Annotated in this window: 48 protein-coding genes (2 of these 48 cut by a window edge); 18 read left to right on the top strand and 30 right to left on the bottom strand. The window is 60.7% G+C overall.

The genetic code is table 11. The features are described from left to right. The 10 genes from PSH59_RS25800 to aspA all read right to left on the bottom strand — a co-directional run. A protein-coding gene (locus tag PSH59_RS25800) for a hypothetical protein (RefSeq protein WP_305393969.1) crosses the window boundary here: on the bottom strand, positions 1-1,628 show its 5' portion. The gene continues 2,905 nt to the left of window position 1, outside the view; 1,628 of the gene's 4,533 nt are visible here — the first part of the coding sequence; it begins with the start codon at positions 1,626-1,628; the stop codon falls past the left edge of the window. 137 nt (positions 1,629-1,765) lie between these two features. Further along, positions 1,766-2,857 (bottom strand): polyamine ABC transporter substrate-binding protein, encoded by a 1,092-nt coding sequence (locus PSH59_RS25795; protein ID WP_248081928.1) that lies wholly within the window; start codon positions 2,855-2,857, stop codon positions 1,766-1,768. Further along, the gene (locus PSH59_RS25790) at positions 2,854-3,888 is read right to left on the bottom strand and encodes a histone deacetylase family protein (protein WP_248081927.1); all 1,035 of its coding nucleotides are present in this window, start codon (positions 3,886-3,888) and stop codon (positions 2,854-2,856) included. The genes PSH59_RS25795 and PSH59_RS25790 overlap by 4 nt, the downstream gene beginning before the upstream one ends. A gap of 128 nt (positions 3,889-4,016) precedes the next feature. After that, positions 4,017-5,009: an AraC family transcriptional regulator gene (locus tag PSH59_RS25785; protein WP_248081926.1), complete on the bottom strand. Its 993-nt coding sequence runs from the start codon at positions 5,007-5,009 to the stop codon at positions 4,017-4,019. Between the two features lie 39 nt (positions 5,010-5,048). After that, on the bottom strand, positions 5,049-6,101 hold the full coding sequence (locus PSH59_RS25780; RefSeq protein ID WP_305393968.1) for a sel1 repeat family protein: 1,053 nt from the start codon (positions 6,099-6,101) through the stop codon (positions 5,049-5,051). A 161-nt stretch (positions 6,102-6,262) separates the two neighbouring features. Next, positions 6,263-7,552, bottom strand: a complete 1,290-nt coding sequence (locus tag PSH59_RS25775; protein WP_305393967.1) for a DUF6396 domain-containing protein — start codon at positions 7,550-7,552, stop codon at positions 6,263-6,265. Next, a complete protein-coding gene (locus PSH59_RS25770; RefSeq protein WP_305393966.1) occupies positions 7,552-9,360 on the bottom strand; it encodes a phosphatidylserine/phosphatidylglycerophosphate/cardiolipin synthase family protein in 1,809 nt (602 codons plus the stop codon). The genes PSH59_RS25775 and PSH59_RS25770 overlap by 1 nt, the downstream gene beginning before the upstream one ends. Before the next feature lie 156 nt (positions 9,361-9,516). Next, positions 9,517-10,494: an asparaginase gene (locus PSH59_RS25765; protein WP_305393965.1), complete on the bottom strand. Its 978-nt coding sequence runs from the start codon at positions 10,492-10,494 to the stop codon at positions 9,517-9,519. Between the two features lie 85 nt (positions 10,495-10,579). Further along, the gene (locus PSH59_RS25760) at positions 10,580-12,025 is read right to left on the bottom strand and encodes a sodium:alanine symporter family protein (protein WP_305393964.1); all 1,446 of its coding nucleotides are present in this window, start codon (positions 12,023-12,025) and stop codon (positions 10,580-10,582) included. Between the two features lie 392 nt (positions 12,026-12,417). Continuing rightward, the gene (gene aspA, locus PSH59_RS25755) at positions 12,418-13,842 is read right to left on the bottom strand and encodes an aspartate ammonia-lyase (protein ID WP_305393963.1); all 1,425 of its coding nucleotides are present in this window, start codon (positions 13,840-13,842) and stop codon (positions 12,418-12,420) included. A gap of 182 nt (positions 13,843-14,024) precedes the next feature. Between aspA and PSH59_RS25750 the strand changes: the two genes are divergently transcribed. The 5 genes from PSH59_RS25750 to PSH59_RS25730 all read left to right on the top strand — a co-directional run bounded on the left by PSH59_RS25750 (position 14,025) and on the right by PSH59_RS25730 (position 17,702). Beyond that, on the top strand, positions 14,025-14,945 hold the full coding sequence (locus PSH59_RS25750) for a LysR substrate-binding domain-containing protein (RefSeq protein WP_305393962.1): 921 nt from the start codon (positions 14,025-14,027) through the stop codon (positions 14,943-14,945). 203 nt (positions 14,946-15,148) lie between these two features. Then, positions 15,149-15,640 (top strand): 5-(carboxyamino)imidazole ribonucleotide mutase, encoded by a 492-nt coding sequence (gene purE / locus PSH59_RS25745; protein ID WP_003176980.1) that lies wholly within the window; start codon positions 15,149-15,151, stop codon positions 15,638-15,640. A gap of 11 nt (positions 15,641-15,651) precedes the next feature. Next, entirely contained in the window at positions 15,652-16,737 is a 1,086-nt protein-coding gene (locus PSH59_RS25740; RefSeq protein WP_305393961.1) for a 5-(carboxyamino)imidazole ribonucleotide synthase, read from the top strand. Positions 16,738-16,842: 105 nt separating this feature from the next. After that, positions 16,843-17,088 carry a GlsB/YeaQ/YmgE family stress response membrane protein gene (locus tag PSH59_RS25735; protein ID WP_005792540.1) on the top strand — a complete coding sequence of 82 codons (246 nt, stop codon included), beginning with the start codon at positions 16,843-16,845 and terminating at the stop codon, positions 17,086-17,088. Between the two features lie 77 nt (positions 17,089-17,165). After that, on the top strand, positions 17,166-17,702 hold the full coding sequence (locus tag PSH59_RS25730; protein ID WP_050784921.1) for a DUF3299 domain-containing protein: 537 nt from the start codon (positions 17,166-17,168) through the stop codon (positions 17,700-17,702). Positions 17,703-17,726: 24 nt separating this feature from the next. On the opposite strand, the gene PSH59_RS25725 is transcribed toward PSH59_RS25730, so the two are convergent. Further along, positions 17,727-18,626 (bottom strand): D-hexose-6-phosphate mutarotase, encoded by a 900-nt coding sequence (locus PSH59_RS25725; RefSeq protein WP_248081919.1) that lies wholly within the window; start codon positions 18,624-18,626, stop codon positions 17,727-17,729. A 57-nt stretch (positions 18,627-18,683) separates the two neighbouring features. Further along, on the bottom strand, positions 18,684-19,088 hold the full coding sequence (locus PSH59_RS25720; protein ID WP_003176975.1) for an acyl-CoA thioesterase: 405 nt from the start codon (positions 19,086-19,088) through the stop codon (positions 18,684-18,686). A gap of 409 nt (positions 19,089-19,497) precedes the next feature. Between PSH59_RS25720 and PSH59_RS25715 the strand changes: the two genes are divergently transcribed. The 8 genes from PSH59_RS25715 to PSH59_RS25680 all read left to right on the top strand — a co-directional run bounded on the left by PSH59_RS25715 (position 19,498) and on the right by PSH59_RS25680 (position 29,848). After that, positions 19,498-20,787, top strand: coding sequence for an MFS transporter (locus PSH59_RS25715; RefSeq protein WP_248081918.1), 1,290 nt, complete (start codon positions 19,498-19,500; stop codon positions 20,785-20,787). Positions 20,788-21,043: 256 nt separating this feature from the next. Continuing rightward, complete coding sequence (locus PSH59_RS25710) at positions 21,044-22,033, top strand: phosphate ABC transporter substrate-binding protein PstS (protein WP_248081917.1); 990 nt, start codon at positions 21,044-21,046, stop codon at positions 22,031-22,033. A gap of 178 nt (positions 22,034-22,211) precedes the next feature. Further along, positions 22,212-24,497 (top strand): ABC transporter permease subunit, encoded by a 2,286-nt coding sequence (locus PSH59_RS25705; protein ID WP_282445986.1) that lies wholly within the window; start codon positions 22,212-22,214, stop codon positions 24,495-24,497. 15 nt (positions 24,498-24,512) lie between these two features. Beyond that, on the top strand, positions 24,513-26,183 hold the full coding sequence (pstA, locus tag PSH59_RS25700) for a phosphate ABC transporter permease PstA (protein WP_248081916.1): 1,671 nt from the start codon (positions 24,513-24,515) through the stop codon (positions 26,181-26,183). Positions 26,184-26,276: 93 nt separating this feature from the next. Then, the gene (gene pstB / locus PSH59_RS25695; RefSeq protein WP_248081915.1) at positions 26,277-27,110 is read left to right on the top strand and encodes a phosphate ABC transporter ATP-binding protein PstB; all 834 of its coding nucleotides are present in this window, start codon (positions 26,277-26,279) and stop codon (positions 27,108-27,110) included. Between the two features lie 113 nt (positions 27,111-27,223). Continuing rightward, entirely contained in the window at positions 27,224-27,985 is a 762-nt protein-coding gene (gene phoU, locus PSH59_RS25690) for a phosphate signaling complex protein PhoU (protein WP_053127580.1), read from the top strand. Between the two features lie 167 nt (positions 27,986-28,152). Then, on the top strand, positions 28,153-29,067 hold the full coding sequence (locus PSH59_RS25685; RefSeq protein WP_248081914.1) for a response regulator: 915 nt from the start codon (positions 28,153-28,155) through the stop codon (positions 29,065-29,067). 109 nt (positions 29,068-29,176) lie between these two features. Further along, positions 29,177-29,848 carry a M23 family metallopeptidase gene (locus PSH59_RS25680; protein ID WP_305393960.1) on the top strand — a complete coding sequence of 224 codons (672 nt, stop codon included), beginning with the start codon at positions 29,177-29,179 and terminating at the stop codon, positions 29,846-29,848. Positions 29,849-29,851: 3 nt separating this feature from the next. Here the strand turns inward: PSH59_RS25680 and PSH59_RS25675 are convergent, their stop codons facing one another. The 3 genes from PSH59_RS25675 to phoB all read right to left on the bottom strand — a co-directional run bounded on the left by PSH59_RS25675 (position 29,852) and on the right by phoB (position 33,518). Further along, positions 29,852-31,192 carry a hemolysin family protein gene (locus PSH59_RS25675; protein WP_305393959.1) on the bottom strand — a complete coding sequence of 447 codons (1,341 nt, stop codon included), beginning with the start codon at positions 31,190-31,192 and terminating at the stop codon, positions 29,852-29,854. A 224-nt stretch (positions 31,193-31,416) separates the two neighbouring features. Next, positions 31,417-32,703 carry a phosphate regulon sensor histidine kinase PhoR gene (gene phoR, locus PSH59_RS25670; RefSeq protein ID WP_248082100.1) on the bottom strand — a complete coding sequence of 429 codons (1,287 nt, stop codon included), beginning with the start codon at positions 32,701-32,703 and terminating at the stop codon, positions 31,417-31,419. 125 nt (positions 32,704-32,828) lie between these two features. After that, positions 32,829-33,518, bottom strand: coding sequence for a phosphate regulon transcriptional regulator PhoB (gene phoB, locus PSH59_RS25665; protein WP_003176964.1), 690 nt, complete (start codon positions 33,516-33,518; stop codon positions 32,829-32,831). Positions 33,519-33,672: 154 nt separating this feature from the next. Here phoB and PSH59_RS25660 point away from each other — a divergent pair, with 154 nt between their 5' ends. After that, positions 33,673-34,053, top strand: a complete 381-nt coding sequence (locus PSH59_RS25660; protein ID WP_248081911.1) for a hypothetical protein — start codon at positions 33,673-33,675, stop codon at positions 34,051-34,053. Positions 34,054-34,212: 159 nt separating this feature from the next. On the opposite strand, the gene ubiA is transcribed toward PSH59_RS25660, so the two are convergent. Continuing rightward, a complete protein-coding gene (ubiA, locus tag PSH59_RS25655) occupies positions 34,213-35,103 on the bottom strand; it encodes a 4-hydroxybenzoate octaprenyltransferase (RefSeq protein ID WP_305393958.1) in 891 nt (296 codons plus the stop codon). Then, complete coding sequence (locus PSH59_RS25650) at positions 35,103-35,666, bottom strand: chorismate lyase (RefSeq protein ID WP_248081907.1); 564 nt, start codon at positions 35,664-35,666, stop codon at positions 35,103-35,105. Before PSH59_RS25650 ends, ubiA begins: the two co-directional genes overlap by 1 nt. A 195-nt stretch (positions 35,667-35,861) precedes the next feature. Here PSH59_RS25650 and PSH59_RS25645 point away from each other — a divergent pair, with 195 nt between their 5' ends. From PSH59_RS25645 to PSH59_RS25635, 3 genes are all read left to right on the top strand, one after another. Further along, positions 35,862-36,029: a rubredoxin gene (locus tag PSH59_RS25645; protein WP_248081905.1), complete on the top strand. Its 168-nt coding sequence runs from the start codon at positions 35,862-35,864 to the stop codon at positions 36,027-36,029. A gap of 37 nt (positions 36,030-36,066) precedes the next feature. After that, entirely contained in the window at positions 36,067-37,215 is a 1,149-nt protein-coding gene (locus PSH59_RS25640; RefSeq protein ID WP_305393957.1) for an NAD(P)/FAD-dependent oxidoreductase, read from the top strand. Between the two features lie 191 nt (positions 37,216-37,406). Continuing rightward, positions 37,407-37,682, top strand: coding sequence for an HU family DNA-binding protein (locus tag PSH59_RS25635; RefSeq protein WP_003176958.1), 276 nt, complete (start codon positions 37,407-37,409; stop codon positions 37,680-37,682). Positions 37,683-37,808: 126 nt separating this feature from the next. Here the strand turns inward: PSH59_RS25635 and PSH59_RS25630 are convergent, their stop codons facing one another. The 13 genes from PSH59_RS25630 to tssA form a co-directional block, all read right to left on the bottom strand. Further along, entirely contained in the window at positions 37,809-38,471 is a 663-nt protein-coding gene (locus PSH59_RS25630) for a hypothetical protein (RefSeq protein WP_305393956.1), read from the bottom strand. A gap of 136 nt (positions 38,472-38,607) precedes the next feature. Continuing rightward, positions 38,608-39,267 carry a hypothetical protein gene (locus tag PSH59_RS25625; RefSeq protein WP_305393955.1) on the bottom strand — a complete coding sequence of 220 codons (660 nt, stop codon included), beginning with the start codon at positions 39,265-39,267 and terminating at the stop codon, positions 38,608-38,610. Then, the gene (locus PSH59_RS25620) at positions 39,267-43,613 is read right to left on the bottom strand and encodes an RHS repeat-associated core domain-containing protein (RefSeq protein ID WP_305393954.1); all 4,347 of its coding nucleotides are present in this window, start codon (positions 43,611-43,613) and stop codon (positions 39,267-39,269) included. The genes PSH59_RS25625 and PSH59_RS25620 overlap by 1 nt, the downstream gene beginning before the upstream one ends. Positions 43,614-43,625: 12 nt before the next feature. Then, on the bottom strand, positions 43,626-44,060 hold the full coding sequence (locus PSH59_RS25615) for a DcrB-related protein (RefSeq protein ID WP_248081885.1): 435 nt from the start codon (positions 44,058-44,060) through the stop codon (positions 43,626-43,628). A gap of 14 nt (positions 44,061-44,074) precedes the next feature. After that, positions 44,075-46,018 carry a type VI secretion system Vgr family protein gene (locus PSH59_RS25610; RefSeq protein WP_248081883.1) on the bottom strand — a complete coding sequence of 648 codons (1,944 nt, stop codon included), beginning with the start codon at positions 46,016-46,018 and terminating at the stop codon, positions 44,075-44,077. A gap of 135 nt (positions 46,019-46,153) precedes the next feature. Further along, the gene (gene tssH / locus PSH59_RS25605) at positions 46,154-48,823 is read right to left on the bottom strand and encodes a type VI secretion system ATPase TssH (RefSeq protein WP_305393953.1); all 2,670 of its coding nucleotides are present in this window, start codon (positions 48,821-48,823) and stop codon (positions 46,154-46,156) included. Then, positions 48,816-49,859 carry a type VI secretion system baseplate subunit TssG gene (gene tssG, locus PSH59_RS25600; RefSeq protein ID WP_248081879.1) on the bottom strand — a complete coding sequence of 348 codons (1,044 nt, stop codon included), beginning with the start codon at positions 49,857-49,859 and terminating at the stop codon, positions 48,816-48,818. The genes tssH and tssG overlap by 8 nt, the downstream gene beginning before the upstream one ends. Continuing rightward, positions 49,823-51,682, bottom strand: a complete 1,860-nt coding sequence (tssF, locus tag PSH59_RS25595) for a type VI secretion system baseplate subunit TssF (RefSeq protein ID WP_248081877.1) — start codon at positions 51,680-51,682, stop codon at positions 49,823-49,825. The genes tssG and tssF overlap by 37 nt, the downstream gene beginning before the upstream one ends. Continuing rightward, positions 51,679-52,194 carry a type VI secretion system baseplate subunit TssE gene (tssE, locus tag PSH59_RS25590; RefSeq protein WP_305393952.1) on the bottom strand — a complete coding sequence of 172 codons (516 nt, stop codon included), beginning with the start codon at positions 52,192-52,194 and terminating at the stop codon, positions 51,679-51,681. Before tssE ends, tssF begins: the two co-directional genes overlap by 4 nt. 93 nt (positions 52,195-52,287) lie before the next feature. Continuing rightward, positions 52,288-52,776, bottom strand: coding sequence for a type VI secretion system tube protein Hcp (locus PSH59_RS25585; RefSeq protein WP_005792512.1), 489 nt, complete (start codon positions 52,774-52,776; stop codon positions 52,288-52,290). Between the two features lie 71 nt (positions 52,777-52,847). Beyond that, the gene (tssC, locus tag PSH59_RS25580) at positions 52,848-54,344 is read right to left on the bottom strand and encodes a type VI secretion system contractile sheath large subunit (RefSeq protein ID WP_248081874.1); all 1,497 of its coding nucleotides are present in this window, start codon (positions 54,342-54,344) and stop codon (positions 52,848-52,850) included. Positions 54,345-54,346: 2 nt separating this feature from the next. After that, the gene (tssB, locus tag PSH59_RS25575; RefSeq protein ID WP_010207547.1) at positions 54,347-54,853 is read right to left on the bottom strand and encodes a type VI secretion system contractile sheath small subunit; all 507 of its coding nucleotides are present in this window, start codon (positions 54,851-54,853) and stop codon (positions 54,347-54,349) included. Positions 54,854-54,907: 54 nt separating this feature from the next. After that, entirely contained in the window at positions 54,908-55,927 is a 1,020-nt protein-coding gene (gene tssA / locus PSH59_RS25570; RefSeq protein ID WP_305393951.1) for a type VI secretion system protein TssA, read from the bottom strand. A gap of 393 nt (positions 55,928-56,320) precedes the next feature. Between tssA and tagH the strand changes: the two genes are divergently transcribed. Beyond that, positions 56,321-57,671: the 5' portion of a type VI secretion system-associated FHA domain protein TagH gene (tagH, locus tag PSH59_RS25565; protein WP_305393950.1), read on the top strand. Its footprint extends 2 nt past the window's final position; only the first 1,351 of its 1,353 coding nucleotides appear in the window; it begins with the start codon at positions 56,321-56,323; its stop codon straddles the right edge of the window (only 1 of its three bases is visible, at position 57,671).

Here is a 57,671-nt window from a genome sequence, read left to right as displayed (position 1 = left end):
TGGCTGGGATGCAGCAGCTTATTGATATAGCCGTAGCCCTGTTCATCGACATCGCCCAGTTGCCGGACTTTGCATTCCAGCGCCAGCAATGGGAGCAGCGAGCGCAACTGGCGCTGGTACATCTGCTTTTGCAGCGGGGCCTGAACCGGGTCATCGAGCAGTTTGCTTTTGATCAGCCTGGGGTAAGCCTCACCGATGTTCACCTGCTCGGCGATGCCCGTCAGGTACTGCGGCGTCAGCCAGTCGGGAACGCTTTGGCCGTGCGTGAAGTGGATGCTGGCCAGGTATGCAGGCGAGTTGCTCAAGGCGTATTCACCCAGGGTCTGGGTGTGGCGATCAAGGGGGTTGGGCAGCACAAATACGCCCACGGTAAAGCTCTCGGTGCGGGTAATGCGCAGGGTATCGAGTGCCAGGGTGTCGGCGCCGTGCGTGGCTTTGTCGGCAATGATCGCCTCGCACATTTTCTGTTGCGCAAAGGCATTGATCGATGGGATTTCGAACAGATCGCCGTGTGCCGTGTTGCGCAGCACGCTCAGGTCGATCAAGTGACTGCTGTAGGCGTTCAAGTCCTGCACAGAAGCCTCGCGCAACCAGTCCGGAATCGCGGCGCGCAGCTTGTTGGTGCGTGCTTGCTCGACGGTATGGGCGGCACTTGTCCGCGACGGATCGACGCTGAGGGCGGCCTGCGCCGCTTCGGCGAGATCGAGGGTCTCGATGGTCCGCAATTGCAGGTCGACCAGCGCCCATGCCATGTGATCGAAAAAGTTACCCTCGGGCTCAACCAGGCGCCAGGCCAGCGGTTGCGACATCTGCGTGGGCGAAAGCCGCTGCAGGATTTGCTCACTCAAGGCCTGCATGGAATCGAAGGCTTCATAACCGTACTCAACGGTGTACATCAGCAGCACGTCGCGCTCGCGATAACGCCCCGTCAGCACCGCCGCACCGATCAGCAACAGGTGTGTGGGTTGCACCTGACCGGATTGATCGATATCGATCAGGCACACCTTTATGCCGGCCATCTCGGGGTGGTGGATATCACGCTGCTGTTTGTCTGGCCAGGCCCCGACGGCTTGGGCAATCGCGCAGGCATCCGCGTTCCAGTCGCCGAACGGCTCGACATGCATGGCCCGTCTCAGGCCGTCGGACAGCTCATGCCAATGCGGGGTGCCGAGGCTGCTTGCGTTCCAGAACGCCAACTGCTGCTCTTTGAATTCAACGCTGAACACACCGGCCAGATCGTTGAGCAAGTCAGCCACCCGCTCAATGCTGACATCCAAGTGCACCGGCGTTTGCGACAAGGGCGCACGGGCCAGAAAGTGCTCGCCTTCGACGTAGTTGGCCTGGGTTTTTTCCAGAAATTGGCGCAGCAGTGCCTGGGTCAGGGGCTCGTAGGCCATGTCCTGACAAAACAACTCATCCTCGACAAAGGTCCAGATCGGGGTCACCGCCAACGTGGTATCGGGATTGAGGTCCAGATTCGGGTACAGCGCCTTGAGCTCCCGGGTCAACAACCCCCAGGCAACCTCCTGAATACTCGGCCCGCGGCTGCCCAGGGCTTTGAGCAGGGTTTGCTGGCGCAGGGCGGCGGAGGATGTGGCGATGGTCGAGGGAGAGGGGCGTACGCTCATGGTCGTTCCTGGCAATGATAGGCGCCAGCGGGCGGCACCTTTGCGAGGGAAACTAACCAGGCGGTGGATACATCGGGTGGTGATTAGATAGCGCCGTGCAGGGGTTGGCAGGGTATAGGCCCGCACGGCGCCGGGGTTCAGGTTCCGGACTTGATCTTGGTCCAGGCCCGGGTTCGAGCGCGTTCGGCCTTGGCGTCCAGTGGCTTCAAGGTATACAGCGTGGCCATGGCCGCTTCGGTCGGGTACAGGTTGGGGTTGTTGCGAATGGCCGGATCAACCTGCGCGGTGGCGTCTTTGTTCGGGTTGGGGTAACCGACGAAATCGCTGATCGGCGCAATCACCTGGGGTTGCAGCAGGTAATTGATAAAGGCGTAGGCGTCCTGCGGGTTTTTCGCGCCCTTGGGAATGGCGAGCATGTCGAACCAGATCGGCGCGCCTTCTTTTGGCAGGCGCATGTCCACGGTCACGCCGTTCTTGGCGTCCCTGGCGCGGTTGGCGGCCTGGGAGAAGCTGCCGGAGTAACCCACCGCCACGCAAATGTCGCCGTTGGCGATGTCGGCCATGTATTTGGAGGAGTGGAAGTACGTGATGTAGGGCCGGATCTTGAGCAGCAACGCTTCAGCTTTTTCATAGTCCTTGGGGTTGTTGCTGTTGGGGTCCAGGCCCAGGTACTGCAGGGCCAGCGGCAGGATTTCCGAGGGCGAATCGAGCAGGGCCACCCCGCATTGCTTGAGCTTGCTGAGGTTTTCCGGCTTGAAGATCAGGTCCCAGCTGTCCACTGGCGCATTGTCGCCGAGTGCGGCCTTGACCTTGTCCGGGTTGAACCCGATCAGGATGGTGCCGTACATGTAGGGCACGGCGAACCGGTTACCGGGGTCATTGGCCTCGATCAGCTTCATCAGCTTAGGGTCCAGGTGGTTCCAGTTCGGCAACTGGCTGCGGTCCAGGGGTTGGAACACGCCGGCCTCGATCTGCTTGGCCAGAAACACGTTGGAGGGCACCACCACGTCGTAGCCCGAGTTACCGGTCAACAGCTTGGCTTCGAGGGCCTCGTTGGTATCGAAGATGTCGTAGACCAGTTTGGTCTGCGGGTTCTGGGCCTTGAAGTCCTCCAGGGCCTTGGGCGTGATGTAGTCGAACCAGTTGTAGACCCGCAGGGTTTTTTCTTCGGCATGGGCCGCGCCGCCGAGAACGGCTGCACACAGGACGAGCGACTTGAGCATGTTCATGGGGCGTCTCCCTCAAAACCTTCGAGCACGTTGACGGCATTGATGCCGATTTCTGCCACGGCGTAGCCGCCTTCCATCACAAACAGCGTCGGCTTACCCAGGCGCGCGATGCGGGCACCCATCGCCAGATAGTCCGGGCTGTCGAGTTTGAACTGCGAAATGGGGTCGTCCTTGAACGTGTCCACACCCAGAGAGACGACGATGACGTCGGCGTCATAACCCTCGATTTGCCCGCAGGCCTGCTCCAGCGCCGCGCTCCAGCTTTCCCAGCCTGAGCCTGCGGGCAATGGATAGTTGAAGTTGAACCCCTCTCCGGCGCCTTCGCCCAGCTCATCGGCGTAGCCCAGGAAAAACGGAAACTCCGCTGCGGGATCGCCGTGGATCGAGGCAAAGAGCACGTCGCTGCGCTGATAGAAGATCGACTGGGTGCCATTACCGTGGTGGTAATCCACGTCCAGGATAGCCACCCGTTTATGGCCCTGATCGAGAAACGCCTGCGCAGCGATGGCGGCATTGTTGAGGTAGCAATAACCCCCCATCAAATCGCTGGCTGCGTGATGTCCCGGTGGCCGACACAAGGCGAAGGCCGCGCGCTCGCCTTGCGTGATTGCCTGTTGCGCGGTCAGCGCAACCTGGGCCGCGCTGTACGCCGCTTGCCAGGTGCCGGCGGTGATCGGGGCGCCGCCGTCGAAGCTGTAATAGCCCAATTGTCCGTGCAGGCTGCGGGGTATCACTTGGCGCAAGGTGCGGGCGGGCCAGGTGTAGGGCAGCAGGTCACCGTCCTGTCCGAAGGTGGTCCAGCGTTCCCAGGCGCCTTGGAAGAACGCCAGGTAGTCTTTGTCGTGAACGCGTTGCAACGGCGCCATGCCGAAGTCCTCCGGAGCCTGCACCACGCCCAGTTGGCGGTCCTTTACGCGCTGCAGAACGTGGTCGGCACGCGACGGCATTTCAAAGCACGGCATCAGTTGCCCGTCCATCAACTCGCATCGGCCGTGGTGCAGATGATGATCATCGGAATAGATCGTCAGCATTTTGTTGTTCTCAAGGCTAGTCGTCCCCCAGTGTTGCGGTACGGGCGCGGCAAGAGAACGGCAGGAGCGGCCAAAAGGGGATAAATAAGGCCAAAGAGTGTGACCGCTATTCGCCCCTTTATAGAGCGTCAGGGCCGGAACTGGCTGGGCGCCACCCCGCTCCAGCGCACAAAGGCGTGGCGGAAACTCGCGGTTTCGCTGAAACCCAATTGCTCGGCGATGCGGTGGATGGGCAGTCGATCCTGTGCCAGCCACTGTTTGGCCTGTTCGAAGCGCAACTCATCGAGCAATTCCTGATAGCTGCAACCCAGGCTCTGCAGGTGGCGGCGCAGGGTACGCGGCGAGCAGTTCATCTGCCCGGCCAGGCCATCGAGCCCCGGCGCCGCATGCAATTGCGCGACGAGCAACTGGCGCACGCGATTGAGCCAAGCCTGGCGCCCGGTGAATTCGGTGTTCAGCTTGCGACAACGCTCGGCCATGGCGCGGTGGGTAATGGCGTCGGCCAAGGGTAGCGGTTGTTGCAGCCAGTGTGCGTCGAAGGCAAAGGCGTTGGATGGCGCGTCGAACTGCAACGGGCAGTCGAACTGCTCGGCATAGCGCCTCTGGTAGTCCGGAGCGGGGTAGGCAAATTGTGCTCCCGACAGCGGCAGAGGGTGGCCCAGCAAGTCTTCGCAGATGACCTTCAGCGATACCAGGCAAAACTCGACGTTGAACTGCGCCAGCGCCGGCGCCTCTCGATAGTCGCCGGCGGTGAACCAGATGCATGGCCCGTCCTCTTCAAGGCTCAGTTCGAACAGTGTTCCCAACAGCGCCGGGTAGCGCAGGGCCAAACGCAGAGCGTCACCGAAAGTGGCACTGGTGAGCAGCGCATAGCCGAGCAACCCGTAGGACGACACATGCATGCGCTGGCCCACGTCCAGGCCGATGTCCCGGCGCAGGGCCACGGCATTGGCACAGACCTGCATCTCCTGGTGAGTGGTGATACAGGTGTCGGCGTGGTGCAGATCCCGTGCATCTATGCCGCTGCCGGCCAGCAATGCGTCGGATGCAAGACCCTGGGCCTCGAAGGTCGCCAGCAACAGGGATACGGCATTCAGGGTGGTCAGATGTGAGTGCAGCATGGGAGCTTCCAGCCAGGCAATGGCTGGAAGTGGAGCAAGTTATATGCCCAGTGGTGCAGTTGAGCCTTGCATCGGGCGCCCGGTGGCCGGGTCGAGAAGTTTGGCCTTGGCCAGTTGGCTGATCAGTGCTTCGCTGGGCTGTTCGGGAGCGATGTTGGCTCGATGGGCTTCCAGCCATTGGAGTTTGCCGTCCCACGCCGGGAGTTTGGCGGGGGGCAGTGGGACGATTTCATTGATCTCGGGAACGGTGGGTTTGGCATAGGAGTAGCCGGAGAGTATGTCGCCGATTTTTTTATAACGGTCAGCGCGTTCGAGGTCTTCTTGCTGGCCGAGGTAGTAGAGCTCATTGGACGGCGGCGGGTTTCGGAAGCCATTTTCTATGAAGGAAGCGGAGGAGGTATTACCTGCGAGAACGCCTAGTTGGAATGCCTCAAGTGCCTTCTGATATTGCGCGTCGCCTTTAAGGTCGAGACCAAGGTCAGTCGCAGCACTGCCATTTCCTTGTGTCGCGGCACAGTGGCGCATTTGTCGAGCAACATCAGGTGCGATGTCGATAGGGGCAAGCTTGTCGCTCACGTAAGCTTGCGCTTGAGCGTTGCCTTGATCGGCAGCTTTGCGAAAGTAGCGCAACGACATGGCTCCATCCTGCTTCAATCCTGCCCCTCCCTGCTGTAGGAATATTGCAATGAAGTAATAACCTGTCGCCACGCCGGCCTCGATCAACTGCTGACTCATCCGCAAGTATTCAGCACCGCGAAGCTTGAAGCGGCCACGCATTGAACCGTTCTGCAGATTGATATTGGCTTTGTAATGGCCGTTTTCGCTGGCGATGCGATACAGGCGTTCAATCTCTAAATCGACTTTCTTGTCCGGTATAAGCAGATTGTTCTGTTGCAGCCAGCGAGCGTACTTAAACAGGACATCGACGTCGGCAGCAGCCGTCGGAATCTTTTCATGTACGCAAGTGAAAGCCAGCTCGGCTTTGATCTCCATCAGCGGGTTCAAGTGCATATCGTTGTTTGACGTGGAAAGAGAGTTAACTGTGCCGCAAGCTGCCATTAACAGGCAGGGCAGTAATAAAAGTCTGCGCATTAGTCGAGGTCCGTAACTTGGAGTGGATATACACGGGCATCCAGGCTGGTCAAGTGTGAGTGCAGCGTGGGAGCTTCCAGCCAGGGAATGGCTGGAAGTGGCGCGAGTTATATGCCCAGTGGTGCGGTTGAGCCCGGTGCAGGGTCTGGGTGGCAGAGGTATTAGGCATCTCCAAATAACTTCCACTTCACCTCTTCTTCACGAACCGTGATTTTGTCGGGGAGCAGAAAGCGAATATTGCGGGTTGCCATCATTCGCGTTGGCATTATTTCACCCTGCTCAAATCGGCTGAGGGACTCACCTTCTGCGACCGAGTAGATCCTGGGGATGACCCCGGCGACCTGCCAATACCCGGTTTGTGGGCAGGCTTGGCCGCTGTAGCACGTTTGCATGGGATAAATGGCCTGAATAAAACCGGGTGAACCCGGCATCGGGCGCCCGGTGGCCGGGTCGAGAAGTTTGGCCTTGGCCAGTTGGCTGATCAGTGCTTCGCTGGGCTGTTCGGGAGCGATATTGGCTCGATGGGCCTCCAGCCATTGGAGTTTGCCGTCCCACGCCGGGAGTTTGGCGGGGGGCAGCGGGACGATTTCATTGATCTCGGGAACGGTGGGTTTGGCATAGGAGTAGCCGGAGAGTATGTCGCCGATTTTTTTATAACGGTCAGCGCGTTCGAGGTCTTCTTGCTGGCCGAGGTAATGGAGTTCATTGGAGGGAGGCGGGTTGCGAAAACCTTTACTCAAAAAAGAAGCCGAAGTGCTGTCACCAGCAGCTACGCCCAATTGGAGCGCTTCAAGTGCAGCCTGAAAATCGCGATCTATAGAAAAATCAACACCTAACGCTCCCGCCGCATCACCATTGCCTTGTTCTGCAGCACACTGTCGCATCTGTCGAGCGACATGCGGAGCAATATCGATAGGGGCGAGCCTTTCACTTACATAGCGCTGTGACTGGGCGCTCCCATAGTCTGCGGCTTTGCGAAAGTAACGCAGCGACATTTGCTCATCCTGCTTCAATCCAGCTCCGCCTTGCTGAAGAAAAATGGCGATGAAGTAGTATCCTGTCGCGACTTCTGCCTCGATTAACTGTTGGCTCATCCGCAAGTATTCAGCACCGCGAAGCTTGAAGCGGCCACGCATTGAACCGTTCTGCAGATTGATATTGGCTTTGTAATGGCCGTTTTCGCTGGCGATGCGATACAGGCGTTCTATCTGCGCATCGACAGTCTTGTCCTGTTTGAGCAGGTTGTTCTTTTGCAACCACCGTGCGTACTGGAACAGTACGTCGACGTCGGCAGCCGCCGTCGGAATCTTTTCATGTACGCAAGTAAAAGCCAGGTCTGCTTTGATCTCGGTCAGCGGGTTCAAGTGCCTATCCTTTTTTGAAGTTGAAAGAGCGCTTCCAGTGCTGCAAGCAGCCATCAACAGGCAGGGCAGTAATAAAAATCTGCGCATTAGTCGAGGTCCGATAGTTTGGCTTCACCGTAAAAAAATTCGACGAGTGGAGCATAAGGCCTCAGTTTTTTTTGGCGTAACTCTTTGTTCCTGCGGGTGATTTCTTGCCAGCTTTCGAACGCACTGTTTGCCTCATCCTGCACACCCATCCCCGCCGTATGCAGCCCCCAAAGCCTGCGTCTTAACGCCTGCGTCACACTCATCCACTCATGCGCAATATTCAGCTCGCTATCCACCTGCATGCTTCGTGTATTGATATTCGCCGAGCCATGGGTGGTGAACACGTCATTGACGATCATCAACTTGGAGTGGATATACACGGGCACCCAATCGTGGCCTGGCGAGTCGGGTGCGACCAGCGAACACACGTGAACTTTAAGCCCCGGTAGTTCGTCCGGACGAAGTACGGTTTCCTTGATGTGTTTAATCTTGCGATCCAAGTCCGCTTGCCATTCGCTCAGTTCTTTCTGTCCAACATGGTCCCGTGGCTCGGGCGTTGGCCTGGGTGGGTAGTCCCGATTGGCATCGGCGATCAGTCGCAGCTTTGTTACCTCGGGAATGATCTCCCTGCGCCCCAGGCACTCCAGCATGCGCTGGGTGTTCAGCGTGCCCGCGCCGATGCCGCCGTCGGTAGCGTTGGTAATCACGAACAGGTGCAAGCTGTCGTGCTCGCCGGGTTTGCGCCCGCCGCGGGTCTGGTCAGCCGCCGCCTTCTTGATGGCCTCGGCCAGGGGCGGCCAGCGGAAATATTGGTTTTCGATGTAGATAAACTGGGTCGCGTTGTTCACGGCATTTAAATACACCTGCTCAATATCGCGCTTGCCCTCTTGCGGCTGGGTACGTAGCACTTGAGCCATCTGCCGGGTGACGCCGGGGGCACATAGCAATCGTGGCCCGACTTCCATTGCCTTGCGCGAAACGAGCAAGTCTTCACCGGTCTCCTTGCGCCAGCCCTGTGCGAAGTTGTGATGAAGGTGTTCCAGAATCGGCCCGCTGATGCGGCAGGAAACGTCCTGGCGCGGTTCCCGGCCACGCGCACCCAGGTTGGGCGCAGGTTTAGTGTCTTCAGTACGGTTTTGTGCCGAATGCGCGTCGGTATCCCAGTACTCGTCAAGCATGTTATGACCCATGACAAAACCTACGGCCTTGTCAGGCATTTCATAGTCAACCAACACGCTTTTCTGGTGATGGGTTGCCGTACCTGTCAGCGTCATCAGGGTGCGTTTACTGATTCCGGGGTCGAGACTTTTGTACCGAGCCTGGTGGGCAATTTCCGCCCTTTCGTGCAGGCTGAAACCGCGACTGACAAATACTGGCCGTCCTACGGAGATCCGCTGCGCCGCTTGCCTGTCTGAGGCAGCACACTCGGCGAACCATCGGCGGTCGTACGCATATTGTTCCGTCGTAGCACTTTGCAGCGCTTGATCATGGAAACGCAGAGTACCCTTGCCGGGTAAATTGGCCTCCCCCGCGAAGCCTGCTGCATTGAACGGCATTTCCCAGCCCAACATGCGTACCTGCACACCTTGTCGGGCCTTGGTCTTGAGTAGTTCGCCGATGCTTGGGGCTTTGCCGTCGCGGATGAAATACATCGACGGCTGAAACCCCCAGCAAATAATGTCGACGCTTTTTGTCGCCTGCGCGATGGCTTCATGGACCGCACGAAAGGCTTCCTCGCCGTTGATCAACGGTTCATAAGTGGCGATTGCAGGAGGGTATTCAGTGTGCTGTACGTACCAAGGCGGTGTGCAGGTCGCCGTCTGGGTGTGCTTGAGACAGATTGGTACAACGATGTCGGGATGTTGCATCGGTTTACCCCTGAGCTATGCCAAGGCTCAGAGCGTAAAGAGTGGCTATCCGTATTGAATGTCGGAAGGTTCGTCATTTAACGACGGGCACTTCCCTAAAAACAAAGAGAGCTTCCAGCCAGCGCATGGCTGGAAGTGAGGCAAGGGGTATGCAGGTCAGCGCAGCTCCCCGCACAGGTCCAGTTCTACGAGGCGGCGCACCTCAGCCGTGTCGAGCCCGGCACCGATCAGGGCATTGAGCTTGCCGAATGCCGCTTCACGGGTCATGCCGCCACCCGACAGCACGCCGACGCCGCGCAGGCGACTGCCGGCCTCATAGACATCCAGCTCCACGCCGCCTTCATGGCATTGCGTGATGGCAACCACCACCACACCTTGATCCTGCGCGCGCTTGAGGCTGGCCAGGAACGCGGGGTTGTCGCTCGGCCCGGTGCCGCTGCCGAAGCATTCGAGCACCAGGGCCTGAATGCCGCTGTCTATCAGGCCGTCCAACTGCGCAGCGCCGATGCCCGGCACTAACGGCAGTACGCCGACGTTGGCCAGGCCTTTTTCCTGGCGATAGCCCAGCGCGTGGGGGATTGAATTGGCCTGTGCCGCGCCGCCATTGCGACGCAGCGCGGCAAACGGATGGCGACCGAAACTGCGGATTTTCGCGCAGCGTGTCGGCGCCATCAGCTCGCCGTGAAAATACAACTGCACGCCGGCCTCCAGGCCTTTGCCGAGGGCGACCAGCGCGCCGCTGACGTTTTCCCAGGCATCGCTGTCGGGTACGCCGGCCGGCAACATGGAACCGGTGAACAACACCGGTGCCGGCAGCCCCAGCAATTGGAAGCTCATGGCCGCCGCGCTGTAGGCCAGGGTGTCGGTGCCGTGCAGGATCAGCACGGCGTCGCAGCCCTCGTCCACCGCTTCAACCACCGCGGTGCGCAGACGCTGCCAGTACGCGGGGGTCATGTTGGCGCTGTCGATCAGCGGTGCCATTTCCCGGAAGCGCCAGGCGGGTACCGGCAGGTTGGCAAGCTGTTCGCGCATGCGCGCTTCGAAACCGGATGCGGGGGCCAGGCCGTTGGCGCTGGCCTGCATGCCGATGGTGCCGCCGGTGTAGAGCACCATCACGTTGTCAGCTGGTTGCATCGAAGAATCTCCTGAACGAAAAACGCCGCCGGGCCCAGAGCATGCCCAAGGCCGGGCGGCGTGTCATCTATCTATGTAGCTGCGCTCAGCGTTGCACTTGAGCGTTCAGTTGCGCCGAAGGCGCCGCGTCCGGTTTTACCGGGTTGGCCGGCCAGGCCTTGCGGTCCAGGTCCAGGTCAGGGAACTGGCTGGAATCGAACACGGGGGTCTTGATGCCCGCTGCGCGCTGGTTGTCGTAGTCGTTGAGGATGCGCATGGCGATCTTGAACAGGAACGCCAGGGCGAACAGGTTAACGAAGGCCAGCAGGGTCATGGTGATGTCGGCAAAGGCGAACACTGTGCTCAGGTTCTCGATGGAACCCCAGAAAATCAGCGCCAGTACCAGTGCGCGGTAGCCCATCAGCACTTTGCGGTTGTTGCCCACCAGGAAGCGCAGGTTGCTCTCGCCGAGGTAGTAGTTGTACATGATCGAAGTGAACACGAACAACGCCAGGGCCACCGAGATGAACATGCGGCCCCAGTCACCCACCACGGCCGCCAGGGAGTTTTGGGTCAGGGCAATGCCATCGCCTTCAAAACCTGGGGTGTAGAAACCCGAGAGCAGGATCAGCAGGGCCGTGCAGGTGCAGATCACGAAGGTGTCGAGGAACACGCTGAACGCCTGGACGACGCCCTGGGCGATCGGGTGTTCAACGGAAGCCACCGCTGCCACGTTAGGCGCACTGCCCAGACCGGCTTCGTTGGCGAACACGCCGCGCTTGACGCCCATGATGATCGCGCTGCCGACCAGGCCACCGAAGGCTTGGTCGAGACCGAACGCACTCTTGACGATGGTCGCGAGCATGGCCGGTACGTGGTCGAATTGCAGCACGATCACGTACAGGGTCACGGCGATGTACACCAGGGTCTTGACCGGTACCAGCAAGTCGGCGATGGAGGCGATGCGCTTGATCCCACCGATGAACACCAGGCCCAGCAAGGCCGCCAGGGCCAGGCCGGTGTAGGTGGTGTCGAGGCCGAAGGCGTTGTTCAGCGAGTGGGTCACGGCGTGGGCTTGCAGGCCGTTGAAGGCGAAGCCAAAGGTCACCAGCAGCAGGAACGCCATGACCATACCCAGCCAGCGTTTGTGCAAACCGTGCTGGATGTAATAGGCCGGGCCGCCACGGTAGGTGCCTTCGGCGTCGGTGCGCTTGTACAACTGACCGAGGGAGCACTCGATAAAGCTCGACGACATGCCCACCAGTGCGGTGACCCACATCCAGAACACGGCGCCAGGGCCACCCAGAGTCACGGCAATGCCGACACCGGCGATGTTACCGGCACCGACGCGCCCGGCCAGGCTGAGCATCAGCGCCTGGAACGAGCTGAGTTGACCGGCGCTGCTTTTGAGGCTGTCGCGAAACACCGAAAACATGTGGAAAAAGTGACGCAATTGAACGAAACGCGAGCGGATCGTGAAATAACCGCCGAGCCCGACAATGAGCACGATCAGTACTTTCCCTGAGAGGAAGTCGTTGATGACTTCGAGCATGGAGTGTTCCTCGCTGATTTTTCTAATGGCAAACGCAGGACGGTTCAAAGCCGTCGCATAGCACCAGGCAGTGCGCGACAGTCAGACCCCAATCCTTTTGCGGGTTGTTATTCATGCGGTTTCGCGTTGTACCCGGGCCTCGTTACCGACGGCCGCAGACGCGAAGAGGGGCGGCACTATACCTAGGCGAGCATGATCCGTCTGCACGGCCTGATTAAAGGTTTCAGCCGGGCGCTGGAGGGCAAGGTGGGTTTGCAGGGCGATATTGGATTTTTTATGGGCGTCATTTCACAACCTTGAGGCAAAAAAAAGGGCCTGAAGAACGAGCCTTCAGGCCCTCAAAAGGTGAGAGGTGTCTAGTCCCTCAACCTGGTGAGCGGTGCAAAAAACACTTAGGCCTTCAACGGGACCAAGCGTGGAGCGATCATGTTTTCGGGGCGCAGGATGTCGTCGAGCATGGCGTCGTCGAGCAAGCCTTCTTCGCGCACCAGTTCCAGTACGCCGCGGCCGCTTTCGAGGGCGATACGCGCGATACGGGTGGCGTTTTCATAGCCGATGTAAGGGTTCAGTGCGGTGACCAGGCCGATGGAGTGCTCCACCAGCTCGCGGCAGCGTGCTTCGTTGGCGGTGATGCCGACGATGCAGTGTTCGCGCAGCATGTCCATGGCGCGCTGCAGCAAACGGATCGAGTCGAAGATCTTGAACGCGATCAGCGGCTCCATCACGTTCAACTGCAGTTGGCCGCCTTCGGCCGCCATGGTCAGGGCCAGGTCGTTGCCGATGACTTGGAACGCGACCTGATTCACGGCCTCCGGGATTACCGGGTTGACCTTGCCGGGCATGATCGAGCTGCCCGGCTGACGCGCCGGCAGGTTGATCTCGTTGATGCCGGTGCGCGGGCCGCTGGACAGCAAGCGCAGGTCGTTGCAGATCTTCGACAGTTTCACCGCGGTACGCTTGAGCATGCCGGAGAACAGCACGAAGGCGCCCATGTCGGAGGTGGCTTCGATCAGGTCGGCTGCCGTGACCACCGGCTGGCCGCTGATGACTGCCAGGCGTTGTACGGCCAGGGCCTGGTAACGCGGGTCGGCGTTGATGCCGGTGCCGATGGCGGTGCCGCCCAGGTTGACTTCGGTCAGCAGCTCCGGGGCCAGGGTTTTCAGGCGCGCCAGGTCTTCACCCAGGGTGGTGGCGAACGCGCGGAATTCCTGGCCGAGGGTCATCGGCACGGCGTCTTGCAGTTGGGTACGGCCCATTTTCAACACATGACCGAACTCGACACCTTTGGCGGCGAAGGCTTGGATCAGGCTGTCGAGGCTGGCCAGCAGCGCGTCGTGGCCCAGCAGCAGCCCCAGGCGGATCGCGGTGGGGTAGGCGTCGTTGGTCGACTGCGCCATGTTCACGTCGTTGTTGGGGTGCAGGTATTGGTATTCGCCCTTCTGGTGACCCATGGCCTCCAGCGCGATGTTGGCGATGACTTCGTTGGCATTCATGTTGGTTGAAGTGCCGGCGCCGCCCTGAATCATGTCCACCACGAACTCTTCGTGGAAATCGCCGCGGATCAGGCGGGCACAGGCTTCGCTGATGGCAGCGTGCTTGGCTTCGCTGAGCTGGCCCAACTCGCGGTTGGCATCGGCGGCTGCTTGCTTGACCATTGCCAGACCGACCACCAATTTCGGGTAATGCGAAATCGGAACGCCCGAGAGGCGGAAGTTGTTCACCGCTCGCAGGGTCTGGATGCCGTAATACGCTTGAGCAGGTACTTCGAGTACGCCAAGCAGGTCTTTTTCGGTACGGAAAGATGCAGCAGAGGACATGACGGAAATCATCTCGATAGGGACCCGGAACTGGCCGGAACGCTGTGAATGCTAGGCGTCTACGAATTTTTGGGCCAATGCTGTTAAACACTGGCCTATGCATAAACGGCATAATGCAGGTGTGACCCGGCTATCATGGCGGGCGTGTGTGCCAAAATGGTGCGTACCCCTGGGAGGAAGTGATGAACCTTGAGAGCAAATGGCTGGAAGACTTCAGCGCCCTGGCAGCCACGCGCAGCTTTTCCCAGGCGGCGGAGCGGCGTTTCGTGACCCAGCCGGCGTTCAGTCGACGTATCCGCAGCCTTGAGGCCGCACTGGGCCTGACCCTGGTCAACCGTTCGCGCACGCCGGTCGAGCTGACGGCGGCGGGGCAGTTGTTCCTGGTGACCGCGCGCACCGTGGTCGAGCAACTCGGCGAAGTGCTGCGCCATTTGCATCATCTGGAAGGCGGGCAGGGCGAAGTCATGCAAGTGGCGGCCGCTCACTCCCTGGCGTTGGGCTTCTTCCCGCGCTGGATCGCGCAATTGCGTAACGAAGGCTTGAACATTGCGACGCGTCTGGTCGCCACCAACGTGGGCGACGCGGTGCACGCCCTGCGCGAAGGGGGTTGCGACCTGATGCTGGCCTTCTACGACCCGGACGCCGCCATGCAAATGGACGCCGAAATTTTCCCCTCGCTGCACCTGGGCAACACCGAAATGCTCCCGGTGTGCGCCGCCGATGCGGACGGCAAGCCGCTGTTCGACCTCGAAGGCGAGGGCAGCGTGCCGTTGCTGGCCTACAGCGCCGGCGCGTTTCTTGGGCGTTCGGTGCACCTGCTGCTGCGCCAGCGCGCGCTACGCTTTACCACCGTGTACGAAACTGCCATGGCCGACAGCCTCAAGAGCATGGCCCTGGAAGGCCTGGGCATTGCCTGGGTGCCGCAACTGAGCGTGCGCGCGGAATTGGCCCGGGGGGAGTTGGTGGTGTGCGGCGGTCCGCAATGGCATGTGCCGCTGGAGATTCGCCTGTATCGCTGTGCGTTGGTGCGCAAGGCGAATGTGCGGTTGTTATGGCGGAAACTCGAAGGTGGGGCGGCGCAGAATCCTGCCGCCGAACGCTGACCTCAGAGTCAATAAAACCGCCACTTTGCACCGCTGGACAGATGGTCATTCCAGGGGCTGTTTATCTGGATTATTACGGTATACTGCGCGGCCTTCGGCCGGTCCAACCGGCCAAATTTCGTACAACAAGCCACGCCGGATTTCCTGCGTGGCTTGTTGTTTTTTGACGCGCCTGCGGGCGCCCAGAGAGAAGAGGCACGACGATGAGTGCATTGGTTGGCGTGATCATGGGCTCCAAGTCCGATTGGTCCACCCTTAGCCACACCGCCGATATGCTGGAAAAACTCGGCATTCCGTATGAAGTGAAAGTGGTCTCTGCCCACCGCACCCCGGACTTGCTGTTCCAGTATGCCGATGAAGCAGAATCCCGTGGCATCGAGGTGATCATCGCCGGTGCCGGCGGTGCAGCGCACCTGCCAGGCATGTGTGCGGCCAAGACCCACCTGCCCGTGCTGGGCGTACCGGTGCAGTCGGCGATGCTCTCGGGCGTGGATTCGCTGTTGTCCATCGTGCAGATGCCAGCCGGTATTCCGGTGGCCACCCTGGCGATCGGCAAGGCTGGCGCGATTAACGCAGCGCTGCTGTCCGCCAGCATCCTGGGCGCCAAGCACCCGCAGTTCCATGCGGTGCTGAAAAAATTCCGTGCTGAACAGACAGACAGCGTGCTGGACAATCCAGACCCACGTATCGCCTGAGGTTGTTGACGATGAAAATCGGTGTAATCGGTGGCGGCCAACTGGGCCGCATGCTGGCGCTGGCGGGAACCCCGCTGGGAATGAACTTCGCTTTCCTGGACCCGGCGCCGGACGCGTGTGCGGCTGCCCTGGGTGAACACCTGCGGGCTGACTACAGCGACCCGGACCACCTGCGCCAATTGGCCGACGAAGTCGACCTGGTGACCTTCGAGTTCGAAAGTGTCCCGGCTGAAACCGTGGCGTTCCTGTCGCAGTTCGTGCCGGTGTACCCGAGCGCCGAGGCCCTGCGCATCGCCCGTGATCGCTGGTTCGAGAAGAGCATGTTCCAGGACCTGGGCATCCCGACTCCGGCGTTCGCCGATATCCAGTCCCAGGCGGACCTGGACGCTGCGGTAGCCAGCATTGGCCTGCCGGCCGTGCTCAAAACCCGCACCCTGGGTTACGACGGCAAGGGCCAGAAAGTGCTGCGCACCGCCGCCGATGTAGTCGGCACTTTCGCCGAGCTGGGCAGTGTTGCCTGCTTGCTGGAAGGCTTCGTGCCGTTCACCGGTGAAGTCTCGCTGATCGCCGTGCGTGCACGGGATGGCGAGATCCGCTTCTACCCGTTGGTGCACAACACGCATGTGAACGGCATCCTCAAGCTGTCCGTGGCCAGCACCGACCATCCGCTGCAGGCCCTGGCCGAAGATTATTCCAGCCGTGTGCTCAAGCAACTGGATTATGTCGGCGTGATGGCGTTCGAGTTCTTTGAAGTCGACGGTGGCCTCAAGGCCAACGAAATCGCCCCGCGTGTGCACAACTCCGGGCACTGGACCACCGAAGGCGCCGAGTGCAGCCAGTTCGAAAACCACCTGCGTGCTATCGCGGGTTTGCCACTGGGCTCCACGGCCAAGGTCGGCGAGAGCGCCATGCTCAACTTCATCGGCGTGGTACCGCCGGTGGAGCGCGTGATGGCGATCGATGACTGCCACCTGCATCACTACGGCAAGGCTTTCAAGGCCGGGCGCAAGGTCGGCCACGCCAACCTGCGCTGCAAAGACCGCGCGACGCTGCAAGCGCAGATTCTCAAGGTCGAAGCGCTGATCGCCGAGCAATAAGGCAAGTCCGACGGGAACCATTGGTGGCCGTCATCCCTCTGATTGCAGGATGCCAAAGCCTGTCTAGGCTTTGGCATGGCTCACATTCATTCAGAGGTAAATGCCATGGGTATCATCGGAACCATCTTTATCGGCCTGATCGTCGGTCTGCTCGCGCGTTTCCTCAAGCCTGGCGACGACAGCATGGGCTGGATCATGACCATCCTGCTGGGTATCGCCGGTTCGCTGGCGGCGACCTACGGTGGTCAGGCGCTGGGTATCTACCAGGCCGGCCAAGGTGCGGGTTTCATCGGCGCGCTGGTGGGTGCCATTGTGTTGCTGGTGATCTACGGCCTGATCAAAAAGAAGTAATCAGCCGACGAAGTCCTCTGCGCTGCGTAGGCGCAGAGGGCTAGAATGCTCGGCACTTGTACTTGCCGAGCCTCTCCATGCGCCGTCTTCTGTTGACTCTCCTCCTGCTGGGCTCTGGCCTGGCGCACGCCGGTGAATTGCCGGAAACCGACTGGCTCGACCTGATGCCGCTGTCGGACCAAAAAGCCCTCGAGGCCATGCCCGAGATCGACCACAACTCCCCGGAAGCCCAAGGCACCTTTACCGACAAGGGTGGTTTGAAGCAGAGCAAAGGCTTGCCGGCGGTGATGTATTCGACCAAGACCGTGGCCGCGATGAACGGCAAAAACATCCGCATCGGTGGTTACCCCGTACCGCTGGAAACCGACGCCAAGGGCCGCAGCACCTTGTTCTTCCTGGTGCCGTACCCCGGCGCATGCATCCACGTGCCACCACCGCCGCCTAACCAGTTGGTGCTGGTGCGTTATCCCAAGGGCTTGAAGCTCGATGATATCTATACGCCGCTGTGGGTCACCGGCACCTTGAAGGTGGAAAAGGTGAACAACGATCTGGCGGATGCGGCGTATGCGCTCGATGCAGGGAAGGTGCGGGTGGTGAAGGAGTCGGATCTCTAAGCCTCCTCCACCTTTCGCTTGGGTTTACACAGTCGTACTGGTAATGGTCACACCCAGGGTGTGGCTTTCACCGGGCACCAATGTCACTACATCATCCAGTACATTCGCCGTTTCGATACACAACATGCCCTGCCAACCATCGTCGGCCATGTCATCGAAGGCCTTGGCGCGTTCGGTCCAAGGGTTCCAGATCACGGTCGATTTGGAGCCTTGGCTGATGAGCCGGATGCCGCGCTGCCAGTCGTTATCGACGATGTTCAACTGAGCGGGCGTATCGAGGTAGATACGGTCGGTCTCGGCCGTGAAGTGCAGCAGGCCCGCTTGCGTCTTTTCGCTCCAGCCATCGGCGGTATCGACATACGCCGCGCCGTCCAGGCCTTCGACCTGCACGTTGCGTACATCGCTCACGGCAAAATAGGTATGCAGCGCCTGGCTGAGGGTGACGGCATGGGTATCGCGGTTGTGGCTGGTCAGGCGGATATGCAGGTGCTCGTCCAGTAGCAGGCTGAGGGTCAGGTCGACCTGATGGGGCCAGCCGGGAAAGCCGTCTGCGGGCATCGGCAGCGTCAGGTCGACACGCAGCGTTTGGCCTTCAAGCGCGGTTCCGGCCAATTCCCACAGCGCGGTGCGCGCAAAACCGTGGGCGCCGGCTGGCTGATCGCTCTGGCGCATTGCCTTGACGCTCTGCGGGTTGCGGTCGAACACGCCAAACCACGGCCAGCATACGGGTACGCCGGTGCGGATGCCCTTGCCGCGCTTGAAGACCGCCTCAGGGTTCGGCCAGATCAGCGGCTGTTCGCCCTCGCGCTGGTAACTGAAGATATGCGCACCTTGTCTGGCGACCATCAGTTCGGCGCCGTTGTGGCGGAAGCGCCAGCAGTCCAGCTCGTCGATTTTCACGGTTTCCACGTGGGGCGTAGGCATACACAGCACTCTTGATGGCAGGCAATGGGGCAATTGACCGTCAAAACCCCGCGAGGTTTAACGCGCGCGCGACGGTACCGAACGCGTGCGGCCGCTGCCATCGATGGCGACGAAGACAAAGACCGCCTCGGTCACCTTGCGCCATTCGCTGGACAGCGGGTCGTCACTCCACACCTCGACCATCATCTGGATCGAGCTGCGGCCGATTTCCAGGGCCTGGGTATAAAAGGACAACTGCGCCCCCACCGCAACCGGCACCAGGAACGCCATGCGATCAATCGCCACGGTGGCGACACGGCCGCCAGCGACTTTGCTGGCCATCGCGGTACCGGCCAGGTCCATCTGCGCTACCAGCCAGCCGCCGAAGATATCGCCAAAACCGTTGGTTTCACGCGGGAGCGCGGTGATTTGCAGGGCGAGATCGCCTTGCGGGATAGGATCTTCTTGTTCGAGTTCGATCATGCCGGGGGTGCCTCTGACCCGTAACGCTTCATGGGTATTTCAAGTGGATAGCCGTCTCAGGGAAAAACGTTTCAGCACCAACGTACACCGCTCGATGCGTTTCTCTTAAGGCGTGCTAAAAGGGAAACTCTGCCAAATCGGCTGGATGGCCACCCAACGACGGTTTGGCACAGCAGCCCCTCAAGACTGCGGGTCTTGCGCGTGCAAGGGCCGAGTATATCGGGACCCTGGCGTCACGACGACCTTCCAAGGTTCATTTGGTCGGTAAATAGACGCTGTATCGGGGCTTTTGCAAGCAACTGTTCGCTTGGCGCTGTGCTTTTACAAGCGATTTGCTATCTTGCCAAGCCCGCCGCCAGTCCCGGGCGTGCCGTCCTTATTACATGATTACTATAAGAGAAGCCTTGCCATGTCCTCCGTGCCCGCAAGCAGCGCGCAATCTTCGCGCCCGCTGACCCGCAACGACTACAAAACCCTGTCGCTGTCTGCCTTGGGCGGGGCGCTGGAATTTTATGATTTCATCATTTTCGTGTTTTTCGCCACCGTGGTCGGAAAACTGTTCTTCCCTGCCGACATGCCCGAATGGCTGCGCATGATGCAGACCTTCGGCATCTTCGCCGCGGGCTACCTGGCGCGGCCCCTGGGCGGCATCATCATGGCGCACTTCGGTGACCTGCTGGGTCGCAAGAAGATGTTCACCCTGAGCATCTTCATGATGGCCGTGCCGACCCTGATCATGGGCCTGCTGCCAACTTATGCGCAGATCGGCCTGTGGGCGCCGATCCTGCTGCTGTTGATGCGCGTCATCCAGGGCGCGGCGATTGGCGGCGAAGTACCCGGCGCCTGGGTGTTTGTCTCCGAGCACGTACCACCGCGCCATATCGGCTATGCCTGCGGCACCCTGACCAGTGGCCTCACCGCCGGTATCCTGCTGGGTTCGTTGGTGGCCACCGCGATCAATACACTTTATAGCCCGGAGCAGGTCTCGGATTACGCCTGGCGGATCCCGTTCCTGCTCGGCGGTGTGTTTGGCCTGTTGTCGGTGTACCTGCGTCGCTGGCTGCATGAAACGCCGATCTTCGCTGAAATGCAGCAACGCAAGACCCTGGCCGCCGAGCTGCCCCTGCGCGCGGTATTGCGTGACCACCGTGGCGCCATCGTGCTGTCGATGCTGCTGACCTGGCTGCTGTCGGCCGGCGTGGTGGTGGTCATCCTGATGACCCCAACCGTGCTGCAAACCGTCTACCACTTCAGCCCCACCATTGCGCTGCAAGCCAACAGCCTGGCCATCGTCACCCTGAGTCTGGGCTGCATCGCCTCCGGTGCCCTGGCCGACCGCTTCGGTGCCGGTCGCGTGCTCATGGCCGGTTGCGCCCTGTTGCTGGCCACCTCCTGGACGCTCTATCACAGCCTGCTGGCGCACCCGGACTGGTTGTTCCCGCTGTACGCGTTGACCGGCCTGTTTGTCGGCACCATCGGCGTGGTCCCGTACGTGATGGTCAAGGCCTTCCCGCCGGTGGTGCGTTTCAGCGGCTTGTCGTTCTCCTACAACGTGGCCTACGCCGTGTTCGGCGGGCTGACGCCGCTGGCGGTGTCGCTGCTGATGAAGGAAAGCGCGATGGGCCCGGCTTACTACGTGGCTGCCCTGTGTGTGATGGGGATGGTAGTGGGCGGGTACCTGTGGAAGCGCGGGCGCTAAAAACCGCCTGATCCGTTGTGGCGAGGGCCATGCGCCTTCGCCACAAACATGTTGCTTATTCAATGATTACCGTGTGTTTCTGAATTACCGCGCTACCTGCGTATTACCCCCGTATTCCTACCCTCTTTCCCCTCCGCCTGCGTTCTCTCTCAATGCTGGCCTTTCATCTAATTGTCATATTCCAGACATAGAGTGTTCACACGGCCTACTGATACTTGGCCCCGATCCAACTATCCCTATCTGCTAGGAGTAAGGCATGAAACTGAAGCGTTTGATGGCGGCAATGACTTTTGTCGCTGCTGGCGTTGCGACTGCCAACGCGGTGGCCGCTGGTGTTGACCCGGCAATCCCGGCTTACGTTAAGACCACTGGTGTGTCGGGCAACCTGTCCAGCGTCGGTTCCGATACCCTGGCGAACCTGATGACCCTGTGGGCTGAGGGTTACAAAAAGGAATACCCGAACGTCAACATCCAGATTCAAGCCGCCGGCTCCGCCACTGCGCCTCCTGCGTTGACTGAAGGCACCTCTAACCTGGGCCCGATGAGCCGCAAGATGAAGGACACCGAACTGGCTGCCTTCGAGCAGAAGTACGGCTACAAGCCAACCGCTATCCCGGTTGCCGTGGATGCCCTGGCCGTATTCGTGCACAAAGACAACCCGATCCAGCACCTGACCATGGAACAAGTCGACGCGATCTTCTCCTCGACTCGTCTGTGCGGTGGCAAAGCTGACGTGAAAACCTGGGGTGATCTGGGCGTGACCGGTGACCTGGCCAACAAGCCGGTGCAACTGTTCGGTCGTAACTCGGTATCCGGCACTTACGGCTACTTCAAGGAAGAGGCCCTGTGTAAAGGCGACTACAAGCCTAACGTCAACGAACAACCAGGCTCGGCTTCGGTCGTGCAGTCGATCAGCTCCTCGCTGAACGGCATCGGTTACTCGGGCATCGGCTACAAGACTGCAAGCGTGAAGACCGTGGCCCTGGCCAAAAAAGGCAGCACTGACTTCATCGAAGACAGCGAAGAAAACGCCCTGAACGGCAAATACCCGCTGTCGCGTTTCCTCTACGTTTATGTCAACAAAGCTCCGAACAAGCCTCTGGCTCCGCTGGAAGCTGAGTTCGTGAAACTGGTGCTGTCCAAACAGGGCCAGGAAGTTGTAGTGAAAGACGGCTACATCCCACTGCCAGCCAAAGTGGCCGCCAAGGCCCTGGCTGACCTGGGTTTGAAAGAAGGCGGCAAGTAAGCCACCTGTAAAAACGCCTTGAGCCCGCTATCTGCGTGAGCTCAAGGCCCGGGCGGGGTCTGCAGGACCTGGACCCCGCCTCCTAATTTTCAGTCCGCTGCCAGCTCTGCTACGCGGCGGATTTCTTGCGTCACTGCATTGTCATCTTTCTGTCATACAGGATCGCTAGGGTGTGCGCATGAATGATCTGGCCAATTCCCCCATGACGACGACTTCTCCTCCCAAGCGCATTGATTTCAATACGCCTGAGCTGCAACGCAAGCGCCGCATTCGCGCGCTCAAGGACCGCCTGACCCGTTGGTACGTGCTGGTGGGCGGCCTCGCTGTCCTCGGCGCTATCACCCTGATCTTTTTCTTTCTGGCCTACGTGGTCGCGCCGCTGTTCCAGGGTGCCTCGCTGACAAAAGAAGAGGCGCTGACCCCGGCCTGGATCCAGGATTCAGGCAAACCGCTGTTGATCTCCCTCGAAGAGCAGAACCAGGTCGCCATGCGGGTTTCCGACAAGGGCCAGGCGCTGTTCTTTGAGGTCGACACCGGTGCCGAACTCAAGCGCGTCGACCTGCCGCTTCCGGCCGGTGCCAGCGTGGCGTCCATCGGTGAAGACCAGCCGGGCAGCCCGTTGGTCATCCTCGGTTTATCCAATGGTCAGTCTCTGGTGTTCCGCCACACCTATAAGGTGTCCTACCCGGACGGCAAAAAGACCATCAGCCCGGCGATCGAATACCCTTATGGCGAAACGCCAATCGTGCTGGATGAGGCCGGTCGTCCGTTGGAGCACGTCGCCCTCAATGCCACCGACACTTCCCTGGTGATAGCCGGTTCGGCCGGTTCGTACTTGAACGTGCTGACCCTGAGCCGCGAAGAAAACATGATGACCGGTGAAGTCACCAGCGAGCAGAAGCGTGTCGAGCTGCCGCAAATGACCGAGCCCGTAAAGGCGATCTTCATCGATCCGCGCCAGCAATGGCTGTATGTGATCAACGGCCGAGCCCTGGCCGATGTGTTCAGCCTGCGCGACAAGAGCCTCAACGGGCGATACAAATTGTTGGAAGATGGCAACGCCGAGATCACCGCCAGCACCCAGTTGGTCGGTGGTATTTCGCTGATCGTTGGTAACTCCAAAGGCGGCCTTGCCCAATGGTTCATGGCCCGCGACCCGGATGGCGAGCAGCGCTTCAAACAGATCCGCACCTTCCAGATGGGCACATCGCCTATCGTCGAAATCACCGCTGAAGAGCGCCGCAAGGGCTTCACCGCCCTCGATGCATCCGGCCAGTTCGGCGTGTTCCACAGCACCGCCCACCGCACGCTGCTGGTGGACCCGGTCGTCGACGGTCAAGGTGTGTTTGGTCTGTCACCACGGGCTAACCGCGTGATCGTGGAAGCTGGCGGCAAGCTGCAACCGTTGCTGCTCGACAATCCGCACCCTGAAGTGTCGTGGAGCGCGTTGTGGAGCAAGGTCTGGTACGAAAACTACGACGAGCCTAAATACGTCTGGCAATCGACCGCAGCCAACACCGACTTCGAACCTAAAATGAGCCTGGCTCCGCTGACCTTCGGTACGTTGAAGGCGGCGTTCTACGCCATGCTGCTGGCCGCGCCGCTGGCGGTGGCCGCTGCGATCTATACCGCTTACTTCATGGCGCCGAGCCTGCGCCGCAAGGTCAAGCCGGTGATCGAACTGATGGAAGCGATGCCGACGGTGATCCTCGGCTTCTTCGCCGGTTTGTTCCTGGCGCCCTATGTAGAGGGGCATCTGCCGGGGATCTTCAGCCTGCTGATGCTGTTGCCGATCGGCATCCTGGTCGCCGGCTTTGCCTTCAGCCGCCTGCCTGAATCCCTGCGCCTGCGCGTTCCTGATGGTTGGGAAAGCGCGATGCTGATCCCGGTGATCCTGTTTGTGGGCTGGCTCTCGCTGTACATGAGCCCGTACCTGGAAACCTGGTTCTTCGGCGGTGATATGCGCATGTGGATCTCCCACGACTTGGGCATCACCTACGACCAGCGCAACGCCCTGGTGGTCGGGCTGGCCATGGGGTTCGCGGTGATCCCGAACATCTACTCCATCGCCGAAGACGCCGTGTTCAGCGTGCCGCGCGGCCTGACCCTGGGCTCCCTGGCTCTGGGCGCCACGCCTTGGCAGACCATGACTCGCGTGGTGATCCTGACCGCCAGCCCGGGCATCTTCTCCGCCCTGATGATCGGCATGGGCCGCGCAGTGGGCGAGACCATGATCGTGCTGATGGCCACCGGTAACACGCCGGTGATGGAGATGAACCTGTTCGAAGGCCTGCGCACCCTGGCGGCCAACGTCGCAGTGGAAATGCCCGAGTCGGAAGTGGGCGGCAGTCACTACCGCGTGCTGTTCCTCTCGGCACTGGTACTGCTGCTGTTCACCTTCATCATGAACACCCTCGCCGAGCTGATCCGTCAGCGTCTGCGCAAGAAATACTCGTCGCTTTAAGAAAGGTAGAAGTCTGTGAAACAGAACTCCCTGAATGGATGGTTCAAGAGCGGCGCCCCAGGCGTCTGGATCAGCGGTGGCGCGGTGTCCATCGCGGTCATCATGACCATTGGTTTGCTGGCCGTGATTGCCGTGCGTGGTTTGGGCCACTTCTGGCCGGCTGACCTGATCCAGGCCAACTACAACGTACCGGGCCAGGAAAACCATATCGTCATCGGCGAATTGGTGCAGAAAGAAGAAGTGCCGCGCGAGCGTCTCAAAAGCGCTGGCCTGCCCGTGCCCGATCAAGGCCCGGAATTCATGACCCGCGAGCTGATCAAAGTCGGCAACCGCGACCTGAACGGTAACGACTTCACCTGGATCGTGGGCGAGTGGTTGAAGGACCAGACCAAGCCGACCCACCTGATGACCATCGAACGTCGTGAGTGGGGCAACTTCTACGGCACCCTGGTCAACGTCAAGCAGGATGGCAAGGTCATCGCCGAAGGCGAGGCCGCGTGGCCGGAGCTGCAAGCCCGCGTCGACCGCGTGAACAAGCTTGCCGCCCAGCTCAAGAGCCTGGAAAAAACCGATATCGGCGCGATTAACGCAGGCCTTGAACGCATCCGCCTGCACGGTCGCAAACTGGAACTGGAAGGCAAGCTCGACGCCGCCGCCCAGGCCGACATGGATGCTGACCGCGCTGAACTGAATGCCCGCTACCAGGACATCGAAGCGCGCCTGGCCGACCTGCACGCCCAGTTCAACCGCGATTCGCTGACGGCCCGTGACGGCAACGGCAAGGAAGTGGAAATCGGCATAGGCAAGGTGGTGCACGCCTACCAGCCGAACGCCATGGGCACCATGACCAAGATCGGCTTTTACTTCAGCAAGGTCTGGGAATTTTTGAGCGATGACCCACGGGAAGCCAACACCGAAGGCGGGATCTTCCCGGCCATCTTCGGCACCGTGATGATGACCCTGATCATGGCGATGATCGTGACCCCGTTCGGTGTACTGGCGGCGGTGTACCTGCGCGAATACGCCAAGCAGAACACCCTGACCCGCATCATCCGCATCGCCGTGAACAACCTGGCCGGTGTTCCTGCCATCGTGTACGGCGTGTTCGGCCTGGGCTTCTTCGTGTATGTGCTGGGTGGCTCGGTTGACCGCCTGTTCTTCGCCGAAGCCCTGCCGGCGCCGACCTTCGGTACCCCGGGCCTGCTCTGGGCGTCGCTGACCCTGGCGCTGCTGGCGGTGCCGGTGGTGATCGTGGCCACCGAGGAAGGCCTGGCACGGATTCCTCGTACCGTGCGTGAAGGTTCCCTGGCACTCGGCGCGACCAAGGCGGAAACGCTGTGGAAGATCGTGCTGCCGATGGCCAGCCCGGCCATGATGACCGGCATGATCCTCGCCGTGGCGCGTGCCGCCGGTGAAGTGGCGCCGCTGATGCTGGTAGGCGTGGTGAAACTGGCCCCATCGCTGCCGTTGGACGGCAACTACCCGTACCTGCACCTGGACCAGAAGATCATGCACTTGGGCTTCCATATCTACGACGTCGGCTTCCAGAGCCCCAACGTAGAAGCCGCACGCCCGCTGGTGTACGCCACCGCCTTGTTGCTGGTGCTGGTGATCGCCACGCTTAACCTGTCGGCGGTGTGGATTCGTAACCACCTGCGCGAGAAGTACAAGGCGCTGGACAGCTAAAGCTATTCGCCACAAGCGGCAAGCGACACGCCGCTTTTGCTCAAATCTTGCAGCTTGCAGCTAAAAGCTGGCAGCTACGAACGGAGTGAGACCATGCAACACGAAACCCAATCCCACGGCATCAACATGTCTGCCCTGGGTCGCGACAAGCAGAGCCTGAGCCTGGCTGAAGAAACCGTGGCCATCGAAGTACCGGGCCTGAGCCTGTACTACGGTGACAAACAGGCGCTGTTCGATGTCAGCATGAACATCCCCAAGCAGCGTGTAACCGCGTTTATCGGTCCGTCGGGCTGTGGTAAGTCCACGCTGCTGCGCACCTTCAACCGCATGAACGACCTGGTGGACGGTTGCCGCGTGGAGGGCGCCATCAACCTGTACGGCACCAACATCTACCGCAAGGGCGAAGACGTGGCAGAGCTGCGTCGCCGGGTAGGCATGGTGTTTCAGAAGCCAAACCCGTTCCCCAAGACCATCTACGAAAACGTGGTCTACGGCCTGCGTATCCAGGGCATCAACAAGAAACGCATCCTCGACGAAGCCGTTGAGTGGGCGTTGAAGGGCGCGGCGCTGTGGGACGAGGTCAAGGACCGCCTGCATGAGTCGGCGCTGGGTCTGTCCGGCGGTCAGCAGCAGCGTCTGGTGATTGCCCGTACCATCGCGGTGGAGCCGGAAGTGCTGTTGCTCGACGAACCGTGCTCGGCGCTTGACCCGATCTCGACGCTGAAAGTCGAAGAGCTGATCTACGAGCTCAAATCCAAGTTCACCATCGTGATCGTGACCCACAACATGCAGCAGGCTGCGCGGGTTTCCGATTACACCGCGTTCATGTATATGGGCAAGCTGGTGGAGTTCGGCGATACCGATACCCTGTTCACCAATCCGGCGAAGAAGCAGACCGAAGACTATATTACGGGGCGTTATGGCTAGTGCTGGGCTGCTGGCCGCAAGCTTCAAGCGGCAAGTAAAAGCAGTTCAATGCAACGACACCTATCAACTTGCAGCTTGTAGCTAGTGGCTTACAGCGTTTGCGGAGCAAACCCATGATTAGCAAAGAAGGCCTTACCCACCACATCTCCGCGCAGTTCAACGCCGAACTTGAGGAGGTGCGCAGCCACCTCCTGGCGATGGGCGGGCTGGTGGAGAAGCAAGTCAACGACGCCGTCACTGCGCTGATCGAGGCCGACTCGGGCCTGGCCCAGCAAGTGCGTGAGATCGATGACCAGATCAACCAGATGGAACGCAACATCGATGAAGAGTGCCTGCGCATTCTGGCCCGTCGCCAGCCGGCGGCCTCGGACCTGCGTTTGATCATCAGCATTTCCAAGTCGGTGATCGACCTTGAGCGCATCGGCGACGAAGCCACCAAGATCGCCCGCCGCGCCATCCAGTTGTGTGAAGAAGGCGAAGCGCCGCGCGGTTATGTGGAAGTGCGTCACATCGGCGACCAAGTGCGCAACATGGTGCGCGATGCCCTCGACGCCTTTGCGCGCTTCGACGCGGACCTGGCACTGTCGGTGGCCCAATACGACAAGGTCATCGACCGTGAGTACAAGACGGCCCTGCGTGAGCTGGCCACCTACATGATGGAAGACCCGCGCTCTATCTCGCGGGTCTTGAGCATCATCTGGGTGCTGCGTTCCCTGGAACGGATCGGCGACCACGCACGCAATATCTCGGAATTGGTGATTTACCTGGTTCGCGGGACCGACGTACGGCACATGGGCCTCAAGCGCATGAAGGCCGAAGTTGAAGGTTCAGCCGATCAAATCCCTAATGTTCCGGGCGAACCTGACGATAAGTAAGGTTGCCCGAGAAATTAACGCCCGGCCTTTGGTCGGGCGTTTTCATTTGTGGCGTCTGAATTTTCTGCGAGTCGGATAAAGAAAATCCGAACGTGACTACAGAGTTTTGGCAAAATGCCACCAGTCAGGCGTTTTGCGTGCCGAAGTTTTTATAGGATGAAGGGTCGATGAGTAAAGTCAGTGTGTTGGTGGTGGATGACGCCTCGTTTATCCGCGATCTGGTGAAGAAGTGCCTGCGCAACTACTTCCCTGGGATCAAGCTTGAAGATGCGGTGAACGGCAAGAAAGCCCAGACCATCCTGATGCGCGAGACCTTCGACCTGGTGCTGTGCGACTGGGAAATGCCGGAGATGTCCGGGCTGGAGCTGCTGACCTGGTGCCGCGAACAGCCGCACCTCAAAGCCATGCCGTTCGTGATGGTGACCAGCCGTGGCGACAAAGAGAACGTGGTCCAGGCCATCCAGGCCGGGGTATCCGGTTACGTCAGCAAGCCATTCACCAACGAACAACTGCTGAACAAGGTCAAGCAGGCTCTGCAGAAGGTCGGCCGCCTTGACGCGTTGGTCGCCAGCGCACCGACCAAGATGAACTCGGCCTTCGGCAACGACTCCCTGAGCGCCCTGACCGGCGGCAAGCCTGAGGCCGCGCGTGCGGCGCCCGTTGCAGCGGCTGCGTCGGCGCCCAGCAAAGGCCTGCTCAACAGCCCGCCGGTTCGCGCCGCCACCCCATCCGCCGCGCCGTCTGCCGGTCGTGGCCAGGGCCAGCTGCGTCTGTCCAGCGGCACCCAGCAATGCGTGATCAAGGCGCTGAGCATCAAGGAAGCGCTGCTGGTGGTGCGCCGCGGTGAAGTCCTGCCTCAGGTATTGGAAAGCGCCGTGCTCGACCTGGAACAAGGCGACAACGCCGAGGTGGCCCGCCTCAACGGCTACCTGCACGCCATCGTCGCGTTCGAGCCCAAGCCCGACAGCGACTGGCTGCAACTGACGTTCCGGTTTATCGATCAGGATGCGCAGAAGCTTGACTACATCTCGCGCTTGATCGCACGGGGCACAGCGCAGAAGCATTTCGTGCCGGGTGCCTGATCGTGTGGCGAGGGCGCTTGCTCCCGTTGGGCCAAGCGGCGCAAGGCCGCTCAAGATTGTCATGAGCCCTTGCTAACCTGCCGCTCAGTCATCCCGGCAGGTTCGCGCCATGCTCCTTCGCCTTTTGCTGTGTTGCGGGTTGGCCACGGTCATCCACGTGACCCAGGCCATGACCCTCTACAAATCCGTTGATGCCAACGGCGAGGTGGTCTTCAGTGACCGGCACACCCCTGGCGCCCAGGCCTTCGTGGTGCAGGAGCGCAAGGTCGAGCGTGTGAAACGCCCGGTGCTTGATCTACCGTCACCGCTCTACCCACGGCAAGCCTATCGCTATCCCTTACCCTGGCGCGGCGGTCCGTTCCGGCTGAGCCAGGGCCCCAATGGCCGTTACAGCCATACCGACGCCAAGAGCCGCTACGCCATGGACATCGCCATGCCTGAAGGCACGCCGATCATTGCCGCGCGCGGCGGCGTCGTGGTGAACATTGAGAACGAGCAGGCCGGACGTGGCAACGATGCGTCGGGCAATTTTGTGCGGGTGCAGCACGACGATGGCACCCAGGGCGTGTACCTGCATCTCAAGCAAGGGTCGGTCAGTGTGAGGGCAGGGCAGCGCGTGGCGGTGGGCAGCCCGCTGGGGCTGTCGGGCAATACCGGCAATAGCAGCGGGCCGCATCTGCACTTTGTAGTGCAGCGGGCCGGCGCGGCGGGGCTGGTGTCGATTCCGTATGAGTTCAACCAGCCCGTAGGGGCATTGCCCAACTTTGCGTTGGGCAATTAAGGGTCAGTCCAGCAGCAGGACCTTGGCCAGCACGATCTTCGGCCCTTTCATCTTCTTGACGATGATGCGCAGGCCTTCGACCTCCAACACTTCTTCCTCTTCCGGTACGCGCTTGAGCGTGTCGTAGATCAGCCCGGCCAGGGTTTCCGCTTCGATGTGGTCCAGGTCGACGCCCAGCAGGCGCTCGACCTTGAACAGCGGGGTGTCGCCGCGTACCAGCAGCTTGCCCGGCTGGTAAGCCAGGATGCCGCGCTCGGCCTTGCGGTGTTCATCCTGGATATCGCCCACCAGCACTTCCAGCACGTCTTCCATGGTCAGGTAGCCGATGATCTTGCCGTCGGCCTCTTCGACCAGGGCAAAGTGCGCGCCGCCTTTGCGGAACTGCTCCAGCAACTGCGACAACGGCATGTGCCGCGACACACGTTCCAGCGGGCGGGTCAGTTCAGCCAGGTTGAACGACTCGGGGATATGGTCCAGGGCGGCCAGTTCCAGCAGCAGGTCCTTGATGTGCAGCAGACCCACGAATTCATTGCGCACCGCGTCGTACACCGGATAGCGGCTGAATTTATGCCGGCGGAACAGGGCCAGGATCTCTTTAAGCGGGGCATTGAAGTCCAGGGTTACCAGATCTTCCCGGGAGTTGGCCCAGTCCACCACTTCCAGTTCGCCCATTTCCACGGCCGAGGCCAGTACGCGCATGCCTTGGTCGCTCGGGTCCTGGCCACGGCTGGAGTGCAGGATCAGCTTGAGTTCTTCGCGGCTGTAATGGTGCTCATGGTGCGGGCCGGGCTCGCCCTGGCCGGCGATGCGCAGGATGGCGTTGGCGCTGGCGTTGAGCAGGTAGATTGCCGGGTACATGGCCCAGTAGAACAGGTACAGCGGCACCGCGGTCCACAGCGACAGCAGCTCGGGTTTGCGAATGGCCCAGGATTTGGGCGCCAACTCACCGACCACGATGTGCAGGTAAGAGATCACAAAGAACGCCGCGAAGAACGACACACCCTTGATCACTTCCGGCGATTCGACGCCCATGGCGCCCAGCAACGGCTCCAGGATGTGTGCGAAGGCCGGCTCACCGACCCAGCCCAGGCCCAGCGAGGCGAGGGTGATACCCAACTGGCAGGCCGACAGGTAGGCGTCGAGCTGGCTGTGTACGGTGCGCAGGATCTGCCCGCGCCAGCCGTTGGTATGGGCGATGGCTTCGACCCGGGTCGAGCGCAGTTTGACCATGGCGAATTCCGCCGCAACGAAAAAACCGTTGAGCAGTACCAGGACCAGAGCAAAAAGAATCATGCCGAAGTCGGCAAAGAGTGTGGCGAGGGTGATACCAGGGGAAGGGTCCATGATGGGGTTTTGCAGGTTCCGTGTGTTCAATAGGGGGTGAAAGACAGGCCTGAAAGGCAGGTGCAAGTCGGCCAATGTAGCGACTGGCGCGGCGCTTGCCTAGTGGCGGCTGCCGGGTGGGGCAAGGAATGTGTTCGCCAAGACACGGCAAGTCCGGGTGTGGAAGGGCGCTTGTCTGCGATAGGCGAGCGCCTTCTCACCCGTTCAGGTGTGTGGTGTTCGGATTATTCGTCGTTTCCGACAAGGCGTGAACGGGTCACCTGCGTTGTCGGAAAATGGCAGGTAAAGGTGCTGCCATGGCCCAGCACGCTGCTGATTTCCAGGCGGGCGCGGTGGCGCAGCAGTACATGCTTGACGATCGCCAGGCCCAATCCGGTGCCGCCGGTGTTGGAGTTGCGGCTGGAATCGACGCGGTAGAAGCGTTCGGTCAGGCGCGGCAGGTGCTTGGCGTCGATACCGATGCCCGAGTCCTGCACGCTCAGGTGCGCGCCGTGTTCATCGGCCCACCAGCGGATGCGTATGTTGCCCTTGTCCTGGGTGTATTTCACCGCGTTGAACACCAGGTTGGAGAACGCGCTGCGCAATTCGCCCTCGCTGCCTTTGAGCAACACCTGGGAGTCCGCTTCCAGGGTGATCTGCTGGCCACGCTCGCCCGACAGGGCCTGGGCGTCATTCTTGATGGTCTGCAACAGGCTGTGCACGGCCACCGGGTGGTTGTCCGACGGGTAATCGGTGGCCTCCAGCTTGGCCAGCAACAGCAGGTCGTTGAGCAAGGTCTGCATGCGCGAGCCCTGCTGCTGCATCTGTTGCAGTGCGCGGCTCCAGCGCGGGTTGATCTCCTCGACGTTGTCCAGCAGCGTCTCCAGATAGCCGCAAATCACCGTCAACGGCGTGCGCAGTTCGTGGGAGACGTTGGCGACGAAGTCTTTGCGCATTTGCTCCAACTGGTGAATGCGGGTCACATCACGCACCAGCATCAGGTGTTCGTTGTTGCCGTAGCGCGTCAAGTACAGCTGGATACGCACGCGGTCGTTGGTCGGCGAGGGGATTTCCAGGGCTTCTTCGTAGTTCTCCTGCTCGAAGTACTCCTTGAAGCGCGGGTGGCGCACCAGGTTGGTCACCGGCTGGCCGCTGTCCTGGGGCGTCTTGAGGCCCAGCAGGGTTTCGGCGGCGCGGTTCCACCATTCCAGGTTGCCGTCGCTGTCGAGCATGATCACCGCGTCCTTGAGCGCGGCGGTGGACTCCTGCACCCGGTCGATCACTGCTTGCAGGCGTCCGCGCACCCGCTGGTCGCGGCGTTGCAGGTGGTAAATGCTGTCGAATACCTCGCCCCACAGACCGTAGCCGTCGGGTGGCGCTTCGTCGGGTTTGTGCTGGCGCAGCCATTCATGCAGGCGCAGCAGCTGTTTGAGGGTCCAGCCCAGGTACAAGCCGATGCCGATGGCCAGGCTCCAACCGTAATAGCCGCTGATCAACCCGACCAACAGGCAGCCGGTGATCAACAGGAGCATGTGGCGGATCAGGGTGCCATGCCAGTTCTGGTTCAAGTTGCGTCCTTCGGAGCAGTTTCAAGTTTCAAGCTGCAAGCTCCAAGCTTAAGCAGTCCCGCTTTAACTTGCGGCTGATTGCTTATAGCTCAACCTTTGGTTGAAAACCGATAGCCGGTACCGCGCACGGTTTGTACCAAATTTTCATAGGCATCGCCCAAGGCTTTGCGCAGGCGGCGGATATGCACATCCACAGTGCGCTCCTCCACGTACACGTTGCCGCCCCATACCTGGTCGAGCAACTGGCCACGGGTGTAGGCGCGCTCCTGGTGGGTCATGAAGAATTGCAGCAGACGGTATTCTGTCGGCCCCATCTCGGCTGGCTTGCCGTCGATGGTCACGCGGTGGCTGATCGGGTCCAGGAGCAGGCCACCGACTTCGATAGGTGCTTCGCCATCGGTAGGCCCGGCGCGGCGCAATACGGCCTTCAGACGCGCCACCAGTTCGCGTGGGGAAAACGGCTTGGTGATGTAGTCGTCGGCGCCGACTTCCAGGCCCTGAATCTTGTTGTCCTCTTCACCTTTGGCGGTGAGCATGATGATCGGGATATCCCCGGTCAGCTCGTCGCGTTTGAGGCGGCGGGCCAGTTCGATGCCGGAGGTGCCGGGCAGCATCCAGTCCAGCAGGATCAGGTCCGGTTTGCGGTCGACGATAATGGCATGGGCCTGCTGGGAGTTTTCCGCCTCCAGGCAGTCGTAGCCGGCCATCTCCAACGCAACGGCGATCATCTCGCGGATGGGCGCTTCGTCGTCGACGATCAGAATGCTCCTGCCAACCATGCTCAAAATCCTCTTGTCATTTAACTGTCTTGCGCCGCATTAGATAACGGAATTATTGCAGTCGTGTGACAGTAATTTAGTCGCTGGGGCAATTCACGGCACTCTGGACTACGCTTTGAGTCCGAATCCTGACAACCACAAAAGGAAGGTTCCGATGACTTACAGTACTGTTTCCTGGAAAGCCCTGTTGGTAACGGCAGCGTTGACGCTGCCGACCCTGGCGTTCGCGGCAGAGCCGGCGATGACCAAAGACGGGATGTTGGTGGATCACAAGTCGATGACGCTCTACACCTTTGCCAAGGATGCCGACGGAAAATCCATGTGCAACGACAAATGCGCGACGAACTGGCCGCCGTTGATGGCCGATTCCACCGCCAAGCCCATGGGCAAGTGGACCGTCATCACCCGTGACGATCAAAAGAGCCAGTGGGCCTACGACGGCAAGCCGCTGTATACCTTCATCATGGACAAAAAGGCCGGTGACATGACCGGTGAGGGCAAAATGGACGGTGCCTGGAAAGTCGCCAAGCCCTGACCGAACGGGGCGCGCCCAAATTGTGTTGTGGTGAGCAGGCTTGCCCGCGTTGGGCTGCGCAGCAGCCCCAGGCCCAGGCGCCACGCTGTATCTGATACGACGCGGCGGTCCTGTTGAGGGCCGCTTGCGCTCACTACAGACGGCCGCGGGTTCCGCCGGTTAACGAACCGCGTAATCCAGCACAATCCCGACAAAAATCGCCAGCCCGGCCCAGTGGTTGTGCAGGAACGCCTTGAAGCACTTCAAGCGGTCCCGGTCGCGGGTGTACCAGAACTCCCACGCGAAGCAGCCCGCCGCTGCGACCAACCCCAGATGGAACCAGCCGCCCAGTTCGAACCGTGCGCCCGCCAGCAGCAGACACACCAGCGCCAGGCCTTGCAGGGTGAGGATGATCACGCGGTCGGCATCACCGAACAGAATCGCGGTGGATTTCACGCCGATTTTCAAATCGTCGTCACGGTCGGTCATCGCGTAATACGTGTCGTAGCCCACGGTCCACAGCAGGTTGGCGATGTACAGAAGCCATGCAGTGGCCGGCAGATGTCCGGTTTCGGCGGTGAACGCCATCGGCATGCCCCACGAGAACGCCGCGCCCAGGACCACCTGGGGGTAATAGGTGTAGCGCTTCATGAACGGATAGCTCGCCGCCAGGGCCAGGCCGCCGAGGGACAGCAGGATCGTGGTGGCGTTGGTCAGCAGCACCAGCAGGAAACTGAGGCCCATCAGCAGCGCAAAAAACACCAGTGCCTCTTTCGAACTGATCTTGCCGCTCACCAGAGGGCGCTGCTCGGTGCGTTTTACATGGCCGTCGACCTTGCGGTCGGCCCAGTCGTTGATCACACAGCCGCCGGCCCGGGTCAGGACCACGCCGAGCACGAAAATCACGATATTGAGCAGAGACGGCGAGCCCTTGCCGGCGATCCATAGCGCCCACAGCGTCGGCCACAGCAGCAGGTAGATGCCGATCGGCTTGTCCATGCGCGTCAACTGAATGAAATCCCAGGCCCTGGGGTTCAGGCGGTTCAAGGATTTGAGCACACGTTGATACATCAGCAGTTCTCCGGATGGTCATGCAGCGCATGCCAGAAGCAAGGCAAGAAGACTTCCGCCACCAACACGCTCAGCGCCCCACGATCAAAGCGGGAGCGGCGCGCCCACAAGCCGTCGGTCTGATCGGCGGTCGGCAACCAGTGCGCGGGGTAATGGCACACCTCGATCGCCTGGCGGGTGAACGCGTGGTCGCAGAACAGCAGCTCCCCCAGCGAGCGGCTGCCCAGTTCGTCCATATGCAGGCCGTCGCCCTGCAAGGCACTGCGCGCGGCGACGCTGCGGGCAAACACCCACGGCTGGCCACGCCCGCGCAAATACACCTCGCGTACCCAGCCGACCGTGGCGGGGGCCAGGTCGAGGGCGGCACATTCGTCATCCCGCAGCGGCTGCCAGCCTTCGAACAGCGGCGTCACACTGAAGCCCTCGTCGGACAGCCACGTCAGCCGACGCGTCAGCGAGCCGTCATCGAATAGCCAGTTGAGGGCCAATGGCGTAGGTGCGGGTTTCAGAAGGCTCTGGGTCAGCCATTGGCAAGCATCGGGAGGGGCGATTGAGTGCGGCACGGTGAGTCAGTATTGGCAGCCAAAGAGGCGGCGAGCTTACCATGGCACCCCTGACTTTTGCCGGGCTGAGCCGGCGCCTTGCGTCGATCGCGCTTGCATCTGCCGGCCCCGATCAGTACAAAACGCCCTGAGCCGCACGGCAACGCTGGATCCATCGACCGTCGGCCAACCTGCCTGGACCTGAGGAAGTAAGTAATGAAGAAGTGGCAATGTATCGTCTGTGGCCTTATCTACAACGAAGCAGACGGCTGGCCGGATGACGGCATTCTGCCCGGTACGCGCTGGGAAGATGTCCCGGCAGACTGGCTGTGCCCTGACTGCGGCGTCGGCAAGATGGATTTCGAAATGATCGAAATCGGCTGATCTGACCATTTAAGCAACGTACTGCAAGGAGAAAGGCATGAACGCACCTGTCGTGATCATCGGCACTGGATTGGCCGGTTACAACGTGGCCCGTGAGTTTCGCAAGCTCGACAGCGAAACCCCGTTGCTGCTGATCACGGCGGATGACGGGCGTTCCTACTCCAAGCCCATGCTCTCCACCGGTTTTGGCAAAAACAAGGAAGCCGATGGCCTGAGCATGGCTGAACCCGGCGCGATGGCCGAGCAACTTAAAGCCGAAGTGCGCACCCACACCCGCGTCAGCGGCATCGATCCAGGCCACAAGCGCCTGTGGATCGGCGAAGAAGCGGTGGCTTATCGCGACCTGATCCTGGCCTGGGGGGCCCAGACCGTGCAAGTGCCCGTCGAGGGCGATGGGGCGGACCTGATTTTCCCGATCAACGACCTTGAAGACTACGCGCGCTTTCGCAGCGCTGCGGCCGGTAAACGCCGCGTGCTGCTGCTCGGTGCCGGCCTGATCGGCTGTGAATTCGCCAACGACCTGATCCTGGGCGGCTATGAAATCGACCTGGTCGCCCCCTGCGAACAAGTCATGCCGACCCTGCTGCACCCTGCGGCGGCCGCAGCCGTGCAGGCCGGGTTGGAAGGCCTGGGTGCGCGTTTCCACCTGGGCCCGTTGCTCAATCGCCTGCAACGCACGGCGGACGGGCTTGAAGCCCACTTGTCGGACGGTGCAGTGATCCGCTGCGACCTGGTGGTCTCGGCCATCGGCCTGCGCCCACGCACCGACCTGGCGGCCGCAGCCGGCCTGCAGACCAACCGTGGGATCATGGTGGACCGCCACCTCAAGACCTCCCACGCCAATATCTACGCCCTGGGCGACTGCGCCGAGGTCGACGGCTTGAACCTGCTGTACGTCATGCCCCTGATGACCTGCGCCCGCGCCCTGGCCCAGTCCCTGGCCGGCAACCCCACGGCGGTCAGCTACGGGCCGATGCCCGTCACCGTGAAAACCCCGGTCTGCCCGCTGGTGGTTTCGCCGCCGCCACGAGGCACTGAAGGCATATGGAGCGTCGAAGGCCAGGGCGCCGACATCAAGGCCCTGTGCCGCGACGCCAGCGGCCGCCTGCTGGGGTATGCGCTGACCGGCACGGCCGTGGCGGAAAAACTGGCCCTCAACAAAGAACTTCCGCCGTTACTGGCGTAAATACTGGCCGTTCTGTCGGAATAACCCTGTTTTTTGCCCTAGAAAGGTCGTCGCGAGGCTAGCGGAGCGTGCGAGGGCATGCCATCCTCACTCCCGTCGGCCGCAGAGTAGAGCCTGCGGCGCTTTGGGCGCTGCTCCGATAGAGAGCGGCACGGACATAACAACAAAAAACCGTCAAAGAGGCTTCACTTATGCGTAAACCAGAACTCGCAGCCGCCATCGCTGAAAAAGCGGATCTCACCAAAGAGCAGGCCAACCGCGTCCTCAACGCCGTTCTCGAAGAAATCACCGGCGCCCTGCACCGCAAGGACAGCGTGACCCTCGTTGGCTTCGGCACCTTCCTGCAACGCCACCGCGGCGCCCGCACCGGCAAAAACCCGCAAACCGGTGAACCGGTGAAGATCAAGGCCAGCAACACTGTTGCGTTCAAGCCGGGCAAATCGCTTAAAGATACCGTTAACGCGTAACGCGCAGTACCGTCTCGAAGGGAGGCGGGGCGGTAAGAAGAATGGGCACGCCGACTGGGTCGGGTGCCCATTTTTTGTGGGCGCTGATGCGTATGCCGGATTAAGCCAGCTCGCCTAATCGCATTCTCAGGTAAATTGAACTAGGAAATAGCCGCCCAGATCCCCTTCTTTCAGCTTTTTCGCTCGATTATCGGCGAACACATAGCCGATACCTCCACCGAATATTCCTTCGTGACTAGGGCTGATTTTTGCAATGTCGGCGTCGGTGAGTTGAGCCAAGAAATAGTAGCGAGGGCTTTCATACAAAGGGTCTTGCAACCAAGCGGGGCGCCCAAGGGCCTTGCTGATACTCGCGCCACTGTCCAGGTCTTCCAATTCTTCCTCCATTTGTTCGGGAGTGAACGGTTGCTGGGCAATATACGTTCGCGGGATTGGATCAACCAACTCAGCGGGTGTGAGTTCGGAAGTCGCCAGTGCGTGAAGCAGAACTTGACTATGGCCAAGTTGGAGCTTTTCCATCTCGCTTTGTTGATGAACAGTCAACTTCCGTACAGACGATCGTGTGTACGTTTCGTCAGTTCGCTCAACGGAGACGAACACAGTAAGCGCCATCCCGGAGGGTATGAATGGGACGTCCAAGAACGTTGAGGTCATCGTAATCACCGGCAGCATAAGCTGACCGGTCTGCGGGTCTTTAGGCCACAACTCAAGGTCTGTAAGCCACGCACCTCCGCCTATTTGTCCAAGGTTATGGTCTTGCTGTGAGAGGATAAGCTGATTGATACCCATAGCCGGTGATCCTTTAGAAACAACCTTTTCGTTTGGCGAATGACGTGGCAGAGCGCCTCTCGCTATGGATTTCGATCAAGCGATGCTCGGCATCGTAGATGAAGGTTCCCGTTGACCTTGGGTGTTGTTCTGGCTATCAAGACAGATGCAGGTAAAACAGTTCCACTTCATTTGGGGCTTCAGAGGACCTCAGCACAGCTTTGTATTTGTCTTCAAGTTTCTGATTTAGACCTTCGTTATATAGCAAATAAAGAGCAGGATAATCAGTGTTGGTGCGAATCCAGTCTTCCGAATCTGCTTCGTCAAACCAACATTGGGCTAATCCAATACTGGTCAGCAACTGCTCTTTCCAGTCAGGTTTTTCATCCGGGCTGTCAAATGAATACAACCATATTGAAAAACGCTCATTGAAGTTCTCAAGCGTTTCGCCGGGATTTTTTAGTGGCCGCCAGTCCGTCAGTTCGGCGACAACATGGTTGGAAGTCCGGGTTTTAATAGTCTTCTCGATAATAGACTTGGACCAGTTTTCCGGATATTCAAACCGTTCGTCTCGGAGTGCTTTATTAAGGACGTTGTTCACGCACGTCATCAGCGCTGGGTCCACTATCTGAAGCGTCAAGTGGAGAGAAAACCATCCCTTACTCTTGGATAGATTTATCGTGTAGCGACGAACTCGACCACGCTCGCCATTCGTTTCAAAATGTCTGCCTTTTTTTAGCGCGTACCCATGTTTCGCAAAGGGTTCTGCTAAGAATGAGGTCAGTAACTTCAATATATCTTTTACAGTTTCAGTCATTACGGCAACCTCCATAGTGGGACCCTGGCTTCGCTAACGGTTACGCCTTTTGTGCTCTTTCCAGAATTACCAAATATGCCTTTCCCATCGGCGATGATTTTGTCTTTTGCAAGCTGGGCTTTAGACCGTACAGCACCACCTGACTTGACCTCAATTGCGACGACTTTCCCGGTTTTGTTATTTTTTATCAAAATGTCTACGTAGCGGCCTCTCCCTGCACCTGGAGTTTTGACATAAACCTGTGTACCGAGCACGGTCACTTTGGGATTATTTAATAGCTTCTGATGCACCAGGTTTTCAGCGGCTTTACCGTTGACTTTATTCTGCCTCCTTTGTGCTGAGGAACAGGCCCAGCCCCAGGGGTCTATCCAACCCGTCGGGTTAGGAGCGTATTGGTAAAGATTGCTGCCTCCCGCCAACCCAATCGGATCCGGCGTCGTAAACCTCCCCACATCCGGATCATAAAACCGAAACGTGTTGTAGTGCAGCCCAATCTCCCGATCCAGATACTGCCCCTGGAACCGCAAATTCTGCTCTTCGATAAAGTACGCTTCACGCACTTCTCCGTCTGCATTCCCCCACACCTGATAGCGCGCCTGCCACACCGTTTTCCCATCAGCTTCGGTCAGTTGCTCAGGCAATCCATTCAGGTCGTTGTGGTAGTAGCGCACGCTTTGATGCTCGCCCGTGCCGTCCACGCGAGCCAGCGGTACATAGCCGTCTTCTTCATAGAGATAGAGGCTGGTCTGGCTATGCCGATGCTCCTGCAGCAGACGCAACCCCTCCCAATCAAAGCGGCTTTCACCCAACGGATAGCCGTTGCTGTCATGTTCGGTTTTAGCGATGCGCCGCCCGAGGGGGTCATAGGTCATTTTCACGACCGTTTCGCGTCCATCCTTCTGGCTACGGACTTCGATCAGGCGATGCTCTGCGTCGTAGGCAAAAAGCTGTACGCCGCGTAGGGCACTGCGTTTTTCGATCATTCGGCTAAAGCCGTCGTAACGATAGCGTTTGTCCTGATAGGTCAACAGCTTGTTATGCACCACCAGCCCCGCACTGGCTGACGGACCGTCCAGCAGGTTGGCGGCGGCATCATAGGCAAACGTTTCTCGCTGGCCCTGAGCGTTGTCCTGGCTGGCGATAATGCGCCCGGTCGCGTCGTAGTGGAGCAGTTGGCGCTGATCCCGATGGTTATCGCGGTCACGCTCCAGGCGGCCGATCAGGTTATCGGCCGGGTCATAGTCGAAGTGTTTTTGCTGGGTGGCCGGCAGTTGCGTGGGCTGGCCATTGGGGCGGCGTATCCGTGAGCGCAGGCGGCCGCTGCGGTCATATTCGCTGCGCGTGGTGATCTGGCCCTGGGTACGCAGGACTTCACGGTGCAGGCGGTCGCGTTCGAAGTCGCAGATGACGCGCCCGTCGAGGTTGATCTGGTGCAGGTGGCCGCTGCCGTAGTACAGGCGGTTGAGCCAACGGCCGTCGGGCAACTGCGTCTGGATCAGGTTGCCGAGCTCATCGTAGTGGTAGTTCAGGCTGCCGGCGGCGCTTTGTTCGATGAGTAGTTGGCCGCGCGCGTCGTAGGCGAAGGCCAGTGCCTGGGTGGTTTCGTCATTGCCGATGAAGGTGACAGCGGTAAGTTGGTCCAACGGGTCGTAGGTGTATTCGGTGCGACCGTCATCGGTTTGTTTCAACAGCAAGCGGCCCACTGCATCGCGTTCGAGTCGATGCACAATTGAAGGCTCAGGTGTCTGCCCTGTGGGCACGTACTCAACGGCGGCTACGTTATCCAGAAGGTCATAGGCATAACGTCGGGCGCTGCCGTCGAGGTCTTGCTGCTCTACCAGACGGTCGCACGGGTCCCAGGTAAAGCGGTAACTCTCACCATTTTCATTGGTCAGGGTTTGGAGGTGTCCGTAGGCGTCGTAGCGGAACTCAATCTGCCGGCCATGGGCATCTATTCGTTGGCGCACCTGCCCGCGGCGTCCGTACTGGTAGCGGGTGGTGTGACCTGCGGCATCGGTATAGCCGATCAACAGACCGCTGGTATCGCGCAGGTACTGCTCGATGCGGCCGTCCGGCATTTCGCTCTGTAGCAACCGGCCTTGGCTGTCGTGTTGATAGCGCTGGCGCTCACCCAAAGCGTCGATGACTACCTGCAAATGACCCTGGCGGTCGTACTCGAAGGCTGTGGGGTACCCCGAACAGTCGATGTGCTGGATTAACTGTCCGGTTTCATTCCAGCGCAGGGTTTTGCTTTTGCCTGTGGCATCGATGATCTCCACCACCTGTCCAAACGTATCGTAGCGATACCGTGTGACATGCCCCAACGGGTCGATTTCACTGACGCAATTGCCTCGCTGGTCGTACTGATATTGCCACGCGTGGCCTGCCGCATCGGTCTCCACCAGCGGCAGCGACCAGTGCTCCAGCCACAATGTCGACTCGATACGCCCCAACGGATCCTGAGTGCTGCACAGGTTGCCGGACTCGTCGTAGCCGAACTGCCATTTGCCGCCTTGTGGATCGGTGGCACTGAGCAGCTGACGCTCGTCATTCCATTCAAACTGCCAGGTTTTTCCCAGGTTGTCGGTGTACTCGGTTATCTGATACTGCGGGTTCCAGCGGCGTGTGCTGACCCGTTGCAAGCCATCAGTAATGCGCGTCACGCCACCCGGCAAGTCATAGTCGAACCGGTACTCGTCACCTTCATCGGTCCAGTGCCGCACCACGCGCCATTCGCTACCGTCCACACAGTCCCATTGGTAGTAACAACGCAGCCCGGTGGGCAGCTGATGCTCTACCATGCGCTGGCCGTAGTCATAGGCGAAGCGGCGTTGCACGTTTGCGTCGGTATCGCGAACTTCGGCCAGGTCGCCGCGAGCATCGTAGCCGTAACTGACAAGGGTTTCTCGGCTGTGATCGGGGTATAGCCGTTTGACTTGCTCCACTCGCGCAGGCCATTGCTGGCTGTAAACAAGTTCGACACGCACATGGTCGAACGTATCTCGTAAGTGGCTCAGCCGACCCTGTACGTCATAGTCGAGGAAGATTCGGTTGTCGTTGCGATCCCCCAATTGGCTAAGGCGCAGGCGTGAGGCGGTGCCTGGCGTTGGTTCGAATAGCCGATAGAGCCCGTCGACGCTTTCAATCAGTAGTTGGCCATTGGTATTGCGCCGTACGCTCAAGCCTTCTCCTGCGCTGAATACGGCACCGCCCAGCGGGATCACGCCCATGTCGATCTGTCGCGCTTGCTCATCGGTATAGACCAGCCGTTCCCCACCTTCGGGGTGTACGCCAATCTCGACGCAGACCTCGTAGATCACGCTCCAGCTGGCACCGAACAGGCCGTCGCTACGCTCGTCCCGACTGCTGTAGTAGCGCTGCCACTCGATAGGGAGCAGGCCGGGCAGAGCGAAGTCCAGATCGTCTTCCCCATCAAGAATTTTCGCGCCAGTGGAGCTGTGTACCGGGTTGGGCGAGCCTGCGACTGCAGAAGTAATGGCATTGGTCACTTGGCTGGTGCCCCACGACACCAGTCCACCAACGACCATGCACGGCAGCTTGCTGAAAAACTTGGAGCCGCCACCACGTAGCATCAACAGTGCGGTCACCGCCAGCCCGACACCGGGTGTTTTGCCACTGCGGATCTCGCGCACCACCACGGGGCTTCCGCCAATACGCACGTTGCTGGAGATCATCCCCGACTCGACAATCGAGGCGTCGCAGGTGCTTCGATCACCGCTGCGGGCGGCCGGCTGACCGTTGATAGTGACCTTGCTGGAGCCTTCGGCAATAAACTGCGGCGGCATCGGGGGATGTTTGGTGCAGATCACAATATCCAGCGGTTTGGGTACTGCGCCTGGTGCAGGAACCGCCACTGTGGGCCGCCAGATCTGCGAGAAGAAACCCTTGGCCATGTCAAGGTAGCTGGCTTCTTCGGGACTACCCCCTTCGGCGGGTTGCGAACTGACTGGGCCGATAGCGCCTGCGGCACGTGCGGAGGGTATGCCGTTGGTAAAGGTGTTGTGGGAGCCTGTGGCGATGGTTGCCATCACCACAGGCGGGAATAACGCATTGCCTATCCAGTCACAAACCTTTGTCAGTCCCTTGTCCGCCCCCGTCTTGCTCATGCCTATACCGACGATGATGCCCACCACCGCGCCGAGCACAAAGCAGCCCAGACCGCCGGTAACGACGGTAATACCGGTGGCGGCCACAATCGCAGCAGTGGCGACGGCCGTAATAGCGATGTTGGCCGCAATTTCCAGCACGCCGCCCAAGATGTCGGCCATCGCCGAGGTGTGCAGCAGGCCGTCGCCGAGACGTGCCGCCCAGAGAGCGTCAGACATGGATGAGGGACTTCAAGGCTTGGGATTCAGTTGCAGGGTGCTTTTGATGGTTGCCCAATGGGCACTTTCAGCATCGCCCAGGGGTTGGGCTTTGACATAACTCAGGGCAAGCATCTGCCGAGTGCCGGGTATCACAAGCGCTAACTGGTATTGATGAATACGCTCGGTGCCCTTGCTGAACTGGTTATGCACTTCGATGGCGTCTATATCCTGCGCCGCGCCTACACGAAGTGCCTTGGCCGGTTGGTAGCGCAAGTCCTGTACCTGCTTCTCCAGCTTCGCCAGTTGCTCTTCGAAGTTGCTTTGCAGCGTTTCACCCTCATTCAGAAGGCTACGGCTGATGATCAACGACGTACCCAGAGCAGCGAACTTCAGGATATTGATGGAAGCATCTTGAACGTCATCGCTGGGCAGCGTGAATTGCAGTTCATTGAGTTGATAGGTCATGAAACGGAATCTCGTTATTGGCCGGAAGGCGGCTTGGGAAACATGGAATTGACGGCCGCGTCGATTTCACCCTTGACCCCTTGGCCCATGGGTGTGGTACCGCCTTTGCCGCCAATGTTCAAATGCAGATTGCCGCCGGTGTTGATCTCGGAGCTGCCTTCGGAATACACGTTGATCTGAACGCCGGTGAGATTGATCTGCCCGCTTGCATTGAGCTCCAGCACACTTTTGCCACAGACCAGGCGCAGGTTTTCGCCCACTTCAATCAGGTAACTTTTACTGATGGCGTCTGTCTTGCTGAACCCCACCATGAGCATGTCGTCGTGCTTGACTGCGCGTACCCGGTCGTTGCCGACGGTCACGATTTCGTCATGCCCGATGCTTTTATTCCGGTCATGCCCCACCGAATGGCTTTCATCCACCTCCACCACGATGTCCTGGTTACGCTCGGCATGGATATACAGCTGCTCCAACCCCTTCTTGTCCTCCATGCGGATTTCATTGAAGTTGGCTGGCGTGCCGCCCTTGCTCGAACGGCTCTTCATGCCGCTTTGGGTGGCGTTTTCGGGCAGATCGTAAGGCACCGTCTGCTCAGCGTTGTACACCCGCCCAGTGATGATCGGCCGGTCGGGATCACCTTCCAGGAAACTCACGATCACTTCCTGGCCGATGCGTGGAATCTGCATTGAACCCCAGTTCTTGCCGGCCCAGGATTGCGACACGCGAATCCAGCACGAACTGTTTTCGTTGGATTGGTCGTGACGGTCCCAGTAGAAGTGCACCTTCACGCGGCCGTACTGGTCGGTCCAGATTTCTTCGCCTTTGGGGCCGACCACCAGCGCGGTTTGCGGGCCTTTGACCACCGGTCGATGGGTGGTGGCCAGGGTGCGGTAGCTTTGTTGCGCGGGGATGCAGGTCAGGCTGCTTTCAAACTGCGCCGAGCCGGAACCGCCGCCGCTTTCCAGGCTTTCCTGGACGATGTAGTAGCGGCAGCCGACGATCAGGTATTCGCGGTTCTGGTCCTGGCGACTGAAGCCGGTGAGGCTGAACAGATGACCGGAGCCGAGGCCGCGGGCATTGCCGGCGAACTCGATCTGTTCATGCAGGGTTTGCAGGGCTTCGATGCGGGTGCGTGCATAGTGTTCGCCGTCTGCGCTTTGCACGTAGGTGCCGGGGTAGTCGTACAGCGGGTAGTCGCCGGCGGTGTGCGGGCGCGGCATGGCCGAGCGCACGTCGATGCGGGCGCTGGGGCGCTGGAAGTCGTAGTCGTTAAGTTCCAGCGAGCCCGGCTGCACCTCCTGCGCCAGGTGCCAGTTGTGCATGTGGTCGCGTTCGCGCTGCTGCTCATCCTTGGGGTAATACGGGATCGACGCGTAGCCCGGCACCGTGGTGTGGGCGCCATAGGCGTCGGCCAGTACCAGCACGTGACGGTCCTGTTCATGGCGGAAGTAGTAGTAGATGCCTTCCTGTTCCATCAAGCGGCTGACGAAATCGAAGCTGGTCTCGCGGTACTGCACGCAGTATTCCCACTCGCGGTACGGCCGGCTCAGGGCATCTTCGAAGTCGGAAAACCCCAGGTCGCGGAACACCTGCTTGATGATCTGCGGGATGCTCAGGTTCTGGAAAATCCGGCAGTCCGAGGTGCGGCTCAACAACCACAGCCACGGGCGCAGCGTCACTTGGTAACTGGCGAACTGGCCGCTGTCGATGTTCTGGCTGCAACGCGCGACGATGCCGTGGAAGTGCCGCTCGCCGCCGTCCGCCAGCTGCAGGCCGACGCTCATCGGTTTGCCCAGCAACTGGTTGAGGTCGATGTTGGCGTCCAGCGACGTCAGTTGCAGCTCATAGTTGAACAGCCGCCCCAGTTCTTCACCGCCGCCCATTTCATTGAGCAGCAGCACATCCGGCCCGAGGGGGCTGGTGATCTTGGCCAAACGTGAGGCTTGGTTGAATAGCATCGGGAGTTCCGTAAATACCGTGATAACTGAAAAACGAATCCAATAAGGCGTTGGCTTGCTGTGGTGAGCAGGCTTGTCCTGCGCCGGGCTGCGAAGCCGCCCCTTTGGATTCTCAGTGAACCCTCAGGGCGCAGGTCAATCGTTGAACTGGTAGTGCAATTCGTTATCCCGCGTACTGATGCGCACACCCGCCAATGCCTTGCCCTCAAGCATGCGCGTAAGAAACTCGCGGCTCATGTCCGGCAGCAGGCTGTTGGTGAGGATGGTGTCGATCATGCGCCCGCCGCTTTCGGTTTCAGTGCAGCGCGAGACGATCAGGTCGACCACCGCGTCGTCGTAGTCGAAGGCCACCTTGTGGGTATTCTCCACGCGCTTCTTGATGCGGTTCAGTTGCAGGCGGGTAATCGCCTTGAGCATCTCGTCGCTCAGCGGGTAGTACGGGATGGTCACCAGACGCCCGAGCAGGGCCGGCGGGAAGATTTCCAGCAGCGGCTGGCGCAGGGCCTTGGCGATTTCTTCCGGCTCGGGGATGTTCGCCGGGTCCTTGCACACGTGCGAGATCAGCTCGGTACCGGCGTTGGTGGTGAGCAGGATCAGGGTGTTCTTGAAGTCGATCACCCGGCCTTCGCCGTCTTCCATCACGCCCTTGTCGAACACCTGGAAGAAAATCTCATGCACGTCTGGGTGGGCTTTTTCCACTTCGTCCAGCAGCACCACGCTGTAGGGCTTGCGCCGCACCGCTTCGGTCAGCACGCCGCCTTCGCCGTAGCCGATGTAGCCGGGTGGCGCGCCCTTGAGAGTCGACACCGTGTGGGCTTCCTGGAACTCGCTCATGTTGATGGTGATGACGTTCTGTTCACCGCCATACATGGCTTCGGCCAGCGCCAGGGCGGTTTCGGTCTTGCCCACACCGGAGGTGCCGGCCAGCATGAACACGCCAATCGGCTTGCTTGGGTTGTCGAGACCGGCGCGGGAGGTCTGGATGCGTTTGGCGATCATCTGCAAGGCGTGGTCCTGGCCGATGATGCGTTTTTTCAGGTGCTGATCGAGGTTGAGCACGGTTTCCAGTTCGTTGCGCGCCATGCGGCCCACCGGGATGCCGGTCCAGTCGGCGACCACCGAGGCCACGGCCTGGTAATCCACGGTCGGCAGGATCAACGGGGTTTCGCCTTGCAGCGCGGTGAGGCGTTGTTGCAGGTCGACCAACTGGGCGCGTAACTCATTGCTCTCGGTGGTACCAGCAGCACTGTCCACCACGCCGGCTTTTTCGCGCAGCGTCGCGCGAGTGGAGAGCAGTTCGTCCACCAGGGTTTTTTCTTCGGCCCAGCGGCTTTCCAGTGTGGCCAGGCGCTCGCGCTCGGCGCTCAGCAAGGCTTCGCTGTTGCTCTGGCGTGCACCGATGGCGATGCCGATCGCATGCTCGCGGGCGATGATTTGCAGCTCGGTTTCCAGGGCTTCGATGCGGCGGCGGCTGTCGTCCACTTCCGCCGGCACTGCGTGCAGGCTGATGGCGACGCGGGCGCAGGCGGTGTCCAGCAGGCTTACGGATTTGTCCGGCAACTGACGCGCCGGGATGTAGCGGTGGGACAGCTTCACTGAGGCTTCCAGGGCCTCATCGAGGATCTGCACCTGGTGGTGTTTTTCCATGGTCGAGGCCACGCCACGCATCATCAGCAGGGCTTTGTCTTCCGACGGTTCAGCCACTTGCACGACCTGAAAACGGCGGGTCAGTGCCGGGTCTTTTTCGATGTGTTTTTTGTACTCGGCCCAGGTGGTGGCGGCCACGGTGCGCAGGGTGCCGCGCGCCAATGCCGGTTTGAGCAGGTTGGCCGCATCGCCGGTCCCGGCGGCGCCACCGGCACCCACCAGGGTGTGGGCTTCGTCGATAAACAGAATGATCGGCTTGGGCGAAGCCTGCACGTCTTCAATGACCTGGCGCAGGCGCTGTTCGAACTCGCCTTTCATGCTGGCGCCGGCTTGCAGCAGGCCCACGTCGAGGCTGCGCAGTTCCACGTCCTTGAGCGCAGGCGGTACGTCACCGGCGACGATGCGCAGGGCGAAGCCTTCGACCACGGCGGTCTTGCCCACACCGGCTTCACCCGTGAGGATCGGGTTGTTCTGGCGCCGACGCATCAGGATATCCACCAACTGACGGATCTCTTCGTCACGCCCGACGATCGGGTCGAGCTTGCCGCTACGCGCCTGTTCGGTCAGGTCCACGGTAAAGCGCTTGAGCGCTTCCTGCTTGCCCATCGCGCTCGGTGCCATGGCGCCGCTGGCTTCGCCTGGAACACCGGCATTAAACCCATCGCTGGCGCTGAGGGCGTTTTCCGGCGAGTCGCCGACGTACTCGTCAAAGCGTTCGCTCAGGGCCTCGGCCTTGATCTTGTCGAACTCCGACGACAAGCCCAGCAACCCATGGCGCAGGCTTGGCGTCTTGAGGATACCCAGCACCAGGTAACCGGTGCGCACCTGGCTTTCGCCAAACATCAGGCTGCCATACACCCAGCCGCGTTCCACGGCTTCTTCCACATGGGACGACAGGTCGGTGATCGACGTCGAGCCGCGCGGCAGGCGGTCCAGGGCTTCGGTGAGGTCGCGGGCCAGGCGTGCCGGCTCCACGTTGAACTGGCGGATGATGCGGTGCAGGTCCGAGTCCTGCAGTTGCAGCAACTGGTGGAACCAGTGCGCCAGTTCCACATATGGGTTGCCCCGCAGTTTGCAGAACACGGTGGCGGCTTCGATGGCCTTGTAGGCCACGCTGTTGAGTTTGCCGAACAGTGCGGCGCGACTGATTTCACCCATGCTCTGGATTCCTTGAGGTGGTGGCTTGATCGGCGTAATGCCGGGCCAGGATTAGGTCGTTGGGGTCATGCTCGGGCGTGCCGAGCCAGGTGTTGAAGCCCAGGCGGAACTGGCCGTTGAGTTGCAGCGCCGGGACTTCGGGTTGTTGCAGAACCAGGTTCAAGTCCCAGTCCAACTCATGGCCCAGGTACTCGGCCACCCACGCCACCAGTTCATTGAACGGCTGGCGGCCGGGCAGCATGCCCATGTAGTCATCCAGCGTCAGCGGGCCCAGACGGATACGGAATTTGTGCTGGCGGTCCCAGACGTGGCTGCCCAGGCAAAAGTCCACGCCCAGTTGGTTGGCACTGACCCCGACGCGGCTGCGCTCGGGCAGTTCCAGCCATTGGCCGACGTACTCTTCGATCTCGACCGGCAGGCCGAAGTACTCACTGAGGATTGCCTTGAGGCCATCCGGGTAGCGGGTTTGCGCCGACAGGTGGCCGCTGTAATGCAGCTTCGCGGTATCCGGGATAAGGCCCTGATTGAGCAGGCTCGGCATGCCCCTGCCACTCAGTGCCGCCAGGCGCGCAGACCAATAGTCATCGTCGGGACGGTCGTGGCTGACCGTCGGCCGCGCTTCGGCCCAGGCCCGGTAGAACAGACAGAGCAAACGGTGATGGAACACGTCCAGGAAGCGCTTGCTGGTGCTGTCGGCGTTATTGCGCTGGCGCTCACGTACGTACTCGGTGATGTGCAGCGGCAGCGGTCCGTTGGGACCGCCAAGGCCGAAGAAGAATTGCTCCAGGCGCGCCGGCTTGCCGTCGTTGCCGGGGTCGACCGACGCCAAGGTGGCCGGAGCGAAGGTGCAATCGGCCTGTTGCCCAAGGCGCAGTGGGTCATCGGCCAGGCGCAGGGAATGGCCCAGCCGTGGCAGGTCTGGCGATTCGCACTCGATACGTCGCAGCGCCTGGAAAAAGTCATATTCCCAGGGCTCCTGATGCATCGCATCCAGGGTACTCACAGGGTCGGACGACGTCCGGGCTTGGCTTTCCATCGCATGATCTCGCCGCGTTCGGTGGTACGGATCACCGTCTCGGTAAAACTGTTGATCGACACGTAGCGTGCCAGGAAGCGTTCCAATACCGCACCGAGCAGGAATACGCCGGTGCCGCGAAACGCGTTTTCATCGAATTCCAGGGTGATCTCCAGCCCGCGCCCAAACACAATCGGGCCGGGCATCGGCAGGCGTCGGGTCACGGCTTTGCTGCTGACCTCGCGCAGGCCTTCGATCTGCAATTGCAGGGCGGCGTCATTGCTGTCGCCGTATAGGCGCAGCAGTTCACGCAGGGCGCCGGCACCTTGGCCCTGTTCACTCAGCGACAGGTAATTGAGCGACAACTGGCTGATCAGGCGCCAGGCCTTGGCATCGTGGGCATGGCTGGCGCGCGGGCGGCTGGGGCCGGCGACGCAACGCACGGCCAGCACCGGGGCACTGTCGGCCAGGGTGAAGTCGGTCTTGCCATTGCCCACGCTCATGAACAACGGCAGGTCGCGGTTGGTGCACAACGCTGTCACGCCGAGTTGGCGCAGGTCGTGGCCGTACGGCGCCTGGCGGCTGTCCACCAGGCTGACGAAGGTTTCACTGCCCACGTAGGTCGAGCGCGGGCCGTTACGGCGCTGGTCGCTGGACAGCACGCGCGGTTCGCGGCGCACGGTGTAATAGGCCTGGTCGCGTCCGTAACGGGACGGATCGCGCACCGCGTAGAACGGCAAAAACGGCTGCTCCGGCCCAGTGCCGTGGCCGGTGATGCCGCTCAGGGAATGGATCTCGAAGTCCATCGGCCGCGTGCGGTCGGCGATCACATGGTGTTCGTTGACCCGGTCGGACAGGTGGATGCGATCAACGCGTTTGGGGAACAGGTTGATCGCTGGCGTGCAGAACGGCAGAAACTGCGCCGCGCCGACGCTGCCTTCCAGGTTCGGCTCGTGACGGTCGAACAGCACGATCAGCTCCAGCTCCTGGCCGTCGCAGCGTTTGACCGCGCGGCTCAGATGGGCGAACTCGACGAACAGGAAGCGGTGGGGCAGGGCGAAGTATTCCTGCAACAACCGATAGCCCTGGAACGCCCGAGCCACCACGGGCATGGCCGCGTCGGCATCGTCAAAGCCGCGTGAGCGCAATGCGTCCTGAGGCAAGCGCTCGACCCAGTCACCCCCGGGCTTGCGCGCAAACACCGCACAGGCGTTGCCCAGCAATTGCTCGTAGAGGCGGAACGGTTGCTCATCGGCGCCGCTGAGGTACAGCGGCAAGGTGTCCAGGTCGAGGCTGCTGAACGGCAATTCGGCACCGGTGCGCAAGGTCAGGCGCAAACCGGCCTTGGCTTTGGGCTCGCTGGCGGCCAGGCGGCCGAGCACGGCGGCCGGGTTGCCGAAGTACTCAGCGTTGCTGACCTGCAAGGGCCACAACGTCACCGGGTGGGCGGTGCGGTACTCGCAGCAGGTCTGGGTTTCGCGGCCCAGGGCGGCGCGCAATACGGTGTCGCGGGGCAGGGGGAAACCACTGGCCAGGGAGCCTTCATCCGGGTCGGTCTGCAACTGCACCACGGTCATCGACGGCGTTGGCGCCAGGTAGTGCGGGTAGGCGATTTCCAACAGGTTGTGGGTGAAGGTCGGGTACTCGGCGTCAAGCTTGAGCTGCACGCGGGCGGTGAGGTAGGCAAAGCCCTCGAGCAAACGTTCGACGTACGGGTCGGCGCAGTCCATGCCGGACAGGGTCAGCCGACTGGCGATCTTCGGGTATTCCTTGGCGAACTCGGCGGCGCTTTCGCGCACGTGGTGCAGTTCCTTGTTGTACAGCTCCAGCAGGCGCGGGTTCATGGGCGTCTCCGCTGGTCGGCATTCACGACGCGTACGTGGCCGGACTCCAGGTCCAGGTCGGTTTGCAGCAACAGGCGCAACGGCACCGGCTGGGCCCACAGATCGCCTTCGATCTCGAAACTCAGCGCGTTGTGGTTCATCTCGCCATGGCCGACACGTGCTTTGACGCGCAGGGTGTGGCGCAGGATGCGTGGCTCGAAGGTGGCGATGGCCTGGTAGATCAGGGCTTCCAGCGCTTTGATATCGACACTGGAAACGCTGTTGCCCGCCAGCGCCGGCAGGCCGTAATTGACCACCGAGGCGCCTGCCGGGGTGTGCAGGGTGGCATCGGCATCGAGCAACGACGTGGTGTTGAGCAGCCACGCGAGGTCGCGCAAAACCGAGGCTTTCAATTGGGTCAGGGACAGCACGCGTTTGTCGGCGCTTTCCTTGGGGTTGGTTGGATCGTCGTCAGTCAGCCGGTCCAACAAGGACGGCTGCAGACGGTCGCGGGAAGCGATTTCAGTGACCACCAAAGCAGCTCCACGGACGGGGTGTGAGAGGGACGGGGTTCGGCAGGGCCAGGTGCCTGGGGCCGCGGCACAGGGCCGCGGCCGCCAGAGCTATCAGCGTTTGGTGTTGGAACGGATGTTCCAGCCAAACTTGATCGCGCCGCCGTCTTTGGTGCCGTCAGCTTTCTGCGGCTGATAGTCGACCATCACTTGGGCGAAGTTCAGCGTGACGTTTTCGGTCAGGCGGTCATCGGTGCCCGAACCGCCGGTGCTCAGAGACGTCACCAGCACTTCTTCCAGGTTGATCACCATGTACTCGACCTGGCTTTCACCGCCGGCCTTGCGCACGGTCAGCTTGACCTTGTCGATGTGCTTGCCGCTGGCGCAGTGCATCATCAGGTTCGGCGAAGCCTTGTCGACGTACTTGGTCAGCGACAGGTCCTGGATATTCACCTTGCCGGCGCCGCCGCCACCGCCTACGTGCATGTTGCCGGACTGGGCCATGCCCCAGCTCCAGTTCAGTACGTCGATTTCGTCCTTGTGGGCCTTGTCCATGGACTCGCCCTTGATGTCGCCGATCTTGATGAAAATATCAACAGCCATGTTTTCTCCCTGTGTGGCACGGGCCACTCGATTTGGTGATCGTTCCCACGCGGAGCGTGGGAACGAGCGGGTTATGCGCTCTTAGCCGAAGGCAGCTTCGATACCAGGCGCAGCGACACGGTCAGCCCTTCAAGCTGATAGTGCGGGCGCAGGTAGAACTTGGAGTTGTAGTAACCCGGGTTGCCTTCGACGTCTTCCACGATCACCTCGGCGGCGGCCAACGGGTGCTGGGCCTTGGTGGTTTCGGTGGAGTGCGCAGGATCACCGTCGACGTAGTTGAGGATCCAGTCCTGCAACCAGCGCTGCATCTCGTCCTTCTCTTTGAAGGAACCGATCTTGTCGCGCACGATGCACTTCAAGTAGTGAGCGAAACGGCACGTGGCGAACAGGTACGGCAGGCGCGCGGCCAGGTTGGCGTTGGCGGTGGCGTCCGGGTCATCGTATTCGGCCGGCTTCTGCAGCGACTGGGCGCCGATGAACGCGGCGAAGTCGGTGTTTTTCTTGTGCAGCAGCGGCATGAAACCGTTCTTCGCCAGTTCCGCTTCACGGCGGTCGCTGATGGCGATCTCGGTCGGGCACTTCATGTCCACGCCGCCGTCATCGGTTGGGAACGTATGCGCGGGCAGGTTTTCCACTTCGCCGCCCGATTCCACGCCACGGATGCGCGAGCACCAGCCGTAGTGTTTGAACGAGCGGTTGATGTTCACGGCCATCGCGTAGGCGGCGTTGGCCCAGGTGTACTTGGAGCTGTCGGCACCGTCGGTGTTTTCTTCGAAGGCAAAGGCTTCAACCGGGTCGGTCTTGGCGCCGTATGGCAGGCGCGCCAGGAAGCGCGGCATGGTCAGGCCGATGTAGCGCGAGTCTTCCGATTCACGCAGCGAACGCCAGCCCGCGTATTCCGGGGTGGTGAAGATCTTGGTCAGGTCGCGTGGGTTCGACAGTTCCTGCCACGAGCCCATGCCCATCACGGTCGGCGAAGCCGCAGCGATGAACGGGGAGTGCATGGCGGCGCAGACTTTCGACAGCTCGCCCAGCAGCTCGACATCCGGCGGGGACTGGTCGAAGTAGTAGTCGCCGACCAGGCAGCCGTACGGTTCGCCGCCGAACTGGCCGTATTCTTCTTCGTACATCTTCTTGAAGATCGGGCTCTGGTCCCATGCGGTGCCCTTGAATTTCTTCAGGGTCTTGTGCAGGTCCGGCTTGGAGATGTTGAGCACGCGGATCTTCAGCTGCTCATCGCTCTCGGTGTTGTTGACCAGGTAGTGCAGGCCACGCCAGGCGCTTTCCAGCTGTTGGAAGTCCGGGTGGTGGATGATCTGGTTGACCTGGGCAGTCAGCTTGGCGTCGATGGCGGCGATGATCGATTCGATCGATTTGATCGCGTCGTTGGACACCAGGTCAGTCTGGGCCAAGGCCTGTTCAGCCAGGGTGCGCACGGCTGTTTCCACGGCTTCGCGGGCGCGCTCGGTCTTGGGCTTGAACTCTTGCATCAACAGCGAGGCGAACTCGCTGGTTTCTTCGGTAGCGCCCAGGTTCGGCGCGCCTTCGCGGGCGGTATTGTCAGTCATGATTATTGGTCCCCTGCAGGCTTAGGCGCACTGGCAAGTGCCTGAAGCAGTGCCGGGTCCTTGATCGCCTTCATGATGATTTCTTCAGCGCCGGTCTTGCCGTCCATGTAGGTCAGCAGGTTGGCCAGCTGGGTGCGGGCTTCGAGCAATTGGTTCAGCGAGTCGACCTTACGGGCCACGGCGGCCGGGCTGAAGTCGTCCATGCTTTCGAAGGTGATGTCCAGGCTCAGGTTGCCTTCGCCGGTCAGTTCGTTCGGTACGTGGAACGCCACGCGCGGCTGCATTGCCTTGAGGCGGGAGTCGAAGTTATCGACGTCCACTTCAAGGAACTTGCGGTCCGCCACCGGGGCCAGAGGCTCGGCAGGCTTGCCGGCGAGGTCGGCCATCACACCCATCACGAAGGGCAGCTGGACCTTTTTCTCGGCGCCGTAAAGCTCGACGTCGTACTCGATCTGCACTCGAGGCGCGCGGTTGCGCGCGATGAATTTCTGAGAACTTTGCTTCGCCACGTTGCTGCTCCTGGTCGCTTGAGCGACGGTGTTGTTACTGCAAGGCCGGGCGGTTTATTCGCCGTCCGGGCCACGCAGGTTTTCAAATTGGGACATGCCATCGGGGATCAGATTGCGCACGATCGCCGCAAAATCGGCATGCACCAGATGCTTCGCCCGGTTCAACAGCACCGGCAGCGGGCTCGAAGGCTCGTGGCGGGTGTAGTACGCAAGGATTTTGTCGAGGCTGCGCACCACGTCATCACGGCTGGCGATATCGCCAGCCGGGCGCGGTGCGGCAGGGGCAGCGGCGTACTCGACCGAGGGGGCACTGTCGTCACTGACGGCCTCGGGTTCGCTGCTGCCTTGGGGATCTGGAACTGCTTGATTGAGCACTTGCAGCGCCTGCTTGAGCGGTTGCTTCAACAGGCTGAGGTCCACGCCCTGGGCGGAACCGACCTGATCGCTGACCTGCTGCTCGATCGCCTCGCAGGCTGCACGCGCGGCGCTCAAGGCGTCGCGGGTGGCTTGCAGGTGCTCGGGGTCGCTGTCGAGGAACGCGGCGTTCAGTTGCTGGGCGCCGAGCTGTTCGTCGGGGAAATTCATCAGGCCGCTGGCATTCAGCGCGGCGCGCAGGCTCACGGGGCCAAAGGTGCGCGAGCGCGTGAGGATGCTTTCGCGCAGCAGGCGAATGGTCGCGTCGCTGGTCAGGCCGGACAGGGCATTGATGCGCACGGTCGGGTCGTTATCGTCGTCGGCATCCAGGCGTGGATGCAGCTCGGCCCAGTATTGGCGCAGCAGCGCGTCGATCAACGTGAGGACCTGCGCCAGCCCGGCCACGCCCTGGAGTGCGAGGGAGCTTTGCAGCAGGAAATGGGTGATGCGCAGGTCTTTGCTGCGCTGCAACAAGTCGAGGCTTTGCTGCTGGATGCTGCGCCAGTCCGGCGGTTCAGCGGGCAGGATGGAGTCACCCATGCTGCGCTCGGGCTGGCCTTTGGCATCACGCTCCAATTGGAGAAATTGCGCGTCATATTCCATGTCTTCGCCACAGGGCGAAGTCGCGGAAACGGCGGCGAGCAGCAACGGCACATCCACTGAAATTGATCTCCCTATCAGCCCGTTAGATGACGGGCAATTCATGCATTAGTTGCGTAATGAACTTTGCATGTTTTCTTGGTCATATAAGCACAGCGCTACTAATGTGCCATCATTGGTATTCAAGAAGTTGTGCATTTTTGGTGTAGTACTTAGGCCTTGTCAAGGTAAGCTATTCGCCCTCTGTGACAGATGTGCGGTGCTTAACAACCTGCGCGACTGGTGGGTCGAACGGCGTACCGGGACAGGATTTTTGTCATAGAGCCCGGTTAAGATCAGCGATCATGCTGGCATCAGCAGGTTGTGGACGGTCGATTGCACGACCTATGGGGATCTCTCGGGGGACACCGCTCCGGGAGTCGACCGCGCGCGAAGTATCAGCAAGGAGGCAAGATGTCGCTGTGTTTGACTATCACTAGTTATCACAAGATTACCCCAGGGCAGTGCGCCGAAAAGTCCATGAATCAGGGCTCGATGGCGATCGGCCGCAGCTCGGATAATGACTGGGTATTGCCTGACCCTGAGCGTCTGGTGTCTTCACAGCATTGCGTTATTCAATACAAAGATGGCCGTTATTATTTAACCGATAACAGTACAAACGGTGTGGAGTTGGTTAACGCCGGTATCCGCTTGCGCCGAGGTACCAGCGAGCTGCTGCACGATGGCGAGTTGATCCGCATCGGCGATTACGAGATCCAGGCGCGTATCGATTTCAACGTGCAGGCCGTCGACAGCCAGCCGTTTGCCGGCGAGTCACCCAACAGCTTTGAAGCCTTGATGGGCGCCGTGGTGAGTGCGCCGGTGGCGACCCCGGTGATCGCGCCGCAGTTCCACGGCGCTTCGTCGATGGACACCCTGCCGGACCTGTTCGACTTCATCAGCCCCACCGCCGTGCCGCCGCCCACCGTGCCGGACCATGTGCCGTCCCAGCAACACGACTTCCGCCCGCCGACCCCCGTGGCCGTGCCGGTGGTCGAAGCCCCCGTGGCCTCGGGCGCGGTGATTCCCGAAGACTGGGACCTGTTCGGCGACACGCCCGTGCCGGTCGTCAGCGTTGCCCCGCCGCCCGCGCCCGCCGTCCCGTCGCCACCCCCTGCACCGGTCATGGCGCCGCCACCTGTGGTCGAGCCTGTGCTCCCCGTGGCGGACACCGCGCAACAGCCTGATCTGCTGCACGCCTTCCTGCGCGGCGCAGGTCTGGACCAACTGCGCCTGGACAAAGCCCAGGCCGAGGCGCAGATGGAAACCATCGGCCGCAGTTACCGGCTGATGGTCGAAGGCCTGATCGACGTTCTGCGTGCCCGCGCCAGCCTCAAGGGCGAGTTCCGCATGCAGCAGACGATGATCCAGCCCGCCGAAAACAATCCGTTGAAATTCGCCCCGAATGCCGACGAAGCATTACTGCTGCTGCTTCGTCACGGCAACCAAGCGTTTATGGCGCCGGACGTGGCCGTGCGTGACAGTTTCGACGACTTGCGCGCCCACCAGTTGGCCGTGATGGCCGGGGTGGAAGCGGCGATCAAACACCTGCTCACGCGGTTCGAGCCGGCCCAACTGGAAGCGCGCATGGGCAAGCCCGGCGGGCTGTCGAGCATTTTCAACGGCTCGCGTCAGGCCCAGTACTGGCAGCAGTTCACCGAGCTCTACGGCAATATTTCCCGTGAGGCCCAAGAAGACTTCCAGGACCTGTTCGGCCGCGAATTCAGCCGAGCCTACGAAGAACACAGCGCACGACAGCGGCGCT

The sequence above is a fragment of the Pseudomonas sp. FP2309 genome, from assembly GCF_030687575.1.
In the GTDB taxonomy this organism is placed as follows: Bacteria; Pseudomonadota; Gammaproteobacteria; order Pseudomonadales; family Pseudomonadaceae; genus Aquipseudomonas.
The sequence above is the reverse complement of the archived record's forward strand: the minus strand, read 5'-3'. Positions and strand labels throughout refer to the sequence as shown.

Bases quoted from the DNA above. Each gene is read 5' to 3' on its own strand.
- PSH59_RS25725 (WP_248081919.1), bottom strand. From the start codon at position 18,626: ATGCCTACGCCCCACGTGGAAACCGTGAAAATCGACGAGCTGGACTGC.
- PSH59_RS25585 (WP_005792512.1), bottom strand. From the start codon at position 52,776: ATGGCTGTTGATATTTTCATCAAGATCGGCGACATCAAGGGCGAGTCC.
- PSH59_RS25710 (WP_248081917.1), top strand. From the start codon at position 21,044: ATGAAACTGAAGCGTTTGATGGCGGCAATGACTTTTGTCGCTGCTGGC.
- PSH59_RS25685 (WP_248081914.1), top strand. From the start codon at position 28,153: ATGAGTAAAGTCAGTGTGTTGGTGGTGGATGACGCCTCGTTTATCCGC.
- PSH59_RS25780 (WP_305393968.1), bottom strand. From the start codon at position 6,101: ATGCGCAGACTTTTATTACTGCCCTGCCTGTTAATGGCAGCTTGCGGC.
- PSH59_RS25785 (WP_248081926.1), bottom strand. From the start codon at position 5,009: ATGCTGCACTCACATCTGACCACCCTGAATGCCGTATCCCTGTTGCTG.
- PSH59_RS25740 (WP_305393961.1), top strand. From the start codon at position 15,652: ATGAAAATCGGTGTAATCGGTGGCGGCCAACTGGGCCGCATGCTGGCG.
- PSH59_RS25795 (WP_248081928.1), bottom strand. From the start codon at position 2,857: ATGAACATGCTCAAGTCGCTCGTCCTGTGTGCAGCCGTTCTCGGCGGC.
- tssF (WP_248081877.1), bottom strand. From the start codon at position 51,682: ATGAACCCGCGCCTGCTGGAGCTGTACAACAAGGAACTGCACCACGTG.
- PSH59_RS25770 (WP_305393966.1), bottom strand. From the start codon at position 9,360: ATGCAACATCCCGACATCGTTGTACCAATCTGTCTCAAGCACACCCAG.
- tssG (WP_248081879.1), bottom strand. From the start codon at position 49,859: ATGGAAAGCCAAGCCCGGACGTCGTCCGACCCTGTGAGTACCCTGGAT.
- PSH59_RS25645 (WP_248081905.1), top strand. From the start codon at position 35,862: ATGAAGAAGTGGCAATGTATCGTCTGTGGCCTTATCTACAACGAAGCA.
- PSH59_RS25760 (WP_305393964.1), bottom strand. From the start codon at position 12,025: ATGCTCGAAGTCATCAACGACTTCCTCTCAGGGAAAGTACTGATCGTG.
- aspA (WP_305393963.1), bottom strand. From the start codon at position 13,842: ATGTCCTCTGCTGCATCTTTCCGTACCGAAAAAGACCTGCTTGGCGTA.
- PSH59_RS25715 (WP_248081918.1), top strand. From the start codon at position 19,498: ATGTCCTCCGTGCCCGCAAGCAGCGCGCAATCTTCGCGCCCGCTGACC.
- PSH59_RS25620 (WP_305393954.1), bottom strand. From the start codon at position 43,613: ATGTCTGACGCTCTCTGGGCGGCACGTCTCGGCGACGGCCTGCTGCAC.
- PSH59_RS25775 (WP_305393967.1), bottom strand. From the start codon at position 7,552: ATGCGCAGATTTTTATTACTGCCCTGCCTGTTGATGGCTGCTTGCAGC.
- PSH59_RS25765 (WP_305393965.1), bottom strand. From the start codon at position 10,494: ATGCAACCAGCTGACAACGTGATGGTGCTCTACACCGGCGGCACCATC.
- PSH59_RS25675 (WP_305393959.1), bottom strand. From the start codon at position 31,192: ATGGACCCTTCCCCTGGTATCACCCTCGCCACACTCTTTGCCGACTTC.
- phoB (WP_003176964.1), bottom strand. From the start codon at position 33,518: ATGGTTGGCAGGAGCATTCTGATCGTCGACGACGAAGCGCCCATCCGC.
- PSH59_RS25615 (WP_248081885.1), bottom strand. From the start codon at position 44,060: ATGACCTATCAACTCAATGAACTGCAATTCACGCTGCCCAGCGATGAC.
- tssC (WP_248081874.1), bottom strand. From the start codon at position 54,344: ATGACTGACAATACCGCCCGCGAAGGCGCGCCGAACCTGGGCGCTACC.
- PSH59_RS25705 (WP_282445986.1), top strand. From the start codon at position 22,212: ATGAATGATCTGGCCAATTCCCCCATGACGACGACTTCTCCTCCCAAG.
- PSH59_RS25630 (WP_305393956.1), bottom strand. From the start codon at position 38,471: ATGGGTATCAATCAGCTTATCCTCTCACAGCAAGACCATAACCTTGGA.
- PSH59_RS25660 (WP_248081911.1), top strand. From the start codon at position 33,673: ATGACTTACAGTACTGTTTCCTGGAAAGCCCTGTTGGTAACGGCAGCG.
- PSH59_RS25640 (WP_305393957.1), top strand. From the start codon at position 36,067: ATGAACGCACCTGTCGTGATCATCGGCACTGGATTGGCCGGTTACAAC.
- tssH (WP_305393953.1), bottom strand. From the start codon at position 48,823: ATGGGTGAAATCAGTCGCGCCGCACTGTTCGGCAAACTCAACAGCGTG.
- phoR (WP_248082100.1), bottom strand. From the start codon at position 32,703: ATGCTCCTGTTGATCACCGGCTGCCTGTTGGTCGGGTTGATCAGCGGC.
- PSH59_RS25730 (WP_050784921.1), top strand. From the start codon at position 17,166: ATGCGCCGTCTTCTGTTGACTCTCCTCCTGCTGGGCTCTGGCCTGGCG.
- PSH59_RS25610 (WP_248081883.1), bottom strand. From the start codon at position 46,018: ATGCTATTCAACCAAGCCTCACGTTTGGCCAAGATCACCAGCCCCCTC.
- ubiA (WP_305393958.1), bottom strand. From the start codon at position 35,103: ATGTATCAACGTGTGCTCAAATCCTTGAACCGCCTGAACCCCAGGGCC.
- pstB (WP_248081915.1), top strand. From the start codon at position 26,277: ATGCAACACGAAACCCAATCCCACGGCATCAACATGTCTGCCCTGGGT.
- PSH59_RS25680 (WP_305393960.1), top strand. From the start codon at position 29,177: ATGCTCCTTCGCCTTTTGCTGTGTTGCGGGTTGGCCACGGTCATCCAC.
- phoU (WP_053127580.1), top strand. From the start codon at position 27,224: ATGATTAGCAAAGAAGGCCTTACCCACCACATCTCCGCGCAGTTCAAC.
- PSH59_RS25635 (WP_003176958.1), top strand. From the start codon at position 37,407: ATGCGTAAACCAGAACTCGCAGCCGCCATCGCTGAAAAAGCGGATCTC.
- PSH59_RS25625 (WP_305393955.1), bottom strand. From the start codon at position 39,267: ATGACTGAAACTGTAAAAGATATATTGAAGTTACTGACCTCATTCTTA.
- PSH59_RS25750 (WP_305393962.1), top strand. From the start codon at position 14,025: ATGAACCTTGAGAGCAAATGGCTGGAAGACTTCAGCGCCCTGGCAGCC.
- PSH59_RS25790 (WP_248081927.1), bottom strand. From the start codon at position 3,888: ATGCTGACGATCTATTCCGATGATCATCATCTGCACCACGGCCGATGC.
- purE (WP_003176980.1), top strand. From the start codon at position 15,149: ATGAGTGCATTGGTTGGCGTGATCATGGGCTCCAAGTCCGATTGGTCC.
- PSH59_RS25720 (WP_003176975.1), bottom strand. From the start codon at position 19,088: ATGATCGAACTCGAACAAGAAGATCCTATCCCGCAAGGCGATCTCGCC.
- PSH59_RS25735 (WP_005792540.1), top strand. From the start codon at position 16,843: ATGGGTATCATCGGAACCATCTTTATCGGCCTGATCGTCGGTCTGCTC.